The sequence below is a fragment of the Novosphingobium sp. SG707 genome, from assembly GCF_012275515.1.
Taxonomy (GTDB): domain Bacteria; phylum Pseudomonadota; class Alphaproteobacteria; order Sphingomonadales; family Sphingomonadaceae; genus Novosphingobium.
In genome coordinates, this window is record NZ_JAAZQL010000013.1 from 1 (window position 1) to 57515 (window position 57515).

Below are 57515 nucleotides of genomic sequence, written 5' to 3' on the forward strand. Positions count from 1 at the left end.
GGGGTCTATGAGTTCGTCGATGTTCCGGGCGGCGAGGGCGATGCCAAACGCCTCCAGATCAACGCCCAGAACTGCGTCCACTGCAAGACCTGCGATATCAAGGACCCGACGCAGAACATCACCTGGGTCGCGCCCGAAGGGGGAGGCGGGCCCAATTATCCGAATATGTGAAGAAGAAGGAGGAAATGCGAGGGACGTGTTTAAAAGGCCGATTTGTCCAGACACATCGGTTGGCCCTCGCGCTCCCGTTACTGTCTTTGTTGCGCTACCGGTTCGGCCAAGGTGGCCAATACGCAATGTCGAAAATTGAAAGCCTGCGGCGCGGACAGGCCTAAGCTCGCCGCGCCGCAGGCCTTCAAACCCCGAACCCCACACCACCCCAGCCAACCAGCACCACCCCCATATCGGGATTGCAAAGGGCCCCCGCCCTTTGCCCGCCGGAGGCAAAAACCCAAAAACCCCAAACCGAGAGGACCACCCCCATGCAAACCCGCATCACGCAAATGCTCGGCATCCAGCATCCCATCGTTCAGGGCGGGATGATGTGGGTTGGCACAGCAGACATGGCGAGCGCGGTGTCGAACGCTGGGGGATTAGGGATCATCACCGCGCTGACCTGCCCCACGCCCGATGCCCTGCGCGCCGAGATCGAGCGCTGCTGCACGCTGACGGACAAGCCGTTTGGGGTCAATCTGACGCTGCTGCCCTCGCTCAACCCGCCGCCTTATGCGCAATATCGCCGGGCGATCATCGAGAGCGGCATCAAAATCGTCGAGACGGCGGGCCACAACCCGCGCGAGCATGTCGAGGACTTCAAGAGCCACGGCATCACGGTTCTGCACAAATGCACCGCCGTGCGCCATGCGCTCTCGGCCGAGCGGATGGGGGCCGATATCATCAGCATCGACGGTTTCGAATGCGCAGGCCACCCCGGCGAAGATGACATTCCCGGCCTGATCCTGATCCCGGCGGCGGCGGACAAGGTGCGCGTGCCCTTGCTGGCCAGCGGGGGCTTTGGCGACGGGCGGGGCCTTGCCGCCGCGCTGGCGCTGGGGGCCGAGGGCATCAACATGGGTACCCGTTTCTGCGCCACGGTCGAGGCCCCGATCCACCCCGACATCAAGCGTATGCTGGTCGAGGGCGACGAGCGCGGCACCGACCTCATCTTCCGCACCTATCGCAACACCGCCCGCGTGGCCAAAAACGCCATCTCTCAGGCTGTGCGCGAGGCCGAAAGCCGGGGCGAGCCCTTCGAAACCATCGCCCCGCTGGTCAAGGGCGCCCGCGGCCGCGAGGGCCTGAGCACCGGCGACACCGCCCATGGCGTCATCACCGCCGGCCTCGTCATGGGCATCATCCACGACATCCCAACCTGCGAGCAGCTCATCCAGCGCATCGTCAGCGAGGCGGAGGAGGTGATTACGCAGCGGTTGATGAAATTTGCATCGCCGGGATGAAACGCCCCATTGACCTTCTGATAAAAATGCACAATGGTGCAGAAAATATCAGGAGAGAATGCCATGAAACCGACGGGGCGACCGATGGGTTTGAAGCGCTCGGCTGCGTTGATGCTGGGCGCGGCCTGCGCGATCTCAACGCTGCAAGGGGTTGGCTGGGCTGGAAAAACCGCCCCTGCAGTTCGCACCGACTGGCACAGTTTCGGCGGCGACAGTGACGAACAGCATTACAGCCCGCTTGACCAGATCAATCAGGGCAATGTCAAGCAACTGGGCCTTGCGTGGTCCTATGACGTGGACACATTCGACAGCTATACCCAGCCGATTGAAGTGGGCGGGGTGGTCTATTTTGCGGCGGGCCTGAGCGTTATTCATGCGCTGGATGCGCGCACGGGGCGGTTGCTTTGGAAATATGATCCCGATGTGGCCGGGCAGCCCGAGGCCAAGACCCGGATGCGCGCAGGCTGGGGCACGCGCGGCATTGCGTACAAGGATGGCATGGTGTTCACCGCCACGCGTGAAGGGCGACTGGTGGCGGTCGATGCCAAGACGGGCAAGCTGCGCTGGCAGGTCAAGACGCTGGACGAGGCGGAGAACGGTTATATCACCGGGCCGCCATGGGTGGCGGGCGATGTGGTGGTTACCGGCTTTGGCGGGGCCGATTACAGCCCGACGCGCGGCTATGTCACGGCCTATGACATCAAGACCGGCAAGAAGCGCTGGCGGTTTTACACCGTGCCGGGCGACCCGGCCAAGGGTTTTGAAAACAAGGCCATGGAGATGGCCGCCAAGACCTGGACCGGCGAATGGTGGAAGTTTGGCGGCGGCGGCACCGTGTGGCACGCGATGGCCTATGACGCCAAATATGATCGCATTTATCTTGGCACCGGCAATGGCTGGCCGTGGAATGAAAAGATCCGCAGCCCCGGCGGCGGCGACAATCTGTATCTCGGCTCCATCGTGGCGCTTAACGCGAAAACCGGCGAATATGTCTGGCATTATCAGACCAACCCGGAAAACAGCTATGATTTCAACAATGCGATGGACATTGAGCTCGCCGATGTGACCATCAACGGCAAATTGCGCCATGTGTTGATCCATGCGCCCAAGAATGGCTTTTTCTACGCGCTGGACCGGGAAACCGGCAAATTCATCTCGGCGGGCGAATTTGCCAAGCAGAATTGGGCCAAGAGCATCGACCCGGTGACGGGCAAGCCGGAGATCAACCCGGATTCGCTCTATCAGGATGGCAAGGCCTTTGTCATTTTCCCCTTCCCCAATGGCGCGCATGGCGTTCAGGCCATGTCTTACAGCCCCAAGACGGGCCTCAGCTATATTCCGGTGATGGATGGCGGGCGCGTGGTGGTCGATCCGCCCAATGTGAAGGACTGGACCTATCGTTCGGGTATGTTCGTCAACACCGGATTGGGCGCGCCGCCGCCGGGCGTGACGGCGCCTGCGGCAGTGTCGAAACTGGTGGCGTGGGATGTGGCGAAGAACCGCGCGGCGTGGTCGATCCCGCAGCCGGGCGTGTTCAACGGCGGCACGATGGCCACGGGCGGCAATCTGGTGTTTCAGGGGCTCAATGACGGCACGTTCAACGCCTATTCGGCGCAGGATGGGCGCAATCTGTGGTCCTATCCGATGCAGAACGGGATGCTCGCCGCGCCCATCTCCTATTCGATCGGCGGGCGGCAATATGTCACGATCATCACCGGTTTCCGCTCCAGCTATGCCAATACGCCCAACTGGGATTATCGCCAGCAACAGCGCCGGGTGCTGACCTTTGCGCTGGGGGCCACGCGCAAATTGCCCAAATTTACGCCGGTGGATGCGCCGATTATGGATGATCCGGCTTTCACGGTGGATGTGGCCAAGGCCAAGGTGGGGTCAGGCATCTACAACACGTCCTGCGTGATCTGTCACGGCGTGGGCATGGCGGCGGGCGGGGCGGCGCCGGATCTGCGCAAGGCGCCGATCCCGATGGATGCCAATGCTTTCAACGCGGTGGTGCATGACGGGGCGCTGATGGCGCGCGGCATGCCCGGTTTCGGAAACCTCAGCGCCGATGAGATCGAGGGCCTGCGTCACTATATCCGCCAGCGTGCGCGAGAGACGATGGCTGCAAAATGAACGGTTCTGTCGGCGGCCCATCCGGGGCAATGGGCCGCCGATGGTTGACCGTTTCTGATCTCATGTGCATGAAAGCCAGATGACAGGTGATCGTGACATGAACGCAACGAATGAGGGTAATGAGCGCCCCCAGACCTATGCCAGCCCCGCGATCATTGAGCGGCGGCGGCGAATTCTGGAGGAAACGCGGCAGGTGATTGCCGAGCAGGGCATCACCGCGCTCAACATGAACGACATCGGGCGGCGCGCGGGCGTGGCCAAGCGCACGCTGTACAATGCGTTTCAGACGCGCGAGCGGATGATTGCGGCCGCCATTCAGGAATATTTCGAGGAATACGTCAGCCGCATCACCTTTACCCAGCCTTCGGGCACGCTGCAGCACAATCTGGAGCGCATGATCTCGGTGGTGCAGCGCAACCGGCGCATCCCCAATTACATCCGCGCGATCATGGCGCTCTATTTCAGCCCCGAGGTGGACGAGGACATCTGGCTGGCCATGCATTCGATCGCCACGCGGCAAAACCGGGCGTGGATCGAAAATCTGGCCGCAGGCAAGCAGTTGCAGGCATGGGTCGAGGTCGATACGCTGGTCGATGATCTGGTGCGGCTGGAATATGCGATGATCAACGATTGGGCGCGCGGGCGGATTCCCGATGATGCGATCATCGTACGGCTGATCACCTCCTATCTGACGCTGATCCTTGGCGCGGTGCGCGGGGCGGCGCGCAAGGAGGTCGAGGCGATGCTGAAGGATATTGCCGAGCGCGGATCCGAGGCATTGCCGATGCGCAAACGGGCCAAGGCGGAGGCGGCGGAGTAATTCCGGTTAAAAATACACCATGATGCAAAATTCCTTGCCACCCCGGCACGACCTGTCATAAGGTGCCGGGAACAGGCCGCCCGGACAGAGGCGCGCAAGAGGCAAGGAGATGTGAGCCATGAGCGAGGCGCAAGCCCCTGAAATCCTGTGCGAGAAGCGTGAGGACGGGGTGGTTCTGCTCACGCTCAACCGGCCTCATGCGCGCAACACCGTGTCCTTTGCCATGTGGGAGCAATTTTCCGCCGCGCTCGACGGGCTGGAGAATGGCACGCCCGCGCGCGCCTTGGTGCTGTGCGGGGCGGGCGACTATTTTTCCAGCGGCGGTGACGTAAAGATTGGCCCCGCGCGCGGCGATGGCGCGATCCGTTTGGCTGCGCGGCTGGAGATGGGGCAGCGGATCATCAACCGCCTGCGCGCTTTGCCGATCCCCACCATCGCGGCGGTGGAGGGCGGGGCCTATGGCATTGCCTGGAGCATCGCCATGGCTTGCGACATGCTGTTTGCCGCCGACAATGCCAAATTCGGCGCACCTTTCCTTGATTACGGGCTCGTGCCCGATGGCGGCGCGGCTTGGTTTTTGACTCAGCGGCTGGGCCGGGCGCGGGCGGCGGAGATCCTATTTTCGGGCCGCACGCTGGCGGTGGAGGAGGCGCGCGATCTGGGGCTGGTCAGCCGGGTTCTGCCTGCGGGCGCGGTGGTGGCCGGGGTGCTGGAGTTTGGTGCGGCGATTGGGGCGGGCAATCCCCATGCGGTCGAACTGACCAAGCGCCTGCTGCATATGGGCGAGACGGGCGATCTGGCGGCCACGCAGGCGCTTGAACTGATCTATTGCCACACCTGTCAGGCGGGCGAGGAAGTGCACCGCGCCCGCGAAGCATTCAAGGCCCGCGCCGCCGCGCGCAAGGCCCAGAAGGAGGCCTGATCCGATGCAATTCGATATGCGCGAACTGCCGATGGTCACGCGGTACAAGATCATCAATTCGACGATCACCCCGCGCCCCATCGCGTGGATCACCACGCTTTCGCCCGATGGCGTGGTGAATGCCGCGCCCTACAGCTTCTTCAACGCGGTGGGGACCGAGCCGCCGCTGGTGGTGCTAGGCCTGCTGAAGGAACCGCGCAGCCGGACCTTGAAGCACACCGCCACCAACATCATCGCCAATGGCGAATTTGTGGTGAACCTTGTGTGCGAGGCCGACGCGCAGAAGATGAACGAATGCTCGGTTGATGCCCCGGTCGAGGTGTCCGAAGTGGACTATGCCGGGATCGAAACCACCCCCAGCGTGCTCGTCGCCCCGCCGCGCATCGCCACCAGCCCGGTCAGCTTTGAATGCCGCAAGGTGGCTGCTCTCGACATCGGCACGCAGCAGACCGTGGTGATCGGGGAAGTGTTGATGGCGCATATCCGCGATGAATTCATCACCGACCGCGAAAGGGTCTATTTCGACACGCCTGCGATGAAGCTGATCGGGCGCACCCATGGCAGCGGCTGGTATGTCCGCAATGGCGATGCGTTTCAGATGGACCGCCCGGCCTTTGATCCCACGCGGCTGAACTCGACAGATTAAATTGAACCCCAAGTGCAATATTGCTTGCGTTGGCGCGCGAAGTGGTGTCACTCTGCACGCCAACGGACAGAGCGGGCGGCGGCGATGATTCCCTAGCCTTGTCAGCCTGAAAACACGCCCAAAAGAATAAGCGGGGCGCAAGACCGCGAGAGGAGATTGCGATGCCAGGGCCACTGGATCATCTTGTTGTTGTCGAACTGGCGCAGTCGATGCCCGCCGCGATTGCCGCCATGCTGCTGTGCGATCATGGCGCCGATGTGGTCAAGGTCGAGCCGCGCGGCGGCAATTTCTTCGCCCATGACCTGACTCGCAAGAGCTGGGACCGGTCCAAGCGCAGCGTGGAACTGGACATTGAACTGGCGGCGGATCGCAAGGCTTTGCGCGGGCTGCTGGCGGGTGCGGATATTCTGATCCATGCGATGGAGGAGGATGAGGCGGTCAAGCTGGGGCTGGACGAGGCCAGCCTCAAGCGCGATTTTCCCGCGCTGGTCTCGGTGGCGATGACGGCTTACGGCGCCGACACGCCGTTTGCCGGACGCCCCCATGGCGAGGCGCTGGCCGCCGCGCTGCTGGGCACGATGGTGGATCGCTCCAGCCCGTTTCGCCCCGGCCCGGTCTATCTCGGCCATCCCGCGCTGCATTACGGGCAAGCGTTTCTGGCCTCGATCGGCGCGCTGGCGGCGGTGCGGGCGCGGCGCGAAATCGGCCATGGGCAAAGGGTTGAGGCATCGCTGCTCGACGCAATGATCGCCCAATCGCCGATGAACGACTGGTGGCAGGAAGATGGCATCAGCTATATCAAGAAGGGCGATGCCGGAGCGATGGACCGCTTTGGCAAGACGCGCCTCATCACCGGCATGTTTGAGTGCGGCGATGGGCAATTTCTGCAATTCCACACCGGCGGGCCGGGCGGTTTCAAGGCGGCGATGGATGTGCTGGGCTTTGGCGACCGGGTGCAGACCATCGGGGGCGCGGAAATGCGCGTGCCATTGACCGATGACGAATATCACATCGCCCGCGTCGAGGTGTTTGACGCCTTCAAGCTGAAACCGCGCGACGAATGGATCCGCCTGCTTCATGCCGCCGATGTGGCCGCCCTGCCGGTGCTGCATCCGGCCGAGGTGCTGCTGGACGATCAGGTCGAATTCGTGGGCCAGCGCATCAGCCTGCCCGACCCGGATTTCGGCACGATCTATCAATCGGCCCCGGCGGTGATCTTTAAGGGCACCCCTTGCGCCGCGCCGATCCCCGCGCCCGCGATCGGCGCGGATAATGGCGATCTGGCGGCTCTGACTGCGCGGCCTGCGCCGAAAATCGCCGCCAGCGGTCGCGCGATCAAGCGCCCGCTTGAAGGCATCCGCGTGGTCGATTTCTCCTCCTTCTTTGCCGTTGGTTTTGGCGGGCGGCTGCTCTCGGATCTGGGCGCCGATGTCATCAAGGTGGAAACGCCGGGCGGCGATCAGATGCGTCCCTTGCCCGACTGCTTCGACGCGGCCCAGCGCGGCAAGCGCGCGATGGTGCTCGACCTGAAAACGCCCGAGGCGCTGGAGGCGGCGTATAAATTGGTCGCCACCGCCGATGTCGTCACGCACAATCTGCGCCCCGGCAAGGCGGACAAGTTGGGCATCGGGTTTGAGAAACTGCTGAGCATCAATCCACGCCTGATCTATGCCTATATGCCCGGCTATGGCTCGCGCGGGCCCAAATCGCTGCTGAAAAGCTTTGCCCCGCTGGTGTCGGGCTGGACCGGCCTGCTGCGCGAGGGCGGGGGCGAGGGCAATCCGCCGACCCGCTCGGTCTTCGGCAATGAGGATTACAACAACGGCTTCCTTGCCGCCGCCGGTATCCTGATGGCGCTGGAGCGGCGGGCGGTATCAGGCCTGGGCGATTATATGGAATGCCCGCAATTGCATTCCAGCCTGTGGACGACCTCGGAACATTTCCTCAATGCCGACAAGCAGGTGGTCTATGGCTTCCGGCTGGACAAGGATCAGGCGGGCTTCAATGCGCTCGACCGGATCTATCGCACGACGGATGGCTGGCTGTGCATTTCCTGCCGTCAGGATGAGCGCTTTGCTGCGCTGGCCTTTGCGGTGGGGATGCCGGAACTGGTGGATGATCCGCGTTTTGCGAACCCGCGCGCGCGCAGCGCCCATGATGGCGCGTTGCAGGCGCTGCTCACTCCGTTCTTTGCCGCGCGGTCCGGCGTTGATGCCTGGGCCGCACTGGATGCGGCGGGCGCGCCCTGCGAAATCGTGCGCGAAACAAGCTGGGTGCGCGAGGCGTTGATGGAGGATTGGGCGCAGGCGAGCAACCGCGTGGTCGAGGATCTGGACTCGATGTATGGCCATGTCCGCACCTTCGGCAGCTTCATCCATTTGAGCGAAACGCCCGGTTTTGCCGTGGGCACCGCGCCGCGCCTTGGCCATCATACGCGCCAGATTCTGGGCGAGGTGGGCTATTCCGAGGCGGAAATCGACGCCTTGATCGCCAGTGGCAAGGCGATGCAGGCCGAGCGGACCACGGGCCGGATCGGCGGACCGCGCGTGTCCGCCGCGTAAGAACAAAATCAACAGGAGAGAAGAGCCGTGCAGCTCAACCTACGCTATGACATGAACCGCCCGGAATTCGGCGCTTCGCATCCTGCGCTCTATCGCGCCGCCATCGAACAGGCGGTCTGGGCCGATGGGCTTGGCTTCACGCAGGTGTTCCTGGCCGAACATCATGGGGCCGAGGGCGGCTATTGCCCCTCGTCCATGGTGCAGGCGGCCTCGATCCTGGGCGCGACGAAGAACATCGCCACCCATCTCTCGGCGCTGGTGGTGACGATGCATGATCCGCTGCGTCTGGCCGAGGATCTGGCGGTGCTGGACAATATCGGGCCGGGGCGGGTCTGGCTGACGGCGGGCATGGGCTATCGCCCGCATGAGTTCGAAATGTTCGGCAAGGATATCACCAAGCGCCTCGGCATCATGAATGAGGCGATGGCGACGCTGAAGGCGGCATGGACGGGCGAGCCGTTCACCTTTCGCGACCGCACCGTGCGCGTCACGCCCACGCCCGCCACGCCGGGCGGTCCCAAGATCTATATGGGCGGATCGACCGACAAATCGGCCATCCGCGCGGCCAAGGCGGGCTATCAATATTTCCCCGGCCACCCGGACCTGTTCGTGCTCTACAAGGAAGAGCGCGCCAAGGCCGGTTTCCCCGCGCCCGAGGAATATCGCCAGCCCGCCGCCAGCTTCCTCCATGTGAGCGAAGATCCCGAGCGCGACTGGCCGATTGTCGCGCCCCATGTCGCCTATGCCACCAATGCCTATGCCGAATGGGCCAAGGAGCGCGGCGAGGGGCAGACCCGCTATACGCCCGCTCAGACGGTCGAGGGCCTCAAAGCCATGCCCAATATCAAGGTGGTCACGCCCGATGAGTGCTTCGACTATCTGGTCGGGCTTGGTCGCGGCACGGCGGTGACGTTCCATGCGCTGCTGGGCGGGCTCGATCCCGAGGTTTCGTGGCGCAGCCTGCGCCTGTTTGAAAGCGCGGTGCTGCCCCGGTTGAAGGCGGTGCCGGGCTTGCTCGAAATGTGCGATTAAGGGGAGGCGGCGATGGAAGAACAGAACCGGCGGCGTATGCTCGGCACTTTGCTGGGCACGCCCTTTGCCATGGCGGCGGTGGGGGCGGCGGGCAATGCCATGGCCGCGCCCGGTGTGAAACCCGCAGCCAAATTGAGCCTTGCCGAACGCCTCGACGTGCTTGAATCGAAAGAGGCGATTGCCTCGCTGCTCAACGCCTATGCCCGCGCCAATGACCGCGCGGACGAGGCGCTGCTGCGCAGCCTGTTCTGGCCCGAATCGACGCATAAGCATGGGCGTTTCGAAGGCAAATCGAGCGATTTCGTCGGCTTTGCTTTCAAGATCGTCTCGGCCCTCAAATATGCCTGCCACCATATCAGCAATATCAGCGTTGAGGTGAAGGGCGACCGGGCTTTCTCCGAATGCTACTACTTCGCCCAGCACCGCCGCGACCGCAATGATGGCAGCGGCGAGGAGGATGTGTTCTTTCAGGGCCGCTATCTGGACGATCTGGAGCGCCGCCATGGCGAGTGGAAGATCATCCGCCGCCGGGGCCTGTCGGATTACACTTCGCCCGCCTTCCCGCCCGAAACGCTGCAATCGTCATGGCCCGCAGGCCAGCATAGCGAGAAGGCGCCCAGCGACGACTATTACAAGATGCTGGCCGAGTTCCGGGCGCGCTGACCATGCGTTTCTGGCCCCTGATCGCCGCCGCGCCGCTGATTTTGGGCAATGCCGATCCGGTTGTGCGGACCGACCATGGCGCAGTGCGCGGGCAGGCCATTGAACAGGGCGCGGCGTTTCGGGGCATCCCCTTTGCCGCGCCCCCGGTCGGGCCTTTGCGCTGGCGTGAGGCGCGGCCTGCGCGGGGCTGGCGCGGCATCCGTGATGCGCGTTCCTTTGGCGCGGCCTGTATTCAGCCCGCGCGGGCCGAAGCCTTGCCCCAGAGCGAAGATTGCCTGACGCTCAATGTCGTCACGCCGGATCGCCATGCAAAGGGCCTGCCCGTGCTGGTGTCGATCCATGGCGGGGCCTTTGCCTTTGGTTCGGGGCGCTATATTGCCGATCATGACCTTTCGCCCATCGTGCGGCGCGGGGTGGTGCTGGTTTCGCCCAATTACCGGGTGGGCCGCATGGGCTTCTTTGCCCATCGCGCGCTGAGGGCCGAGAATGGCCGCGCCACGGGCAATTTCTGGCTTTCCGATCAGATCGCGGCGCTGCGCTGGGTGCGGGATAATATCGCGCGCTTTGGCGGCGATCCGGCACGAGTGACGGTGCTGGGGTGCTCGGCGGGCGGGTCTTCGGTCAATGCGTTGATGGCGGCGCCTGCGGCCAGGGGCTTGTTCGCACGGGCCTCGGTCCATTCGGGCGGGGGCTTTTTCAACGCCAGTCGGCCCATGGCTCTGGCCGAGGCGCAGGGATTGGCCTTCGCGCAAAGGGCAGGGGCCAAGACGCTGGCGCAATTGCGTGCACTCTCCCCGGCGCAGGTGCTGGCCGCCGATCCCGGCCCGCCCGACTATGGCGCGATGGAGGATGGGCGGCTGGTGCCGATGGGCGTCTCGCGGATCTTTGCGGCGGGGCGTCAGGCGCCTGTGCCGCTGATCGTGGGATCGACCAGCAATGAGGCCAGTGTGTTCGGCCTGATGGGCTTTGACGCGAAGGTCTTGCGTGAACGTTTCGGAATTGATGTGGCGGCTTTGCGCCCGATGTACGAACGCAATGGGCCTCTGGCTGATGCGGAATTGCTGCGCCGGATTCAAACCGATTTCATCTTCACCAGCGCCGCGCAGGGCATGGCCGGATTGGCCGCCCGCGCCGCGCCGACATGGTCCTATCACTTCGCCTTTGTGCCGCAGGCCGAGCGCGCCACCAGCCCCGGCGCGCCGCATTGCGCGGATATGCCCTATCTCTTCGGCCTGAAATCCGCACTCGATCCAGAGGAAGCCAGACTATCTCAGGCGATGCAGGATTACTGGTACAATTTCATCGCCACCGGCAATCCCGGCGCTTCGTGGCCCGCGATCCGCCCCGGCCATCCCGCGCCGATGGTCTTCAACACCGCCTCGCGGATCGAACCTGATTTCCAGCGCGAAAGGCTCGATTATTGGTGGAGCCGCTGGATGCGTGAGAGCGGCTCCACCACAGCGCCTTAGGCCGGAGCGAAACCGGCGATCTTGTGGTCGCCCACCTCGACCGGGCGAAACTTCAGCCGCATCCCGCAGGCGGGCGTCACGCCATCATCATCGACCAGCACGCCCGCGATCCGCACGCCCGGCGCATCGTCCGGCTCGAACAGGATGACGGTATAGGGCACCTCATCCTTGTGATCGCCCGGCAGCAGGCTGCGCATCACGGTGGTGAACGTGTAGGCATGGCCCAGCGGCGAGACCGCCCGCCATTCCAGCCGCGCATCGGGCCGCCCCGGCACCACCTCGGGCGGATACCAGTGAAACTCGCCCGTTTCCGCGTCCACCGTCACGCGCAATTCGCCCGCGTCCAGCCCATCGTAAAAGCCCTGAAACGAGGGGTCTTCCAGATGGACGGGATAGTTTGGAATGCCCATGTTTTACATCCTTGCCAGAATGGTGGTGGAATGGTTGTTGCCGCCAAGGCCCGCAATCGCGCAGAGCTTTGCCTCCGGCACCTGCCGCGCGCCTTCACCCCCGCGCAATTGGCGCACCGCCTCGATCAGCAGGTTGATGCCCGGCACATAGCCGCCCGACATATGCCCGCCGCTGGTGTTGATCGGCATCTTGCCCCCCGGCATGGCATGGCCCGCGGCATAGAAACGCGGCGCCTCGCCCACATCGCACAGGCCCAGCATTTCGGTCTGGACCAGAGCGGAGATGGTGAAGCCATCATAGACCTGCGCCAGATCGAGATCGGCAGGGCTGATCCCCGCCATCGCATAGGCCATGGCCGCCGATTCCCGCCCCGGAAATTCAAACGTGCAGGGCTTCTGGCTGAAGAGCACGCCATGGGGATAATTGTTATAGCCCAGCCCCAGCCCCTGCACCGCCACAACGGGATGGGCCAGATCGCGGGCATATTCCACCGAGGACACCACATAGGCCCCGCCGCCATCGGTGGTCAGGCAACAATCGGCCACGCGCAGGGGCGTCGAGATCATCGGGCTGGCGCGATAGGCGGCAAGGTCCATCGGATCGCGCCGCTGGGCCGATGGGGTGATCGCCGCCCATGCGCGATAGGTCATGGGCAGGGCGGCCTGTTCTTCCTCGGTCATGCCATATTCGTGAGCATAGCGGTTGGCCATGCTGGCGAAATAGGTCGGCTGGCCAAAGAAACCGGCGGGCATTTCCAGCCCCGCCTTTTGCGGTTCGCGCGCGTGGAAAGCGTAAACGCCCCCCGGCTTGGTCGAGCGGATCGCGTAAGGCACCAGCACATGCTTGCACAGGCCTGCCTCGATGGCGAGTTGGGCGAGGCGCAGCGCATCGCCCGAGGTTGCCGTGCCGCCCGCGCTGTCGGTGACGGCGGAAAAGCGCTTTTGCCCCGCGCCGATGGCATGGGCGATTTCCTCGGAAGGGTGGCCCGCATATTTGTTGATGATATAGCCGTCGATGTCGGTGGGCTTCAGCCCTGCATCCGCAATGGCGGCAAGGCTGGCGCGGGTCATCATCGCCATGACATGTTCCTCGCCCTTGCGCAGGAACGGGGTTTCGCCAACGCCGGTGATGGCGATTTTGCCGGATTGCATCATGCGTTGAACCCCTTTCCTGCGGCCACCAGCCGTTCGATCAAGGGCGAAGGCGCAAAGCCTGCCCCATGCGCGGCCTCCAGCGCGCGCAGCTTTTCGAGCACATTGGGCAGCCCTTGCAGATCGGCCCAGAACATCGGCCCGCCGCGATATTTGGGCCAGCCATAGCCGGTGATCCACACGATATCGACATCGCTGGCCCGCGCGGCGATGGCCTCGTCCAGGATCCTGGCGCCTTCATTGACCATGGCGAAGAGGATGCGGTCGTGGATTTCCTCTTCGGAAATCTCGCGCCTTGTGATGCCCTGCTTGGCCGCAAAGCCCTCGATCACCTCCATGGCGATGGGCGAAGGCGTGGCATTGCGCTTTTCGTCATAATCGTAATAGCCGCCGCGCGTTTTCTGCCCATGGCGGCCCATTTCGTTCAGGATCTCGCGCACATTGGCCGAGGCGGTCGTCGCCCGGTTCCAGCCCACGTCGAGGCCCACCAGATCGCGCATCTGGAAATGGCCCATCGCAAAGCCGAAATCATACAGCACCTTGTCGATGGCCCATGGCGTCGCGCCCTCCAGCGCCAGCGCGTCGGCCTGCACATTGCGCGCGGCTAGAATGCGATTGCCGACAAAGCCAAAGCCATTGCCGCAAAGCACGCCGATCTTGCCGATGGTTTTGGCCAGCTTCATCGCTGTCGCATAGACAGCGGGCAGCGTGTGTTTGGTGCGCACCACCTCCAGCAATTTCATGACATTGGCGGGCGAGAAGAAATGCAGGCCCAGCACATATTCGGGCCGCCCCGTCACACCGGCAATGTCGTCAATATCCAGATAGGACGTGTTGGTGGCCAGCATCGCGCCCGGCTTGGCAATCGCATCCAGACGGCGGAAAATCTCCTGCTTCACATCAAGCTGTTCAAACACCGCCTCGATCACCAGATCGACCTCCGCGAGATCCTCCAGCGCCAGAGTCCCGTGGATCAGGCCCATGCGCGTCTCGACATCCTCCGCCTTCATCTTGCCCTTGGCGGCGGTCGTCTCGTAATTCTTGCGGATTATGCCAAGGCCCCGGTCCAGCGCCTCCTGCGTGGTTTCGACCAAAGTGACGGGGATGCCGACATTGGCGAAATTCATTGCAATGCCGCCGCCCATCGTGCCCGCCCCGATCACGCCCACGCGCGCGACGGGCAGGGTGGACGTATCGGCGGGCACATCGACCTTGGCGGCCTGACGCTCGGCAAAGAAAACGTGGCGCTGGGCAGCGGACTGGCTGTCGGCCATCAACTGGTCAAACAGCGAGCGTTCGTATTTCAGCGCCTCGTCAAAGGGCAGATCCGAAAGGGTCGCCTCGATGCAGCGGATGTTATACTCGGGCGCCAGAAAACCGCGGAACTTCTTGGCATTGGCGCGGCGGAAATCGTCAAAGATCGCCGGATTGGCGCGGGCCTCCTCCAGCTTGTCCGCCTTGTCGCGCACCTTCACCAAGGGGCGATTTTCATCCAGCACCCGGTTCGCAAAAGCCAGCGCATCGGAGCGCAGATTGCCTTCGCTGGCCAGCTCATCAACCAGCCCCATCGCCAGCGCCGCCTTGGCCGAAACCGGCTCGCCGCTCGTCACCATCTCCAGCGCCTTGGCCACGCCCACCACGCGGGGCAGGCGCTGTGTGCCGCCGGCACCCGGCAGCAGGCCCAGCTTAACCTCCGGCAATCCGCATTTGGCCGAGGGCACCGCGATCCGGTAATGCGCCACCAGCGCCAGTTCCAGCCCGCCGCCCAGCGCCGTGCCATGGATCGCGGCGATTACCGGCTTGGGGCTGTTCTCCAGCAGTTTTTGCAGATCGCGCAGCGAGGGTTCCCACTGCGGCTTGCCAAATTCGGAAATGTCGGCCCCGGCAAAGAAGGTGCGTCCTTCGCAGATCACCAGCACCGCGCCCACGGCATCATCGGCAATCGCGGCCTCAAACGCATGGGCCACGCCCTGACGCACCGCATTGGACAGCGCATTGACCGGCGGCGAGTTGACCGTGATGATTCCAATCCGCCCTTCGACCGTCAAAGTCGTGACATCATTGACCTTCATGCAAACCTCTGTTCACTTGCTGGCCCGGCTTGGCGGAAAGCCGCTCGCGGGCGCGTTGACGGATGTAGTGGCGCAGATCCTCGATCTCGCCATCGCTCAATTCTTCAAATTGCGGCATGCCCCGTTCGCGCAGCAGCCCGTCATGCAGCACCGCGCGGAACGAGGCTGCGTCCATGGCAATCGGTGATTGGGCCAGATCGGGGGCCGTGCCGCCTGAAACCGTGGCTGCGCCGTGACAGATCGAGCAGCGCTGGGCAAAAGCGCCATTGCCCGCCGAAACGCGCGAGGCCACGGGCGCAAAACCCGGATCGTCCAGCACCGGCGTTTCCACCTGTGCCGCGCGGGGCAGGCGCGCCCGCCCGCCAAGGGCAAAGGTCAAGAGGCGCCATTGTTGCGTCCGGTAATTCCATTCGCGCGGCAGGCCGGTGGCGCTGGAAAAACGCGCGCCTGCGATCACGCTGACATATTGGCGGCCATGCGCGCGATAGGTGATCGGCTGGGCCATCACCGCCGTTTGCGCGTTGAAGGACCATAATTTCTTGCCCGTTGCTGCGGCATAGGCATCAAACGTGCCCCCCGCATTGCCCGCAAACAGCAATCCGCCCGCCGTGCTGGCCGTGCCGCCCCCGCCGCGAATGCCGGGCATGGGGATGCGCCAGGCCTCGCTCTGCGTTGCCGGGTTCCATGCCAGCAGGAAGCTGGTGGCCGCGCGATCAGGCGCCACGCCGGGCGGCGGCGCGCCCGTGCCGGTGGACAGGCGTTGCCCATCCAGATGCCGCCAGCCTGCCAGCCCGCTTTCCGGATCGACGTAAACCCGCCCCTGATCCATCGTCGGGATATAGAGCAGCCCGGTGGCCGGGTTATAGCTCATCGCCTCGATATTATGCGCGCCAAAGGGGGAGGGATAGACCACAGCAGGCCGTCCATCGGGATAGCGCGCCTCGGGGTTTTCGATCGGGCGGCCCGATGGAATGTCGATCCCCTTGGCCCAATTGACCGGAACGATATTCTTGGCCGAGATCAGCTTGCCGCTTTCCCGGTCGATCACATAGACAAAGCCGTTCTTGGGGGCGTGCATCAATACCGGGCGCTTCCGCCCACCCACCACCATGTCGGTGAGTTCGATGTCCATCGCGGAATTGAAATCCCACGTCTCGCCCGGATTGGTCTGATAGTGCCAGACATATTCGCCCGTATCGGCATCCAGCGCGACGATGGAGCAGAGGAACAGATTGTCGCCCCCGCCGGGCGAGCGGATCTTGCGGTTCCATGGGCTGCCATTGCCGATGCCGATATAGATCCGGTTGAAACGCGGATCATAGGCCATCGCGTTCCACACCGTGCCGCCGCCGCCATAGCGCCACCATTCGCCGTTCCACGTCTTGGCCGCCATTTCCATGGCCTTGTTTTCAAAGCCCTTCGCCGGATCGCCGGGGACGGTGTAGAAACGCCAGAGCTGCTTGCCGGTCTTTTGATCATAGGCCGTCACATAGCCGCGGATGGGCGCGAAATCGGCCCCGCCATGGCCGATGATGACCTTGCCGCGAAACACCCATGGCGGGCCGGAGATATAGCGTTCATCGTCGGGCTGGATGGTCATGCTCTGCCATGCCGGATGCCCGGTTTTGGCATTGAGCGCGATCAGGCGGCCATCCATCGTGCCGAAGAAGATCTGGCCCTTGTCATAGGCCAACCCGCGAATGCCCCATGCCCCGCGCATCTTGTGGCCGGCCACTTTCCAAGTCTGCGCATCGTAATGCCACAGTTCCCGGCCCGTTGCGGCATCGACCGCGCGGATATGGCTGAGGCCCGAGGCGTAATAGACCACACCATCGACGGCGATGGGGGCCGACAGCGCGCTGCCCCCGTCATTGATGTCCTTGTACCATGCCAGGCCAAGCTGTTTGACATTGCCCGCGTTGATCTGGGCCAGCGGGCTGTAGTGGTTTTCATCCGGCCCGCCATAAGAGGCCCAATTCACATCGGGCGCAGAGGGCGCGGCGGCCAGCAGGGCGAGCGGCGCAAGAGCGGCGAAACGACGCATGGGGATCAGCCTCCGATGGTGCGGTCTGTGGGCCAGAAGCGGGCGCGCAGGGCTTTCTTGTTGACCTTGCCCATGGCGGTGCGGCCGATGTCATCGACCATCTCGTATCCTCGCGGGCATTTGTATCCGGCCAAGGAGGCGCGGCAGAAGGTGTTGAGTTCCTCCGCGCTTGGCGGATCGGCGGGATCGGCGGGGATGACCAGCGCGCGCGCCTCCTCGCCCATTTCCGCATTGGGGGCCGAAACCACCGCGACATCGCCCACCTTGGGGTGGGTAAGGAGGACATGCTCGGCCTCGGCGGGATAGATGTTGACCCCGCCCGAGACGATCATGTCGGAAACCCGGTCGGTGATGAAAAGATAGCCTTCCTCATCGACATAGCCCATCTCGCCCAGTGTAAAGACGCCCGGCGCGATATGGGCGGCGGCGGTCTTTTCCGGGTCGCCGCGATAGATGATGCCATGGCCCGATGTGTCGCGGAAATAGACCTGCCCGACCTGATGCGGGGGGAGAGGCGCGCCATCATCGCCTACGATCACCGTTTCAAACGGAGCCAGCGCGCGGCCCACCGATCCGGGGCGCGCCAGCCATTCGGGCGAGGTGATGAAGGTGGTCGATCCCGCCTCTGTCCCGCCATAGGCTTCGACCAGCACAGGGCCAAACCAGTCGATCATCGCCTTCTTCACATCGCGCGGACAGGCAGCACCCGTGTGGGCCAGACGCTTCATGCTCGACACATCATAGCGCGCGCGGACCTCTGCGGGCAGGGCCAGCATCCGCTGGAAATGGGTTGGCACCATCACCGAACCGGCGATGCGGTGCTGTTCGATCAGGGCCAAGGCGCGCTCGGCGTCGAAATGGCCCATGACGATCACACTGCCCCCGGCAAAGACGTTGCGCGCCATGCCCAGAGGCCCGGTGTGATAAAGCGGCCCCACCACCAGCCCCGGCGAGGGCGTGACCCGCGCGCGCAAAGTTTCGGCCAGCGCCTGAAGTGTGGGCACGCGGGGGAAATATTGCGGCGGTGTCTCGGTGGCCTTGGGGCGGCCCGTGGTGCCCGATGTGTAATGCAGATGGGGCAGGGGCGCGCGGCTGGCGTCGGGCTCGGTGCCGGGCGCGGCGGCGATCCAGTCCTCCCATGCGATCAAACCGGGGCGCGGGGCGCAGCGCCATCCGATCACGGTGTCGATCCCCGCTTCGGCGGCGGCGGCCATCCCGGCCTCCACCGTTTCGGGGCCGACCAGCACGGCAATCGCGCCGGAATCCTTGAAAATATAGGCCGCCTCTGCCGCCGTCAGGTGAAAGCTCACTGGAACGCTGGAAATGCCTGCCTCGATACAGGCGACATAGGCGATCGCCACTTCGGCGGCGTTCTGGGCAAAGACCGCCACGCGGCGTTCGCCGGTAAACGGCAGGCCATCAAGCGCATTCGCCGCATGGTTCAAAACCGGATCAAGCGCATTCCAGCTATAGGCTACGCGTTCATCGGCCAGCGCGAGTTCCTCGCGTTTGTCCGCCGCAATGGCGGCAAGGGTCAGCGACATGGAGCGTCCTTTCGGATAATGGATCGCGCGTCAGCCATGGGGCCCCTCACGCGCGGCAATGGCACCCGCGAGATAGCGCAGCGCCAGTCGGAAAGCGGCCCATGCCAGCACCGTGCCGCCAATCACGACCACCGCCAGCGAGGAACCAAGGGCTGCTTCGGAGCCGAACACATATTGCGTGAGCGCGGCGACAATCGCCGGACCCGCGCCCAGCCCGAGCAGGGTGAAAACAAAGAGGAAGAAGGCCAGCAACCGCGCGCGCACCTGCGCCGGGGCGATCATCGCCATCACCGAGGAGACATAGACCATAAAGGGCACGGTGATGAATTGCGCCACGCAATAACAGGCGAGGAACACCCAGACATTGGCCGCAAAGAACATATAGGCGATGACCGGAAACAGGCCCAGGATCAGCCAGCCATAGAAGCGCAGATGCGCATCCTTCATGCCGCGTGCGAACAATTTGTCCACGATCCAGCCGTTCAGCACGAGGCTGACCGCCGAGATGATGTTCATGATCGACAGGGCGGGGCCATATTGCACCGGCTTCCACCCGAAATGGCGCTCGATATAGGTGGGCACCCAATTGGTCATCGAATAGCCGCAGATCGCCAACGCCGAGGTGCCGATCAACATCAGCCCCAGTAGGCGCCAGTTGCCGCGCATAAAGTCCATCGTGACGGCGCGGGCATTGGCCTGGTCGTTTTCCCCGGCCAGACGGCGGCGCGGCGGATCGGGAAAGGTGAATACCAGCAGGCCCAGCAAGAGTCCGGGCAGGCCCACCATCATCATCACCAATTGCCACGGCTGGCTGGCCGCGTGAAAGGGCAGGGTCATGCCCTTATGCGCGGTGGCCCATGCAATCGCGATGCCGCCAAGGCCAAAGGCCGTGGCCGAACCGACCTTGCCCGCCATCTGAAAGGTCGATGTGGCCCGCGTCAGCAGATGGGGCGGGAAAGCGTCCGCAATCAGCGAATAGGCGGCGGGCAGCAAAGCCGCCTCGCCCGCGCCCACCAGAATGCGCGCGGCCAGCAATCCCTCATAGCTTTGCGCATAGCCGCAGGCGATGGTGGCGCAGGCCCAGACCATCACCCCGCCGCAAATGATCCACCGCCGCGAATAACGATCCGAGGCCCAGCCCAAGGGCAGGCCAAACACCGCATAGAAAATCGCAAAGGAGGTGGAGGTCACCATGCTGACCTGAACATCGGTGAGCAGCAGGTGCTTCTTGATCGGGCTGACCAGCATGGACAGGATCAGCCGGTCCACCCAGCTTTGCACATAGAGCAGGAACAGCACCGCGACCATCCACCAACTGCGGCTCAGGTTTTGAGGTTGATTTTCCATCGCGGTGTGCTCCGGCTTATCGGACAGGAAGGGCGGACAGTTGGGCTATTTTCAATTTGCCCAATTGGGCCAGATGCACCTCGTCCGGGCCGTCGGTCAGGCGGACATAGCGCGCGTTGATAAAGGCGCTGGCCACCGGAAAGTCCTTGGACAGGCCGATGCCGCCATGGACCTGTATCGCGCGGTCGGTCACGGTTTGCGCCATGCGCGGGGCAACGATCTTGATCGCGGCGATCAGATCCTTGGCCGCCTTGTTGCCATAGCGGTCCATCGCATCGGCGGCCTTGAGCGTAAGCAGCCGCGCCTGTTCGACCTCGCAGAAGGAGAGGGCGACTTCCTGACGGATGCTGCCCTGATCGGCCAGCTTGCGGCCAAAGGCGACGCGTTCATTCACGCGGCGTGCCATATATTCCAGCGCGCGCTGGGCCTGTCCGATCACGCGCATGCAATGGTGGATGCGGCCCGGCCCGAGGCGGCCCTGCGCGATCTCGAACCCGCGCCCCTCGCCCAGCACCATATTGGCGGCCGGAACGCGGACATTGGTAAAGCTGACCTCGGCATGGCCGGTGGGCGAATGATAGGTGCCCAGCACGTCCAGAGGGCGCACGATCTCGATGCCGGGCGTGTCGCGCGGTACAAGGATCATTGAATGCTGCTGATGCTTGCTGCGGCTCTCGTCAGGCGTGCGGCCCAGCACGATGAACAGCTTGGTGTTGGGATCGCAGGCGCTGGAGATCCACCACTTGCGACCATTGATGACATATTCATCGCCATCGCGGACAATCGAGGTTTCGATATTGGTGGCGTCCGAGGATGCCACCGCCGGTTCGGTCATCACATAGGAAGAGCGGATCTCGCCCGCCATCAGGGGCGTCAGCCATTGTTCCTGCTGCTCGGGCGTGCCGTAGCGGGCGAGCACTTCCATATTGCCCGAATCCGGCGCGGCGCAGTTGAAATATTCCGAAGCGCCGATCACGCGCCCCATGATCTCGGCCAGCGGGGCATATTCCAGATTGGTCAGGCCCGGGCTGAAGGCGCCATATTCATGGGGCAGGAACAGGTTCCACAAGCCCGCATCCCTGGCCTTGGCCTTGATGCCCTCGGTGCCGTGCCAGCGTTTCCACGCATTGGCCGGATCGGCGTGAAAGCGGTCGCGCTCCTTTTCGATGGGGTAGACATAGGCGTCCATGAAGGTGGTCAATTGCGCGGACAGCGCCTTCACCTTGTCGGAATATTCAAAATCCATCGGGGTGAACCCTTTGCGAAGTGAGGATTTTAGAGGGTAAGGCCGCCATCGACGATGATGGTCTGGCCGCAGATGTAGCCGGCCAGCGGCGAGGCGAGGAACAGGGCGACGCCCGCCATTTCCTCGACCGTGCCAAACCGGCGCAGGGGGATCTTGGCCAAGGCGCGCTCGCGGCGCTCGTCATTGTCCATCGTCACCTTGGTCATCTTGGTGTCGACCAGACTGGGCGCGATGCCGTTGACGCGGATGCCGTCGCCCGCCCATGCCTGGGCCAGCGTGCGCACCAGATTGACCGCGCCCGCCTTGGATGCGGCATAGGCCGGATTGCCCATCGTCGCGCGAAAGGCGCCGATGGAGCTGACGACGATGACGCTGCCCTTGGCGGCGGAGAGTTCGGCGTGGAAGCGCTGCGAAATATGCATCACGCTGCCCAGATTGACCGCCATCACCTTGTCCCAGCCTTCGGGGGTGAATTCCTGACGGCGGTAAAGCACCGCGCCCTGCGAATGGATCAGGATATCGATGGTATCAAAGGGCGCGGGGGCGGCGGCAATCGCGGCCGGATCGCTGACATCGACCTGCGTATAGCCGAGGCCCGACAGGTCCGATCCTTCCTCGCCCGCATAATCGGTCGCGGCGGCACGCGTGCCCCAGACATGGACATGGGCGCCCGCGTCAAACAGCGCGCGGGCAATGCCATTGCCGATCCCGCTGGAGCCGCCAATGACCAGCGCGTTTTTGCCGGTGAAATCGAGTGGGTTCATCGGGCGGAAAACTCCCTTTAGCGGATGAGGCGCGCGGCGCGCTCGAACAGGTGGATGGCGCGGCCATGCAGGCGGTCGCCGACATCGCGCGGCGCCTTTCCGGCGCAGGCGCGGGCAAAGGTGCCTTCAAGCAGGATGCCCAGCTTGTAACAGGCCAGAACGTGATACCAGTCGACGGCCGACAGATTGCGGGCCGACCCTTCGACATAGCGAGCGATCAGCTCAGCAGGCGTGGGAAAGCCGTCCCATGGCGTGACCGACACCGTGCTCGCGCCGTCTCCATCGGGCCATGTCGCCAGCACCCAGCCCAGATCGAGCAGCGGGTCGCCAATCGTGGCCAGTTCCCAATCGACAATCGCGGCCAGATCGGCGCTGTCGCGGCGGTACATGACATTGGCCAGATGATAGTCGCCATGCATGATGCCGGGGATGAACGCGCCCGGACGATGCGCATCGAGCCAGGCGCCCACCGCCCCCACATCGGGCAGCGCGCTCGCGCCGGGCCATTCGACAAAATCGGCATAGGAGGCCAGTTGATCGCGCCAGCGCGACACTTGCCGATCAAGGAAACCTTCGGGTCGCCCGAAACCTTCAAGGCCCACGGCGCGGTAATTGACCCGCCCCAGCGCGGCAATGCCATCGACCAGCGCCAGACCCATCGCATGGCGCATGGCGGGCGAGGAGGCATGAGGCTCCGGCAATTGTCCGATGGGGTTGAAGCCATCGACCGGCTCCATCAGATAGAAGGCACAGCCCAGTACTTCCTCATCATCACAGGCCGCGATCAACGCCGGATGGGGCACCTCGCTGCCCGCCAATGCGCGCAGCACGCGGGCCTCGCGGCGCATCGTCTCGTTCGAATTGGCGCGCGGGTGCAAAGGGGGGCGGCGAAACACGAAGGTCCGCCCGTCCATGGCAAAGCGCAACAGGATATTCTGCGTGCCTCCCGCCAGCGTGCTGACGTCCTCGATCACGCCGCCGCCCAGCCCTTGAGCACGCATCCAAGCGCCCAGCGAATCGGTGTTTACGCCCAAATTCACAAGAGACATCCTCAACTTATGCGATGTGCAACCATCGTCTAATGCAAATGGATAATGCACTTGACGAAGGCGCTTGGCAATGAGATTTTGCACTCATGGTCAGACTTCAGAAACCACGGGCAGAGGAAAACGGGACGGGCGGCGCTGAGCAGATCAAGCGCATCGCGCTGCGTCTGTTTGCCGAACGCGGGGTCGATGGCGTGACGGTGCGCGAGATTGCGGCTGCGGCAGGACAGAAGAATCACGGCGCGGTGGGCTATCATTTCGGGTCCAAGGAAACGCTGGTGCGCGCGATCATTAAGGATGGCGCGGTGGAGCTGGACCGGCTGCGCAACAGCGCGCTCGATGCGGTGGAGGCGGACGGCGGCCCGCGCCATCTGCGCGATGTGGTCGATGTGCTGATCGGTTCGGTCACGGCGCTGTCGGATGATGATTATGTGCGCTTCATCACGCTGTTCGGCATGACGCATCGCGATCTGATGATCGAGGCGATCGAGCCGGAATGGAACCATGCCTATGGCCGGTGTCTGGCGCATCTGCGCCGCCTGATGCCGGTGATGAGCGCGCAGATGCGCAACCAGCGTTTCGTTTTCATGGGCGCGCTGCTCAGCGCGGTGCTCTCGGCGCGGGCGCGGGCCTTGGCCGATCCCACGCGGACCCATCCGATGTGGGCGGGCGACATCGGCCTTGAACATTTCGCGCAGGTGATGACCGCGATGCTGGCGGCCCCGGTCGATTTGCCGGATAGTGAATTGCAAATGGCTGATTCGAAAAGGCTTGCCGATCATGGGCCGCTTGGCCCGGTCGGATAGAATACGGGAGAGAGACAGTGGAAAGCGCGACCAAAACTGGCGCCTTTGATGCGGATATGCCGCTTGATGCCATGATGGCGGCGGCCTGCGCCCTGCGCGATGCGGGGCATGGGCGGGTGCAGACATGGTCGCGCAAAGTGTTCATCCCGCTCACGCAATTGTGCCGGGACCGGTGCCATTACTGCACCTTTGCCCAGCCGCCCCAGCCGGGCGAATCGCCCTATATGAGCCGCGAGGATGTGCTGGCCGTGGCGCGGGCCGGGGCGGCGGCGGGTTGCACCGAGGCCCTGTTCACCTTGGGCGACAAGCCGGAACTGCGTTACAGCGCGGCGCGTGAGGCGCTGGCCAGGATGGGCTATGCCACCACGATTGATTACCTGATCGCGATGTGCGCGGCGGTGCGTGATGAAACGGGCCTGCTGCCCCATGTGAATGCGGGCGTGATGAGCCGCGAGGATATGGCGGCCCTGCGCGAGGTGTCCGTTTCGCAGGGGCTGATGCTCGAATCGCTCAGCCTGCGCCTGTGCGCCAAGGGCGGCCCGCATTACCGATCCCCGGACAAGGAGCCCGAGGCGCGGCTGGCCATGCTGCGTCAGGCGGGCGAATTGCGCGTGCCTTTCACCACCGGCATCCTGATCGGCATTGGCGAAACGCGCGAGGAACGGATTGAGGCGCTGGAGGCCATTGCCGCCGAGCACCGCCGTTACGGCCATGTGCAGGAAGTCATCGTCCAGAATTTCCGCGCCAAAGCCCGCACCCCCATGGCCGATGCGCCCGAACCGGATCTGGATGATCTGCTCTGGACCATCGCGGCGGCGCGGCTGATTCTGGGGCCGGATATGAACATTCAGGCCCCGCCCAACCTGTCGGCGGATGATTTTCCGCGCCTGATCGCGGCGGGGATCAATGATTGGGGCGGGGTTTCGCCCGTCACCATCGACCATGTGAACCCCGAAGCGCCATGGCCCGAAGTCACTCGCCTGCGCGCCGGGACCGAGCATGCCGGGCGCAGCCTTGTCGCGCGCCTGCCCGCCTATCCGGCATGGCTGGGCGCCGATTGGCAGGCGCCCGCGATGCGCCGCGCGATTATGGCGGCGGGCGATGCGCAAGGATACGCGCGCGATGACATGTGGTCGCCGGGCGTGGCGCTGCCCAAGCGGGACGTGGTGGCCTCCGCCCTATCGGTTTCCCCCGAAATTGCCGATGCGGTGCAATCGGCGCTGGCGGGCGACGCGCTGGATGAGGAGGCCATCGTCACGCTCTTTTCCGCGCGTGATGCCGATCTCGAGCATGTCTGCGCGGCGGCCGACAATCTGCGGCGGGAGAAGAAGGGGGACGCCATCACCTATGTCGTCAACCGCAACATCAATTACACCAATATCTGCACCTTCAAATGCGGCTTCTGCGCCTTTTCCAAGGGCGATATGGCCGAGGCTTTGCGCGGTCGCCCCTATGACCTGTCGATGGACGAGGTGATCCGCCGCACCGCCGAGGCATGGGCGCGCGGGGCCACTGAGGTCTGTCTGCAAGGCGGTATCCATCCGCATTACACCGGCGAGACCTATATCAATCTGGCCAAGGCGGTCCGCGCGGCGGTGCCGGAAATGCATATCCATGCCTTTTCCCCGCTGGAGGTGTCGCAGGGGGCCAAGGCGTCGAACCTGTCGCTCGAAGGCTATCTGCGCGCGCTGAAAGAGGCTGGCCTCGATACCCTGCCGGGCACGGCGGCCGAGATTCTCGACGATGAGGTGCGCGATGTTATCTGCCCCGACAAGCTGACCACCGACGAATGGCTGGAGGTGATCGAGACGGCGCATCGCGTGGGCTTCAAGACCACCGCGACGATCATGTTCGGCCATGTCGAAACCCCGCATCACTGGGCGCGCCACCTGATCCGCATCCGCGATCTTCAGGAGCGTACCGGGGGCTTTACCGAATTCGTGCCTCTGCCCTTCATCCATATGGAGGCGCCGATGGCGATCAAGGGACAGGCCCGCCATGGCCCGACCTTCCGCGAGGTGCGCCTGATGCATGCCGTGGCGCGATTGGTGTTCAACGGCCGCATCGATTCGATCCAGACCAGTTGGGTGAAACTGGGCGAGGAGGGGGTGAAGGCCTGCCTCAATTCGGGCGCCAATGATCTGGGCGGCACGTTGATGAATGAAAGCATCAGCCGCGCGGCGGGCGCCGCCCATGGGCAGGAAATGCCGCCCGAGGCGATGGAAGCCTTGATTCGCAGTATCGGGCGCGTGCCGGTGCAGCGCAGCACCGCCTATGGCGCGGTGGCGCAGGAAACTCACCAGCGCGGGCTGAACGCCGAGGCGCTGACCCCGATGATCCAGACCCCGCCGCGCAAGAAGCGCGAGGGGGCCAATGATAAAACAGAGAGGTTTGAACATGCAGGATAAGGCAACCATCGCCGTTCTGGGCGGCACGGGTAAGGAAGGCGGCGGGCTGGCGCTGCGCTGGGCGCACAAGGGGCACCGCGTCATCATCGGCGGCCGCAGCGCCGAGCGCGCGGGCGAGAGTGCGGCGGCGATGAATGCCACGCTGGGCGGTGAGAATGTGTCGGGCATGGCCAATGTCGATGCCGCCGCTGCGGCCGATATTGTGGTGCTGGCGGTGCCCTATGCCGCGCAGCAGGCCACGGTGCAGGAGGTTGCCGCTGGCCTTGCGGGCAAGATCCTGATCGACGTGACCGTGCCGCTGGTCCCGCCCAAGGTCAGCCGGGTGCATATTCCCGAGGGCGGATCGGCGGTCGAGGCGGTGCAGAAGATGCTGGGCGAGGGCGTCCGGGTGGTTTCGGCCTTCCAGAACATTTCGGCCCATCACCTGACCAAGCTGGACGAAGAGATCGAATGCGACGTTCTGGTCTGCGCCGATGATGGCGCGGCGGGCGATGAGGTGGTGGCGCTGGCGCAGGAAATCGGCCTGCGCGCATGGTATGCCGGCCCCCTGTGCAATTCGATTGTTGCCGAGGGGCTGACCTCGGTGCTGATCGCGCTCAACCGGCGGTATAAGGTGCCGGGCGCGGGCATCCGGATTACGGGTGTATAAGATCCCATGGGCGCACCTACTCTCTCGATCCATGCCTTGCCCGGCGTGCCGCTGGTCGCGCCGGGCGACGATCTGGGGCGGGTGATCCTTGATGCGCTGGGCGCAGGCGGGCTGGCCTTGCGCGATGGCGACATCATCGTGCTGGCGCAAAAGATCGTGTCCAAGGCCGAGGGGCGTGCGATCCCGTTATCAGGGGTCCGGCCCTCGTTTGCGGCGCAGGATCTGGCCACCCGCTGCGACAAGGATGCGCGGCTGGTCGAACTGATCCTGTCGGAAACCGACCGGGTGATGCGGGTGCGGCGCGGGGTGCTGATCGTGCGGCATCGGCTGGGTTTTGTGCTGGCCAATGCCGGGATCGATCAATCCAATGTCGATCAGGGCGAGGAGCCTGTGGCGCTGCTGCTCCCGCTGGACCCCGACGCGAGCGCGGCGGCGATCCGTGGCGCATTGCGGCATGCGACCGGCGCCGATGTGGCGGTGGTCATCATCGACAGTTTCGGCCGGGCGTGGCGCAATGGCACATGCGGGGTGGCCATCGGCTGCGCTGGCATGGCGGGGCTGCTCGACCTGCGCGGCACGCCCGATCTCTATGGTCGCGAACTGGCGACCAGCGAGTTGGGCCTTGCCGATGAGGTGGCGGCGGCGGCTTCGCTTGCCATGGGGCAGGCGGCGGAAGGATCGCCCATCGTGCTGCTGCGCGGGGTGGCCTATGGTCGGCGTGAAGGCAAGGCGGCGGAGCTGATCCGCACGCCGGAAATGGATCTGTTCCCATGAGCATATTGGCAATAGCGGGCGGGGTCGGCGGGGCCAAACTGGCGGCGGGGCTAGCGGCGGTCTTGCCTGCGGGCGAATTGACCATCGCGGTCAACACCGGCGATGATTTTGAACATATGGGCCTGACCATCTGCCCCGATATCGATTCGGTCACCTATGCCTTGGCGGGGATGAACAACCGCGAAAAGGGCTGGGGCGTCACCGGCGAGACATGGGCCTTTATGGACATGGCGGGCAAGCTGGGCGGAGAGACATGGTTTGCGCTGGGCGATCGCGATCTGGCCACGCATGTTTTGCGCACGCAGGCTTTGCGCGGGGGGCAAAGCCTCTCGGCGGTGGTGGCGCGGATGACGGCGGCGCTGGGCATTGGCCAAAGGCTCGTGCCGATGAGCGATGATCCGGTGCGCACGATTATCTCGACTGACGAGGGCGATCTGGCCTTTCAGGATTATTTCGTGCGGCGGCAATGCGCGCCGGTGTTCCGCGCGATCCGTTTCGACGGGGCGGAGCGGGCGCAGATGGCGCAGGGTTTTGCCGCCGCTCTGGCCGATCCGGGGCTGGAGGCGATTGTCTTTTGCCCTTCCAACCCGATCCTTTCGATTGCGCCGATCCTGTCGGTGCCGGGGGTGCGCGATGCGTTGATGGGGCGGCGGGTGCCTGCCGTGGCGCTCTCGCCCTTTATTGCGGGGCAAGCGATCAAGGGGCCGGCGGCCAAGATCATGGGCGAACTGGGCCTTGGCACGACACCCGGCGCGGTGGCGGATCAATATGCCGGGCTGATCGACGGGTTGATGGTGGACAGCGCGGATGCCGGGGCGCTTGATGGCGTGGTGGTCTGCGCGACCGACACGTTGATGCGCGACCCGGCGGATCAGGCAAGGCTGGCGCGTGAAGTGCTGGGCTTTGCCCGCAAGCTGGCGGATTGAGGCGATGGCGCGGCCGGTCATCCTGATCCCGGTCAAACCCTTTGCGCAGGGTAAGTCGCGGCTGGCGGGCGTGATGGATGAGGCCGCGCGCGAGGCTTTGGCGCGGCGGCTGTTTGCCCATGTTCTGGGGCAGGCGAAGCAGGTTGCCGATGTGCTGGTGGTCAGCCGCGACGAGGATGCGCTGGCGCAGGCGCGCGGCGCGGGCGCGATGGCGCTGCGCGAGACATGGGCGGGGCATAATCCGGCGCTGGCGCAGGCCTTGCTGGAACTGGACCGGATGGCGCGCGCGCCGGTGCTGATCGTCAGTTCGGATCTGCCCTTGCTGGACGCGCAGGATTTGCGTGTGATGCTGGCGCCGCCGATGGGTGTCTCGGTGATGATCGCCACCGACACGGCGGGGCAGGGGACCAATGCGCTCTATCTGGCCCATCCCGCGATCCTTGCCCTGCGCTTTGGACCGGGCAGCCGCGCCGCGCATGAGCGCGAGGCGGCGCGCGCCGGGCTGGGCTGCCGGGTGATCCGGCGCGAGGGGCTGGCGCGCGATCTGGATGTGCCGGAGGATCTTCCTATTTTGCTCTCAAGGGCATAATTGGCTTGTGTGATCCGGGCTGGAATGCCTATAATTCTGCATCACAGTATAGATTCATAAAGAGAGGATGAGGCATGGCGGAAGCCTATATCGTGGCCGTGGCGCGTTCGGCCGGGGGCAAGCGCGGCGGGCGGCTGGCCGGGGTGCATCCGGCGGATCTGGCCGGGCGGGTGTTGGCCGGTTTGATCGACCGGGCGGGGGTTGATCCCGCGCTGGTCGAGGATGTCATCATGGGCTGCGCCTGCCCTGGCGGTGAGCAGGGCGCCAATATCGCCCGCAACGCGGTGCTGGCGGGCGGATTGCCCGAATCGGTGCCCGGCACGCATGTTGACCGCCAATGCGGATCGAGCCAGCAGGCCGTCCACTTTGCCGCCGCCACGGTCATGGCGGGGGTGATGGACGTGGTGATCGCGGCGGGCGTCGAGAGCATGACCCGCGTGCCGATGGGCCTGCCCTGGACGCTGGCGGCCAAGCATGGTTTCGGCACATACCGCAGCCCCGGCATCGAGGCGCGCTATCCCGACACGCCCTTCAGCCAGTTTGGCGGGGCCGAAATGCTGGCCAAGAAATATGGCCTGACGCGCGATGTGCTGGATGCCTATGCGCTGGAAAGTCATCGCCGCGCCGCCGCCGCGACAGCAGAGGGCAAGTTTGACGCCGAAATCATCCCGCTGGAAGTGGTCACGCCCGAAGGTGAGACGGTGATCCACAAGACCGACGAAGGCATCCGCGCCGATGCCAGCCTCGAAAAGATCAGCAGCGTCAAATTGCTGACCGAGGGCGGCGTCATCAGCGCGGCCAATGCCAGCCAGATCTGCGACGGCGCGGCAGCGGTGCTGGTGGTCAACGAACGGGGGCTGAAGGCTTTGGGGTTGAAGCCCTTGGCCCGCATCCATCAGATGACCGTCCTTGGCCATGATCCCGTCATCATGCTCGAAGCCCCGATCCCGGCCACCCAGCGCGCTCTGGCCAAGGCGGGTATGGGGATCGGAGACATCGACCTCTATGAAGTCAACGAGGCCTTTGCCCCGGTGCCTTTGGCTTGGGCGCAGGCGCTGGGTGCCGATACGGCGCGGATGAATGTGCATGGCGGGGCGATCGCGCTGGGGCATCCTTTGGGCGGGTCGGGTGCGAAGTTGATGGCGACCCTTGTCAGTGCCCTGCATTCGACCGGGGGGCGTTATGGCTTGCAGACCATGTGTGAGGCGGGCGGGATGGCCAATGTGACGATTGTGGAGAGGTTGTAAGAAGGGGAGTTTGCCTCCGGCGGGCAAAGGGGCTTGGCCCCTTTGCAATCCCGTTAATGGGTGAAATGGCCGCCTTGGTGGGTGGAATAATGAAAGCCTGCGGCGCGGTAAGGGCACCCCTCTCCGCGCCGCAGGCTTTATCATTTCAACGCCGCGTCCGACACAAAACGCTGAACACAACACGCAACGCAGACAGTAACGGGAGCGCGAGGGTCTAGACCCTCGCACCTAAAACCCTTTCTTCAATTCCCGCCATCCAGCAACCGCCGCGCAATCACCTGCGCCTGAATCTCGCCCGCGCCTTCAAAGATGTTCAAAATCCGCGCATCGGCCAGCAGGCGGCTGACGACATATTCCATGGCGAAACCGTTGCCGCCGTGGATCTGCAAGGCATTGTCCGCCGCCGCCCAAGCCACGCGCGCACCGATCAGCTTGGCCATGCCGGCTTCAAGGTCGCATCGCTTGCCTTCGTCCTTGCGGCGGGCGGCGAAATAGGTGAGCTGGCGCGCGCCCATGATTTCCGCCGCCATCATCGCCAGCTTGTTGGCCACGCGGGGGAATTCGATGATCGGGCGCCCGAATTGCTTGCGGTCCATCGCATAGGCAAGGCCCACGTCGAGCGAGGCCTGCGCCACGCCGATGGCGCGCGCGGCGGTCTGGATGCGCGCGCTTTCAAACGTGGCCATCAATTGCTTGAAGCCTTGCCCCTCGACCCCGCCCAGCAGGTTTTCGGCGGGGACGCGGAAATCGTCGAAGCCGATTTCGTATTCCTTCATGCCGCGATAGCCGATCACGCCGATCTCGCCCCCGCTCATGCCGGGGCTGGGGAAGGGGTTGGCCTCATCGCCGCGCATTTTAGGCGCGATCAGCATCGACAGACCGCTGTGGTTGCGCGTTTCCGGATTGGTGCGCACCAGCAGCGTCATCACATCGGCGCGGGCGGCATGGGTGATCCATGTCTTGTTGCCGCTGATGCTGTATTCCTCGCCGTTCAGCGTGGCGCGGGTCCGCAAAGAACCCAGATCCGAACCCGTGTCCGGCTCGGTAAACACGGCGGTGGGCAGGATCGCCGCGCTGGCGATTTGCGGCAACCAATGCTGCTTCTGCTCCAACGTGCCGCCGGTCAGGATCAGTTCGGCGGCGATTTCGGACCGCGTGGCCAGCGAGCCGACCCCGATCCACCCGCGCGACAATTCTTCGGACACCACGCACATCGCGGTCTTGCCCATGCCCAGCCCGCCGAATTCCTCAGGGATGGTCATGGCGAACACGCCCATCTCGCCCAGTTCGTCGACCAGTTCGATGGGGATCAATTCGTCCTTCAAATGCCATTCGTGAGCATGGGGCGCGACCTTGTCATTCGAGAGGGCAAAGAATTGATCGCGGATCAGGGTGAGCGTTTCATCGAGCCCGCAATTTTCCAAAGTCACCCGCCCGCGCGCATCCATTAGGTGGCGCGCGATGGCGGTTTTGACCTCTTGCGTCCCGCCCTCGCGGATCAGGCGGGTCAGGGCGGGGGCGTCGAGCGCATCGGCATGATCGCAGAGGTCAGCAGGGCGGATCACCTCGCCCTGATTCATCGCGATGCCGCCGCGCATCTGCGCGCCATATTCGGCAAACAGCAATTGGGCGAGCAGGGCCTCGACCTCGGTAAATTCCCCGGCCTGCTCCAGCGCGGCGGCCCATGTGGAAACCTCGCGCAGCAATTCGGCATAGGAGGCATACCAGCCAAAGCCATGGACGATATGCTGCTCTACATCGGCGGCAACACGGTCCACCTTGCCCTCGGGCGTGGCGATGCGGGCCTTCACCTGCGGCTGGGCATGGGCGACAAAAGCCGCTGCCGCATCCGCCGCCTGGGAAAGCAGGGCGGTCAGCCCCGGCAGAATAAGCGTCATTCCTTATCCCCCGCCTGCTTCTTGTTGGCCGCCGCCATCGCCTTGGAGTCAAGCCCGCCGACAAGATGGCCCGTCATCAATTGATTATGCGCATGGGCCAGATGGTGCATGTGGAACACGCCATCCATCGCCTGACGCTTGCCGCGCAGATCCTCTACGAAATTGAACGCCTGCTTGGTCAGCGCCATGCCGAAACGGTCGCGTTCGACCAGTTCGGCGGCGATCTTGGCGACTTCCTCGCGCAGGGTTTCGCGCGGGTGGATTTCGTTGACCATGCCGAACTGATAGGCGCGCGCGGCCGGCATCCGGCGGCCCAGCAGGAGCAATTCACGCGCCACGCGGGGCGGCAATTCAAACGCATGGGCGAAATATTCCACGCCCGGCTGCGCCATGCGCAACACCGGGTCCTGAAAGAACGCATCCTCCGACGCGATGATCAGGTCGCACACCCACGCCAGCATCAGCCCGCCCGCAATGCACGCGCCCTGCACCATGGCGATCATCGGTTTGGGAATCTCCTGCCAGCGGCGGCACAGGCCCAGATAGCCGTCCTGCTCCAGCACATATTGCCGCTCGGCCCCTCCCTTGTTGGTGTGGTCCCACCACATCGTCGTGCGGTGGCGCGGCATGTGGCTGTCCTTGTCGGGAGTGCCGATGTCGTGGCCTGCGGAAAAATGCTTCCCCTCGCCGCCCAGCACGATGACCTTGACCTCATCATCCTCGACCGCGCGTTTGAACGCATCGTCCAGTTGGCCCAGCAGGCGATAGTTCTGCGCATTGGAATATTGCGGGCGGTTCAGCATCACCCATGCCACGCCATCGGTGACGTTATAGGTGACGAATTCGGGTTCCTCGCTCATCGGCTCTATCCCCCTCAACGCGGCGCCATGCGGATGCCGCCGTCCAGCCGGACATCCTCGCCGTTCCAATAATCGTTCTCGATCATGGCCAGCGCCATGGCGGCAAATTCGGGCGGGCGGCCAAAACGCTTGGGGAAGGGCACGCTGGCGGCCAGCGATTGCTTCACCGCATCGGCCGCGCGCGCCATCAAGGGCGTGTCGAAAATGCCCGGCAGGATGCAGTTCACCCGGATGCCATCGTTCATCAGATCGCGCGCCATCGGTAGCGTCAGGCTGACGATCCCGCCCTTGGAGGCGGCATAGGCGGCCTGGCCGATCTGACCATCCTCTGCGGCCACGCTGCCGGTGTTGATGATGACGCCGCGCGCGCCATCCTCCAGCGGCGAGAGATCCAGCATACCGCGCGCCGATTTGGCGCAGCAGCGGAAGGTGCCGATCAGGTTGATCTGGATGATCCGCTCGAACTGGTCGGTGGGGAAGGCTTTGGTTTCGCCGGTCGCCTTGTCACGCGAGGCGGTTTTGATGACATTGCCGGTGCCCGCGCAATTCACAAGGATGCGCTCCTGCCCATGGGCCTCGCGCGCCTTGGCGAAACCTGCATCCACGCTGGCCTCGTCGATCACATCCACCTTGCAGAACAGGCCGCCGATGTCGGCCGCGACTTTTTCGCCGGTTTCCTCGTTGAAATCGAACAGGGCGACCTTGACCCCTTTGGCCGCCAAGGCGCGCGCCGTGGCCTCGCCAAGGCCCGAGGCGCCGCCGGTGACAATGGCCGAAACGCTGGTGTCGAGTTGCATCAATTCTCTCCTCAAGCCTTGCGCTGGGCAATGACGCCATCGGCGGACAGCGCATCAAGCGCCTCCTCCGTCATGGGCAGCCAGTCCCGCAGGATCTCGTTGGTATGCTCGCCCACGCGGGGGGGCTGGCGGCGGTAATCGGCGGGCGTGGCGGACAGCTTGCCCGGATAGGTGACAGTGGGGATTTCCACCCCATCCTCGCGCGTGAAGCGGTGGACGGTGCCGCGCGCTTCGATAAAGGGGTCTTCGAACACGTCCTTGATGGTGTTGACCGGGCCGGAGGGCACGCCACAGGCCTCGAAACGGTCGATCAGGCTGTTGCGCGTGTGGGGACGGACCAGATCCTGCACGATGGCCTCAATCGCATCGCGGTTGATCAGGCGCGCGCGGCTGGTGGCGAAACGCGGATCATCGGCCAGATGGGCGGCGTCCATTTCGACGCAGAGCGCGCGGAACTGTCGGTCATTGCCCACCGCGATAATCATCACGCCATCGGCCACTTCAAAGGTCTTGTACGGCACCACCGTGGGATGGCGATTGCCCAGCCGCCCCGGAACGACCCCGCCCACCAGCCAGTTCGAACCCTGATTGGCCAGCATGGCGATTTGCGTGTCGAGCAGGGAAATGTCGATCTGCTGCCCTTCGCCGGTGCGTTCGGCATGGCGCAGCGCGGCCAGGATCGAGACGGTGGCATACATGCCGGTGGACAGGTCCGCCATGGCCACGCCCGCGCGCAGCGGTCCGCCATCCTCTTCGCCGGTGATCGACATGAAGCCGCCCATGCCCTGCGCGATGAAATCATAGCCGCCGCGTTTGGTATAGGGCCCGGTCTGGCCAAAGCCGGTGATCGAGCAATAGACCGCGCGCGGGTTGATCGCCTTCAGGCTTTCATAATCCAGCCCGTATTTCTTCAGCCCGCCGACCTTGAAATTTTCCACGATAATGTCGGCCCGCGCCGCCAGATCGCGGATCAGCGCCGCGCCATCGGGATGGGCCAGATTGATTGCGGCCGACCTCTTGTTGCGATTGGCGCAGAGGTAATAGGCGCTCTCGCCCAGTTCGGGCGCGCCATCGGGGCCGATCAGATTGGGCGGGCCCCAAGCGCGCGTATCGTCGCCCGCGCCGGGCAATTCGATCTTGATCACATCGGCGCCGAAATCGGCCAGAATCTGCGTTGACCACGGCCCGGCCAGCACGCGCGACAGGTCCAGCACCCGCACGCCATCAAGCGCGCGCGCGCTCATGCGGGATGTCCGTTATATGTGGTGATAAGGGGCACGCGCCTGTCTCTCCCGTCCTGATTCTGATCTGTGGACTTGTTGTTCCTGCGATAGACTCTGGCGCGCGCGAGGGCAAGATATTTTGCACTAAGGGTTACTTTTGATTTTGGCCGATGGGCGTTGGCGCAACAGGATTTGCGATGAAAACACTGGAATTCCGGCTTACTTATGGGCAAGATTCCTGTACTCTTGTGCAAATATCATAAAGGGATGGGATCATGGAGCAGCAGCACCCGCATATGGGCGCATCGGGATTGGCGGTGGCGCTGCTGGTCAATGTGCTGTTTGCGGCCAATGTCATCGCGATGAAGGTGGTGGTCGATGCCACCTCGCCGCTGTGGTCGATTGCGGCGCGCATGGGGGTGGTGGCGCTGGTCTGTGCGCCGTGGTTTCGTCTGCCGCGCGGGCGGGTGAAGGTGATTGCGGCCTATGGCGTGCTCAATGGCGGGCTGTTCCTGCTTTTGATGAATCTGGCGCTGCATTTGGCCACCAACGTCGGTGCGCTGGCGATTGTGGGACAGCTCAGCGTGCCTTTCTCGCTTTTGCTGGGCGCGATTGTGCTCAAGGAAAGGCTCTCGCCCGCGCGCGGGGTTGGGGTGGCGCTGGCGATTATCGGCGTGCTGGTGCTGGGCTTTGATCCGCGCATTGCCGGGGAATTGCCCGCCGTGCTGGTAATGGCGGGGGCGGCGATGGTTTGGGGCGGGGCGGCGCTGATCCAGCGGCGGCTGGGCGGGATCGGGGTGATGACCATTCAGGCGTGGAACGGGCTGATGGGGCTGGTCATGCTGGCGCCCTTTGCCGCGATGTTTGAGGCGGATAAATTCGGCCGCCTGTTCGCCATGCCCATGCCTGCTATGGGCTGGTTCGCCTTTACCAGCCTCGGTTCGACCGTGCTGGGGCAGGGGGCGCTGGCATGGCTGCTGCAACGCCATCCGATCAATGCGGTGATGCCGCTGATGCTGGCGGCGCCGGTGCTGGCGACCTGTTTTTCCGCGCTCTATTTCCATTCGCCGATCACGGCGATGATGGCGCTGGGCGGGGGGATCACGCTGGTGGGTGTGGCGATCATCGCCAAGGTAAAGTGAAATGGGGCAAAATGAAACCGGCCATCACGGGGAGAGCGTGATGGCCGGTTCGTTAAAGCGCGTTGTTCAGGCGCGCTCGAAAATGGCGGCAAGACCCTGACCGCCGCCGATGCACATGGTTTCGATGCCATAGCGGCCATTGCGCCGGTGCAGTTCGCGCATCAGATTGGCCAGAATGCGGCCCCCCGTGGCGCCGATCGGGTGGCCCAGCGAAATGCCCGAACCATTGACGTTGAGCATCTCGTTGCGGCTGTCATCCGCGCTCCAGCCCCAGCCTTTGAGACAGGCCAGAACCTGCGGGGCAAAGGCCTCGTTCAGCTCGACCAGATCGATATCGTTCCAGCCCATGCCGTTGCGGGCAAACAATTTCTCCACCGCCGGCACCGGCCCGATGCCCATGCGCGAAGGATCGCAGCCCGCTGCCGCCCAGCTATGGAACCAGCCGATAGGCTCCAGCCCCAGCTCGGCCAGCTTGTCCTCGGCCACGACCAGACAGGCCGCGCCCGCATCGTTCTGCTGGCTGGCATTGCCCGCCGTGACCACGCCATCCTTTTCGATCAGCGGCAGCTTGGCGAGCGATTCCGCCGTGGCGTCCTCGCGAATGCCCTCGTCGCGGGCAAAGATGATGGGATCGGCCCGGCGCTGGGGCACGGCGACGGGCACAAGCTCATCGTCGAACTTGCCCGCCGCCCATGCGGCCGTGGCGCGCTGATGGCTGAGCGCGGCATAGGCGTCGCATTCCTGACGGGTGATGCCATAGTCGCGGGCCAGATTGTTAGCCGTCTCGATCATGCCCGAGATCACGCCATAGCGCGCAATCGGCTGCGACATCACGCGCCCGCGCGTCAGACGGTCATGCATGGTGGTCGAGCCCGAACGCGCCCCCCAGCGATGGTCCATCGAGTAATATTCGACGTTGGACATGCTTTCCACGCCGCCCGCGATCACCACATCAGCCGCGCCCGTCTGGATACGCATCGCGGCATCAATCACAGCCTGAAGCCCCGAACCGCAGCGGCGATCCAGTTGCACGCCCGGAATGCTTTCCGGCAATCCGGCGGCCAGCGCCGACCAGCGCCCGATGCAGGGCGCCTCGCCATTGCCATAGCCTTGGGAAAAGACCACATCGTCGATGCGTTCGGGATCGAGTTTGGTGCGCTCCATCAACGCCTTGATGACAATGGCGCCCAGATCGCCCGCTGAGATGGATTTCAGCGACCCGCCATATTTGCCGACGGCGGTGCGGATGGGGGCGACAATCGCGGCTCTGCGCATGGTAAACTCTCCCTCCCGCTCAGGCCTGTTCGGCCTGACGGATCATCGCCTTGGCGATGATGGTTTGCTGGATCTGGCTGGTGCCTTCGTAAATGCGCAGCAGGCGCACATCGCGATAGAAGCGTTCGACCTTGTACTCGGCCATATAGCCCGCGCCGCCAAAGATCTGCACTGCGCGGTCGGCCACCCGGCCCACCGCTTCGCTGGCGTGATATTTGAGGGCGGAGCATTCAAGGCTGACCTTCTCGCCCGCATCGAACCGCGCCGCGACCGAATTCATCAGCGCCTCGGTGGTCAGCATATCGACCTTCATATCGGCCAGCAGCGCCTGCATCAGCTGGAAATTGGCGATGCGCTGGCCAAATTGCTTGCGCTCCATCGCATATTGCAAGGCCATGCCGATCAGCCGGTCGCACATGCCCAGCGCCACGGCGGCAATATGGATGCGGCCCCGGTCCAGCACCTTCATCGCGGTTTTAAAACCCATGCCCGGCACGCCGCCGATGATGGCGCTGGCGGGCACGATCACATCCTCAAGGATGACATCGGTGGTGACCGCGCCCTTCTGGCCCATCTTCTTGTCCGGCTTGCCCAGCGAAATGCCCGGCGTGTTGGCGGGCAGGATGAAGGCGGAAATGCCGCCTGCGCCCTTATTGTCCGGATCGGTGCGCGCCATCAGGGTAAAGACCGAGGCGCGCGGGGCGTTGGTGATATAGCGCTTGGTGCCGTTGATGCGGTAATGGTCGCCCTCGCGGATGGCGATGGTGCGCAAGGATGCCGCATCCGATCCGGCATCCGGCTCGGTCAGGCCAAAGCTGGCGATGGCCTCGCCGGTGGCGAATTTGGGCAGCCATTCGGCTTTCTGCTCGGGCGTTCCGTCCATGACGATGCCCTGGCTGCCGATGCCCACGGTCGTGCCGATCACGCTGCGAAACACGATCGAGGCGCGGGTCAGCTCGCGGATCAGGCCCGCTTCCTCGGCCATGGTGCAGCCAAGACCGCCAAATTCCTCGGGCACGGAAATGCCGAAAAGACCCATTTCGCGCATCTGGTCGATGATTTCGGCGGGGACAGCATCGGCCTCTTCCACCGCGTCTTCGGCCGGGATCAACCGTTCGTCGACAAAGCGGCGGACGGTGTCGCGCAGCATTTCAAAGGTTTCTGCGTCCACGGGTGAAACTCCTCATGGGTTGAAAGGGAAGCTCAATATTCGACGCCGGCCAGCATCGCGTCGGCCCCGTCCGCGCGGATTGCGGCCAGTTGGCCCGGCGCGGCCTCACGCAGGATGATGGGCGCGCCGCAGAACATCGGCGCCACCGCGCGAAAGGCATAGGCGTGCGGGCGCGGGCCATGGCGACAGGCATGGGCAAACAGGCGCGTGGCGGTAAACGGCCCATGCACGACAAGGCCCGGATAACCTTCCTCGCCCTGCGCATAGGGCAGGTCGTAATGGATGCGGTGGCTGTTGAAGGTGACGGCGGAAAAACGGAAGAGATCGACGCTGGTGGGGTTCCAGATCGCGTCCTCGGCAGCGGGCGGCACGTCGGTGGGGACCACCGCGGGCGTGGCCGCGCCCGCATCGCGATAGACGATGGTTTGCCGCTCGGTAACGCGGATCTGGCCCGCCTGTTCGATGGTGTGCTCGACCTGCAGCAGGATCAGGTCGCCGCTGCGCCCGGATTTGTATTGCAGGTCGCGGATGGTCGAGCGGCGGGTGGCGGGCTGGCCCAAGGTCAGCGCTGCGCCAAATTCCATCCGCCCCGCCGCGAACATGCGCCGGGGCAGGGAAATCGGCGGCATGAAGCCCCCGCGCTTGGGATGGCCATCCGGGCCGATCTGATCGGCCGCCGCGATGGGCAGGAAAAAGGCCCAATGGGCGAGCGAGGGCTGATGCGCCTCGACATCAAGGCTCTCGCCAATCGCGGCGGCAAAGCGGCGCAGCGCTTGCGGGTCCAGCACCTCATGGCGGACTTCCTCGCGCCCGATCCATGTGCGCCAATGCGCCAGATCGTCTTCGGCAATGCTCATGCCACCAGTCCTTCATCATGCAGCCGCCCGATGGCGCCGCCATCCAGCCCCAGAACCTGCGCCAAAACCTCATCGGTATGCTGGCCAAGTCGGGGTGCAGGGGCGAGGGGGCCGCGCGCTTCATCGGCCAATGTCGCGGCGGGGCCGGAGGCGGGATAGGTCAGGCCGCTGGGGTGGGTTAGCGATTGGAACAGCGGATTGGTGGTGAACAGGCGCGGGTCTTGGGTCACGGCCTGATGCAGGCTTTGATATTGGCCCCATGTCACGCCGCCCGCGTCAAAGGCGGGCTTCAACGCTTGCGCATCGCGCCGGGCAAAGGCGGCCTCGAACAGGGGGAAAAGCGCGGCGCGATGGGTGAAACGCGCGCCCTCGTCGCGGGCAAAGCTGACGCCCAGCGCGGCCTCAATGGCGCCCACCGCCTCGGACAGGTCCAGCACTTTGAGCAGGCCCGTCCATTGGCGCGGGGTAATGGCCACCACGATCAGGCGCTGTCCATCGGCGGTGACGAAATCGCGGCCAAAGGCGCCGAACAGATCATTGCCCATCCGGGGCCGGTCGCCGCCGGCCAGCACCTCGGCCACCTGGCCCAGATGCGAGAGGCTGCTGGCGGCAAGGTCGGACAAAGGCACGCGGATTTCCGCGCCCACGCCCGAAGCGCGCCGCCGCAACAGGGCCGAGGCCGCCGCAAAGGCCGCATAGGCCCCGCCCAGCAGATCCCATGCGGGCAGGACATGATTGACCGGACGGTCATCGTCCGCTGGCCCCGTCATCTGCGGCACGCCCACGGCGGCGTTGATCGTGTAATCCACCGCAGGCGAGCCATCGGCCCAGCCCATCACGCGCACGGTGATGATATCCTCGCGCCGGATCTTCAGCGCCTCGTGGCTCAGGAAACCCTTCACCGGATAATTGGTCAGGAACACGCCGCCCTGATCCCCCGGCGCGGTGGCCAGCGCCACAGCCAGTTCGCGCCCTTCCGGGCGGCCAAGGTCGAGCGCGATGCTCTTCTTGCCCTTGTTGAGGCCCTCCCAATAGAGGCTGGAGCCATCGGGGGCGAGCGGCCAGCGGCGATAGTCCGGCCCGCCGCCGATGGCGTCGAAACGGATCACTTCCGCGCCCATCTGCGCCATATGCAGCCCGGCGGAAGGCCCGGCGATAAAGGCCGCGCCCTCGACCACGCGCAGGCCTTTCAGCAGATCATACATGGGCCGGTTCCCCCAGCTTGACCAACGTGCGGCCCAGATTGTCGCCGCTGAAGAGACCGTTGAAGGCGGTCAGCGCGTTTTCGATGCCTTCATGCACCGTCTCGGCCTGACGGATCAGGCCCGCCTTGTGCCAGGCGATCATGTCGGACAGGAATTGCGGCTCCAGATCCTTGTGATCCAGCACGATGAAGCCCTCCATGCGGATGCTCTTGGTCATCAGCATGGTCAGGTTTTTGGGCACCGTGGGCGCATCGGTGACATTATATTGCGAGATCATGCCGCAGATAGCGAAGCGCGCATGCTTATTGGCCAGAGCTAGCGCAGCCTGAAGGTGATCGCCGCCGACATTCTCGAAATTGACGTCGATGCCCTTGGCGCCCAAGGCTTTCACCTCGCGAGCCAGCGCCTTGGTCAGGTTGGGTTCGGCCTTGTAATCAATCGCCGCATCGACGCCCACCGTGTCGAGCAGGAAGGCTTTTTTGCGCGCTCCGCCCGCTGCGCCAATGACCTTGCAGCCCTTGATCCGCGCGATCTGGCAGGCGATTGAACCCACCGCGCCCGATGCCGCCGAAACAAACACCACATCGCCTTCGCGCAAGGCGGCAATGCGGATCAGCCCGGCATAGGCGGTCAGGCCCGTCGATCCGGCAAAGCCCAGATAGGCGGAAGGGGGCAGGGCATGGCGGTCACGATGCTCCAGCACGGCGGCGGGGGCGTTTAACACCTCGCGCCAGCCAAGGCGGGAGAAGACCAGATCGCCGGGTTTGAAATCCGCGTGGTTCGAGGCGATAACCTCGCCAATCGCTGGCCCCTCCATCGGCGCGTCCAGCGCGAAGGGCGGGACGTAACTGCGCGCATCGCTCATCCGCCCGCGCATGGCCGGATCGACCGCCATGAACAGGTTGCGCACCTGCACCTCGCCGGGGGCGGGGGGCGGCACGTCGCGCGCGACAAGCGCAAAATCCTGGGCCACCGGCGCTCCAACGGGTCGGCGGATGAGGTGAATCTCTCGCGATTGCATCGTTCAATATCCGTTGAGGCGCGCCCAGCGTTCGCGGTGGAAAGAGGAGGAACCATAGGCCTGTTCGGCCACGCGGGACCGTTTGAGATAGAGGCCCGCGTCATGCTCATGTGTCATGCCGATGCCGCCGTGCAACTGCACCATTTCGCATGTGATGCGATGGGCGGTTTCATTGGCCATCGCCTTGGCCAGCGAGGCGAGCGAGGACAATTGCGGATCATCGGCGTCAATCGCGGCCAGCGCAGCCTCAACCGCCGAACGGGTCAATTGCAATTCCCCGAACATCTCCGAGGCGCGATGCTGCAGCGCCTGAAACGATCCGATCAATTGTCCGAACTGGACGCGGGTTTTGAGATAATCCAGCGTGGTTTCAAACGCCTGCGTGGCAAGGCCGAGCAATTCGGCAGCCTGTCCCACATAGGCGCGGTCGAGGATGGCGGACAGGAGGGCATTGCCATAGCCCAGAACCGCATCATCGGCCAGCACTACGCCGTCAAAGCGCAGCAAGGCCGGGCGGCGCGCGTCGATCTGGTCGAGCGGTTCGCGGGTCAAACCGGCGGCATCGGCGGGGGCGAGGAACAGCATGGTGCCGTCCTCCCCGCAGGCGGCCGCGATGAACAGGTCCGCCCCCATGCCATCGGCCACCGGGCGTTTGACGCCATCGAGACGCCAGCCATTCGCAACCCGCGTGGCGGTCAGTGCGAGGGCCTCCGGCGCATGATGCGCCCCTTCGTCCACCGCCAGCGCGCCGATAATCGAACCATCGGCCAGACCCGGCAGCCATGCGCTTTGCTGCGCAGCATTTCCGCCAAGGCGCAAAGCGCTGACCGCAATCATCGCGCTGCTGAGCAAAGGCAGGGGCGAGAGCGTGCGCGCCAATTCCTCCAGCACGAAGCCGAGGCTGAAAGCGCCGAAATCGCTGCCGCCATGCGCCTCGGGGACGAGGATGCCGCTCCAGCCCATGGCCGCCGCTTCGCCATAGGCGTCGGCGTCAAAGCCGGTGGTGGCGTCCTTGCGTCCGCCGCCGCTGTGGTCATACAGGCCCCGCGCCACGCTCACCGGCATCCGGTCGCGGACCCATTGCGACACCATGTCTTTGAGCATGGTCTGTTCTTCGTTCAACACGGCCATCGCGCGCGTCCCCCTCAGCGATCCGGCAGGCCGAGCGAGCGCTTGGCCGTGATGTTGTTCTGGATTTCGTAGCTGCCGCCATAGATCGAGAAGGCTTTGGAATGCAGCAGCGCGCGGGTGGCCTCGCGCGCATCGGCCGGATAGGCATCGCCCGACCAGCCAAGGCCATCGGCCCCCAGCACCTCGACCAGCAATTCGGCGCGGCGCTGGACAATGCCCGACCACAGGTTTTTCAGCGTCGAGACGCCATTGCCGGGGCCGCCGTTGCGCGCCTCCTCGTTAAACCTGCGCACGGTTTGCAGATAGGCCGTATGGCGCATGGCATTATGGACAATGCGCGCGCGCGCATCCACATCCGCAATCCGCCCCTCCTCATCCGTACCCAGCATCGCATGGGCGATGGGGGCCAGCGGGGTCACATCGGTCTTGACCTCGGACAGGCTGGAGCGTTCAAATTGCAGCAGGCGCTTGGCGATGTTCCAGCCCTGATTGACCGCGCCGACCAGATTGCCCTTGGGCACTTTCACATCGTTGAAGAAAACTTCGCAGAAATGGGTCGATCCGCTGATGAGGACAATCGGACGCGCCTCGACGCCGGGCGATTTCATGTCGATCAACAGGAAGCTGATGCCGCCATGTTTGACGCTGGTGTCGGTGCGCACAAGGGCAAAGCACCAGTCGGCCTGATCGGCGCCCGAGGTCCAGATCTTCTGGCCCGACACCACCCAATGGTCGCCCGCATCGACGCATTTCATTTGCAGCGAGGCAAGGTCGGATCCCGCGCCCGGCTCGGAAAAACCCTGACACCAGCGCAGTTCATGGGTGGAAATGCGGGGCAGATGTTGCAGCCGTTGCTCCTCCGTCCCGAATTCCAGCAGCGTCGGGCCCAGCATCATCGTGCCATAGGAACGGATCGGGTTGAACGCGCCGATGGCGGACAATTCCTGCGCGATGATCTTGGCCTGCGCGGGTGAAAGTCCGGCCCCGCCATAGGCTTTATCCCATGTCGGCGTGCCCCAGCCTTTGTCGGCCATCGCTTTGCGCCAGGCCTGAAAATCCTTGCTGGCGGCGGCGGCATGGGCATCACCCTGAAAGATCAGCCCGTTCACGCCTGTCAGTGCCGGCGGGAAGTTGGCGGATAGCCAATCGCGGACCTCCTGTCTGAATTGCTGGTCTTCCATCATCCCGCCCGGTTTTTGTTGTGAATCTGTTTCGGGGCCGGTCGCGGCCGGCTCTGCTTCGATGTTGATCTGTAAGCGATGCGGAGACGCTAGGCTAGTGATATTTTGCATTGCAGGGCAGAATTGAGATAAAATTTTCATTCATCGCCGGGGCGAAATCTGCGCCTTTGGTAAGGTTTCAGGGCGGGAGCTTTTGGATTCTAGTGTCATAAAATAATGAAATATAGTCATATAATTGATATGCGAATGCCGCCGATTGACAGCTTCATGGAATAACGTAACTGTACCGTAGTGCAATTTTGATGGGGCGCACACAAAGTGGCGCGCCCGATTCCAAAGAGGCTGCCTTTCATGAGCGATTCCCAAACCTGCGTCCTCTTTGCCCTGGAGGATGGCATCGCACGCATCGTCCTCAACCGCCCGGATCAGTTGAATGCGATTACGGTGGGGATGCATCAAAGGCTGGCCGAAATTCTCGACGAGATCGAGGCCTGCGCGGATCTCCGGGTGGTTCTGCTGACCGGGGCGGGGCGCGGCTTTTGCGCGGGGCAGGATCTGGGTGAAAGGCCGGTCGAACAGGAAGGGCCGCTTGATCTGGGTGAGAGCATCGAGCAGCGCTATAATCCGTTGATCCGGCGTCTGGCGCGTTTGCCGGTGCCGCTCGTCTGCGCGGTCAATGGTGTGGCGGCGGGGGCGGGGGCGGCGCTGGCGTTGATGGGCGATATGGTGATCGCCGCGCAATCGGCCAGCTTTATCCTTTCCTTCGCCAGGATCGGTCTGATGCCTGATTGCGGAATGAGCTGGCTGCTGCCCCGCCTGATCGGCCAGCCTCGCGCGCTGGGCATGGCGATGACGGGCGAGCGCATCACCGCCGCCCGCGCGCAGGAATGGGGCATGATCTGGCAATGCGCGCCCGACGAGGATTTTATCGAGCATGTCGACGCGCTGGTCTCCTCGCTGGCCGCCGCGCCGACGCAGGGGATCATGGCCGCGCGTGATGCGATTCGGCAAAGCTGGGCCCGCGATTTCGACGCCCAGCTCGACATTGAGCGCGATGGCCAGCGCCGCCTTGGCCATACCCAGGACTACCGCGAGGGCGTCAGCGCCTTTCGCCAAAAACGCCGCCCACAGTTTCGCGGCTGTTGATCTGCGTTAAACGTTGACCTGATTTAAAAATTGCACGAAGGTGCATTTATTGTGCCGTCCATAAGGCCTCATGGGAGAGTTTTCGTGTCTGACGCAAATGTGGCCGAAGGCCCGATCTATCCGCGCGCGCCCATGGCATGGTTGACGGTGGCGATCCTTTTCGTGCTGTATATCCGCTCGCTGGCGGACCGCTATCTGATGGCGCTGATGGTCGAACCGATCAAGCAGGGTCTCCACCTTTCCGACACGCAATTCAGCCTGCTGCAGGGTCCGGCCTTCGCGGTTTTCTACTGCCTCTGCGCCATTCCGGTGGGGCTGATGCTGGATCGTTACAGCCGCCGCTGGGTGCTGTTCTTCTGCATCCTGCTGTGGAGCGCGGGGGCGGGGGCTTGCGGCTTTGCCGGGGCCTTTGGCCTATTGATGGCCTCGCGGGCGCTCGTCGGCGCGGGTGAGGCGGGCTATACCACCGGCGCCTATTCGATCATCGGCGACAGTTTCCCGCCCTCGCGCTTGTCGCTGGCCATGGCGGTGTTTGTCATGGGCGGGGTGATGGGGGCGGGCATCGTCTTTCTGTTGGGCGGGCCGCTGGTCGGCTTTGTGCTGGAAGGCGGCATTTCGCACTGGCCGATGATGGGTCATTTCGCTCCTTGGCAGCAGGCCTTTGTCATCACCGGCATTCCGGGCATGGCCTTCGCCTTCCTCGTCTTCCTTTTCCCCGAACCGCCCCGCCGCCAGCAGGCCGCCGTCTCCGCGCTCGAAGGCTATCGCGAGGCTTGGCGCTTCATCATGACCTATCCGCGCTGTTTCAGCGGCATCATCTTCGGCATCGGCTTCGTCTATACCGTCACCATCGCGCTGCAGATCTGGAGCCCGACCTTCCTCACCCGAGTCCATGGCTGGAAACCGGGCCAGATCGGACTGGCGATGGGCGTGGCGCAATTGCTCGCCGCGCTCAGCCTGCCGGTGCATGGTTGGGTGGTGGATCGGTTGTATAATGCTGGCTATCGCGATGCGCATCTGCGCTGGTGCCTGATCACGCTGGTGCTGGCTGGGCCGCTGGCAGTGGCGGCCTATCTGGTCAGCAATCCCTATGCCACGGTTGTGCTGTTCGGCCTTTATATGACCTGCATTCATTCGACCTCGTCGATGGGCCCCGCCTCGGTGCAACTTGTCACGCCTACTGCCTTGCGCGGCCGGGTGACGGCGATTTTCGTGCTGATGACCGGGTTGATCGGCATGGCGCTGGGCACGTTCCTTGTCGGCTTTGTTACCGACAAAGTGTTGGGCGACCCGGCCAAAGTCGGGCTTTCGATGGTGGCTCTGGTGGTGTCCGGCCTGATTCTCGCAGCGGGATTTTTTGCCCATGGCTGTGCAGGCGTGCGCCGTTTGCTGGCCGCGCGGGCGGAGTAAACCGGGGGGCTGTGTAAATATCTCCCGATTTCATGGGGCTGGCGCGCGTTGTGATATTTATCCGTCAGCCTCGATGATTGTGCATAGGGATGCAAATTTGCATTGACTGGCAAAATTCTCCGGCCTACAAATTCTGCAACATAGGGCAAAAAGCGAGGCGTTGGACTTCGCGGGCTTTTATGGGAGGTTGGGATGCGAATTCATACCATGTCCGTATTGTTGGCCGGGACGGCGCTGGCCGCCGCGTTTCCGGGGGCCGCCAGCGCCGCCGATGAACCCAAAGCCGCCGACATCATCGTCACCGCCACGCGCATCGTGCGCGACGGCTATACCGCGCCCACGCCGGTGACGGTCGCCTCGGCCGAAGAACTGGCCAAGGCCACGCCGACCAATATTCCCGATGCGCTCAACAAACTGCCCAATTTCCAGAACTCGTTGGGGCCGGGCAAGTCGGCGAACAATTTCTCGGCCATTCCGATCCATGGCAATATCCTCAACCTGCGCGGTCTGGGCACGCCCACGGCCAACCCCAAGGGGCCGCTGCGTACCCTTATCATGGTCGATGGCGTGCGCGTGGCGCCCACCGAATATATCGGCACCATCGACACCAACGTCATCCCCAACCTGCTGGTTCAGCGCGTGGACGTGGTGACGGGCGGCGCTTCGGCGGCGTGGGGTTCGGACGCGGTGGCGGGCGTCGTCAACTTCGTGCTCGACAAGAAGTTCGTGGGCCTGAAGGGCAATCTTCAGGCGGGCACATCACAGCGCGGCGACAATAACAACCAGCGCATCGGTCTGGCCTTTGGCACCAAATTCGCGGGCGACCGCGGCCATCTGCTGCTCTCGGCTGAATATTACAACAATGACGGCATGCTGCGCGATGCGCGCAAGGCGGGCCAGAACGGCTATGCCTGGGTCGGATCGACGCCGGGCTGCGTCAACACCACGTCTGATGCCACCGCCTGTTCGCCGGGCGGCTCGCTCAACCCGTACAAGCAGGCCGGCAATGTACTGATTTCCTCGGCCTCGACCTATGGCAAGCTCTATAATGGCGCTACGCCGCTGGGCACCAAGCTGAATGCCGACGGCACGGTCTCACCCTTCAACACCGGCACGGCCACGGGCAGCGCGGGCATCCAGATCGGCGGGGATGGCTATACGATCCCGGCGCATACCACCGCGATCGCGCCCTCCAAGACCTATCAGAACTTTGGCCGCCTCAGCTTCGATTTCAGCGACAATTTCAGCGCCTTCACGCAGATGATCTATTCGCGCACCGAAATTGCCTATGACGCAATGGCCAACACGCTGGTCCAGGGCAGCCCGACCGCGACGATCTATGCGGGCAATCCCTATATTCCTGCCTCGCTGGCCTCGACGGTGGCGACCAACGGTTCGGTGGGCATTGCGGCCTATTATTCGGACAATCAGACCAGGGTGCGCGAAACCACCGATTTCATCCAGTCGACCTCGGGCATCGAGGGCAAGTTTGGCGGGTGGAAGGTCAAGGCCGATTACACCCATTCGGAATCGACCCATAACATGACCCAGTCGGGTCTGTGGGACTGGAAGAAGTTCTTTGCTGGAGTCGATGTCGTCTCGGTGGGCGGTACGCCCACTTGCCGCGTGCTGACCGATCCGACGGTCGCCGCGCAATATGCCGGGTGTCAACCGATCAACCTGTTTGCAGGCAATCCGGCCGTGTCCAGCCCGGCGGGCTATGCCTATGCCACGGGCACCTCGCAATATCGCGCGCGCTTCAAGCATGACTCGATCACCGCCAGCATCAGCGGCAGCCCCTTCAGCCTGCCCGCAGGCCCGGTCGACATCGTGGTGGGCGGCGAATATCGCAAACAGAGCATGACGCTGACCAGCAATGCCGATCCGGCCAATCTGGACACGGCGGCCAAGAAGGCGGCCTATTTCGCAGGGCTGCGCGGGGTGCAATCGGCCTCGCTCTATTACTGGCTGACCAATGTGGGCACGGCCAATGGCTCGATGGATGTCAAGGAAGCCTTTGGCGAAATCGCGGTGCCGCTGCTGAAAGACGCGCCGCTGGCCCAGCAGCTCAGCCTGAACGGCGCGGTGCGTGTGACCGATTATTCGACCTCGGGCACGGTGACGACATGGAAGGCGGGCGGCACCTGGAAGCCGGTCAGCGACTTCCTGCTGCGCGCCACCTATTCGCGCGATATCCGCGCGCCCAACCTTTATGAACTCTATCGCGGCGACACCAGCGGCATCGGCATCGTGCTCGACCCGGTCACGGGGCTGAACCAGAACGCATCGACCGTATCGGGCGGTAACCCCAAGCTGAAGCCCGAAGTGGCCAAGACGCTGACCATCGGCGGCGTGTTCACCCCCAGCTTCCTGCCGGGCTTCAGCATGTCGGTCGACTTTTACAAGATCGACATGACCGGCGCCATCGACGCGCTGACCGCGCAGCAGATCCTCAATATCTGCGGCACGGCGGGCACGGCGCCGGAATGTTCGCTGATCTCGCGGCCCAATTCGACCTCGTTCCCCTCGATGGTGCGGATCACGGAATCGAACATCTCTTTCCTGAAGACGCAGGGCGTGGATATTGACGCCAGCTATCGCCGTCAGGTCGGCAAGGGCGCGCTGGGTATCCGCCTCTATGCCAACTATCTGGGCCAGTTCGACACCCAGCTCTATGCCGGACAGCCGGTGGTGCATTATGCCGGGGCCAATGTGGTGGGTTCTAACCCCGTGTCCTATCCGCGCTGGCGCGGGTCGCTCTCGGTCGATTACACGGTCGGGCCGATCGGCATCAACATTGCCGAACAGTATATCGGCTCGATGAACCGCTTCCTCAATGCGTCAGCGCCCAATCTGTCGAACTTTGTCGGTGGTTCGGTGCCCGCCTATATGTACACCGACCTTTCGGTGCGGGCGCGCATTCCCCATGGTGCGGGCGGCTATTTCGAAGTGTTCGGCACGGTCAACAACCTGTTCGACACCGATCCGCCGATTATTCCGGGCATCACGCCGGGCGTCAATCTGGCTACCAATATCTCGACCTATGACATGATCGGCCGCGCCTTTACGGCGGGGGTCCGCTTCAAGTTCTAAGGTCTGCCTGAAGGAAACTGTCCGGCCGCGTTCATCATCGGATGGCGTGGCCGGATCTGTATGAGGGACATGTCCATGCTGCGCTGGCGTTCGATGCTGTTTGCCCCTGCCGACAATGCGGAGCGCTGCGCCAAGGCGGCGCGGGCGGGGGCCGATGCGGTGATCCTCGATCTGGAGGATGCGGTGGCGCCCGGCGCCAAGCCTGCGGCGCGCGCGGCATTGGCCGGGGCGGTGGCGGATGTGCGGGCGCAGGGCGTGGCGGCCACGGTGCGGATCAACGCGCCATGGATGATGGCGGTGGAGGACATTCGCGCGGCGGTGAGCGCCGGGGGTGATGCGATCATGGTGCCCAAGGCGGAATGTCCGCATGACCTTGGTGTGATCGCCGCGATGGCGGCCGAATTGCGGGGTGAGGCTTTGCCCATCATCGCGCTGATTGAAAGCCCGCTGGGCGTTGCGCGGGCGCAGGCGATGGCCGATGTGCCCTGCGTGGCCGGTCTGGCGCTGGGGACCGAGGATTTCTCTTTGGCGATGGGGGTGGAGCCGTCCACCGCCGTGCTCGACCTGCCCGCGCGGCAATTGGCTATGGCGGCGGCGGGGCGGGAGCTGATGGCGCTGGCGGTGCCTTTCTCCATCGCGCGTTTCCGCGAGGAGGAAGCCTATCGCACCGTCGCGGGCGAGGCGGCGGCTTACGGCGTCAATGGCGCGATCTGTATCCATCCCAAGCAGGTGGCGGTGGCCAATGCGGTCTTTGGCCTTTCCCCCGCCGCGCGCGAGGAAGCGCAGCGCATCTGGGCGGCTTGGGAGGAGGCGCGGGCGCAAGGTCTGTCGGTGGTCACGCTCGACGGGCGGATGATCGACCTGCCCGTGGCGGAACGGGCCAGAAAGGCTCTGGCCCGTCCGTAAGTCAGTTCGTTTTGATCCACACGCCCTTGGTCTGCAGATAGGCGTCAATATGCTCATGGCCGCCCTCGCGGCCAAATCCGCTCATCTTGTAGCCGCCAAAGGGCACGGCCGGGTCCATCGCGAAATAGTGGTTGACCCAGACCGACCCGGCCCGGATGCGTTTCACCGCCGACATGGCCTTGTCGATGTCCTTGGTCCACACCCCGCCCGCAAGGCCGAAACGCGTAGCATTGGCCCGCGCGATCACCTCGTCAAACGTGTCGAAAGGCATGATCGAGGCGACGGGGCCGAAGATTTCCTCACACGCAATCCGCATATCGTCGCGGACATCGGCAAAGACCGTGGGGGCCACCCAATATCCCTTGTCCAGCCCGCCCGCCGTCACACGCCCGCCGCCGGTGATCAGCCTTGCGCCTTGCTGCGCGCCCAGCGCAAGGTAATCGGAAACGCGGTCGAATTGCTTGCCCGACACGATGGGGCCGATCTGCGTGGCCGGATCGAGGCTGAGGCCGACCTTCAGCCCATCGGCGAAGGCGGCGAAGCGGCCGACGAATTCCTCATAGACCGGACGCTCGACATAGATGCGCGTGCCCGCCGCGCAGACCTGCCCGCTATTGTTGAACACGCCCATGGCCGAGGCGGGGATGGCAGCATCGAGATTGGCGTCGGCAAAGATGATATTGGGCGATTTGCCGCCCAGTTCCATCGTCACCTTTTTAAACGTCCGCGCCGAGGCTTCGACGATCCGCGCGCCGGTGGGGCCTGATCCGGTAAAGGCCACCTTGTCCACATCCGGGTGGGCCGAGAGCGCCGCCCCAGTCGCCCCCGCGCCGGTCACCACATTGACCACGCCCTGCGGTACGCCCGCCTCGTGGCAGAGTTCGGCAAAGCGCAGGGCGGACAGGCCCGCATCCTCGGCAGGCTTCAAGACGATGGTGCAGCCCGTCGCCAGCACCGGCCCGATCTTCCACGCGGCGCTGAACAAAGGCCCATTCCAAGGGATGATCGCACCCACCACACCGATGGGTTCGCGCAGAGTATAGGAGAGCAGATCGACCGGGAAGGAATTGCCCAGTGTCTGGCCATAAATTGCCGTGGCCGCCCCTGCGAAATGGTGGAGAGAACGCTTCAACATGCCGCGAAGCCCGCGCGATGCCGTGATCGGGCGGCCCATCTCCAGCGTGTCGAGCATGGCCAGATCATCGCATTCGGCATCGACCAGTTCGGCCAGTTTGAGGATCACCGCCTGCCGCTCGGCCGGTTTGAAGCGGCTCCACGGGCCTTCAAAGGCGGCGCGGGCGGCGCGCACCGCGCGGTCCACATCTTCCTCTCCGGCCAGCGCCAGTTGCGCCACCAGCTCGCCGGTCGAGGCGCTGATGCTGTTGAACGTCTCGCCCGAAAGCGCGTCCACCGCTTCGCCATTGATCAGCAGTTTTTTGCGCCCATCGCCCAGCCACGCGGGGCGGAAAGCGCTGATGCTGCTATAATCGGTCATGTCTGGCATCCTCTTGGATCTTTGGCGGATCATAGGCACATTTCTGCACATGAGGTCAATAATAAAACGTGGCAGGCGGTTTGCGCCCCGCCGCGCCCTATGGCATGGCGGGATCGGAAAAGAGAGGAACCATGGCCGACCCAGCGCCCCTGTTCAATGCGGCCAAACGCCACCTGCTGCTGACCGCCGAGCGGCTGTTTGCCCAGCGCGGATGCGAGGGCGTGTCGCTGCGCGAGATTGCGCAAGCGGCCGGATCGCGCAACAACAATGCCGTGCAATATCACTTCGGATCGCGTGAGGGGCTGATGGCCGCGATCCATGTCTGCCGCGTGGGCGATATGGAGGCGATGCGCGAGGCGATGCTGGCGCGGGCCGGGGCGGAAGGGCTGCTGGGCGACTCGCTGACCTTGCTGCAAATCCTGTGCCTGCCGCATCTGGCGCTGAAAGATGAGGATGGCAGCCATCCCTATGCCGGGTTTCTGGTGCATTATGTGATGCGCCACTGGCGCGCGCCCGATGCCGATTCCGCGGTGGGGGCGGGCGGCGTGGCCCCGGCGCAAAGGCGGGTGGTCGAGCTGATCGCGGCGACTTTGGGCGATCTGTCCCCCGCCTTCATCCGTTCGCGCAGTATGTTGGCGCTGATGCTTTTCCTCAACGCTTTGCTGCGCCACGATCATGTCGATCGGCAATTGGGCGGCCCGGCCCTGCTGGAGGACGCCTTGCGCAGCGCCCATGCCGCCCTGTGTCAGAGCGCGGGCGGACAGGGGTCTTTGCTCTTTGCCGATATGCTGGCGCTCTAACCCCCGATCTTCACCGTCACCGCGCGCAGGGTTCCGGTAAAGCGGCTGCTGGCCACACTATAGGACGGATCGACCGGTGAGATCGTGTCCTGTCCTATGTCAAAGCCCTCGGTATGCGAGATCACCTGCGCAAAAGTGCGGGGGATGCGCCCGCCGCCCACCGGTGCGCCATCGAGGAACAGCGTGACATTGCCGCCGCTGGTCGCGGCCTCCTTGTCGAGGGTAAAGCGCATTTCCAGCCGATGCGCACCCGCGCCGATGGTCTTGGTGGCGGCGATGCGGGTCATATTGGCCGGGGTCAGATTATAGGTGAACACCGGGCGGCCATGGTCGAGATAGAGGCTGTATCCGCCAAAGCGCCCGCCTTGCGCCGCGATCACGCCCCCAAGGACGCCATCGCCGGTGGTCAGGTCCGCGCTGATGGTGAAGGAGTGGCCGACGGTAGGCGGGGCGGCGCTTTCGGCAATATCGGTAATCGGCATCGTATAGGTGAAACTGGTGCGGCCCGCGCTGGGGTCGGGGCGGCCTTTCTGCCCTCCATCAGGGCTGTGGATCGGCAGGATCTTGGCCTTTGCCGCCTCGGCCCAGAATGTCGCCTTCATCCGCTCCAGCCGCGCCGGTTCGGCAGCGGCAAGATCATGGGCCTCGCTGAAATCCTTGTCGATATTGTAGAGTTCCCATTGCCGGTTTTCGACCGCGATGCGGGGCGGGGGCGTGCGCTCCCATGGCGTCACCATCGGCTTGGTCGCAGCAACCCAGCCGTCCTTATAGAGGCTGAGGTTTTCCGCCATGGCAAAGACCTGTATGGTGCGGCGCGAAGGGGCGGCGGGCTGGTCCAGCGTATAGCGCGCGCTGATGCCGGTGATCGGTTGCTGGGGCACGCCGTTGAACACATCGGGGGCGGCGATCCCGGCCACGTCCAGCAAGGTCGGCATGATGTCGCTGACATGCAGAAACTGGGACCGGATCGCGCCCGCATCGGCAATATGATGCGGCCATGAAACGACCATCCCGTTGCGCAGACCGCCGAAATGCGAGCCATAGCGCTTTGACCACTGAAACGGCGCATTGAGCGCCCAGCCCCAGCCGCCGGGATAGAGATTATAGGCATTGCGCCCGCCGATATCGCCCATATGCGCGATGGAGCGGGCCAGATCCTCCTTCACGCCCGAGAGCGGCGATTGTTCGTAAAGCTTGCCGTCGAAACTGCCCTCGGCGCTGGCGCCATTGTCGCCCTGGATATAGATGATCAGCGTGTTGTCATAGGTGCCGCTGTCCTTCAGGCTCTGGATCACGCGTCCCACCTGATCGTCGGCATAGGCGAGCGATGCGGCATAGGCCTCCATATAGCGGGCATAGAGGCGCTGCTGATCGGGCTTCAGGCTGTCCCATGCGGGCAAGGTGGCGGGGCGAGGCGGGGCCTGCGTATCGGCGGGAATGGTGCCCAGCGCCTTTTCGCGGGCGAAGATCTCATCGCGCAGCGCGTCCCAACCCTTGTCGAACCGGCCCTTGAATTTGGCCAGCCATGGGGCGGGCGCATGGTTGGGCGCATGGGCCGCGCTGGTGGCATAATAGGCGAAGAAAGGGCGGTCGGGCGTGTTGGCCTTTTGCTCGGCAATCCAACGGATCGCGTGATCGGCCAGATCGCTTTCCAGATGGTATCCGGGGCGGTTCATATCGGGATGGGCGGGGCGGGTGTTTTCCACCAGCGAGGGTTCGAACCCCGAGGAATCCGCGCCGAGGAAGCCGTAGAAATAGTCAAACCCCAGCCCGGTCGGCCAGCGGTCGAAGGGGCCTGAGGCGCTCATTTCCCATTCGGGCGTGATATGCGATTTGCCGAACATCGCCGTTGAATAGCCCCCTGCGCGCAGCAGGGCGGGCAGGGCGGCGGCGCTTTTGGGAATGACGCTGTTATAGCCTTCATAGCCGGTCGCCCAATTGGCGACATAGCCCATGCCGACCGCCTGCGGATTGCGCCCGGTCAGCAGCGCGGCGCGGGTGGGCGAGCAAATGGCGGTGGTGTGAAAGCGGTTATAGCGCAGCCCTTCGCGCGCCAGAGCGTCGAAAGTGACGGTGGGGATCGGGCCGCCAAAGGCGCTTGAGGCGCCAAAGCCGACGTCATCGGTCATGATAAGCAGGATATTAGGCGCCGTTTTCGCCGCGCGCACCGACTGCGGCCAGACGGGGGCCGAGGATTCCGCCGCCGAGATGCCATAGGTGGGTGCTTGCGCCAGAGCGCAGGCGGGCGTCAGAAGCGATGCGGTCAGCAGGGCGGATTGGAGGCGGAGGCCGCGCATGATCTTCTCCCGAACCGGGGTCTGATGCGCCGGTTTCGGGGGGAGATTATGCCTGTCAATTTTGCACGTCAATATAAATTAAGTCGTATGACTTAAAGAGAGGTTCCATCGGCTCCATCCCCTCAACCCCGCCGGGCAGATTGTATCATATCAGTTGGGTCTTGGGCAGTTGCACGACCATCCCATCCATCGCCTCGGTCACGGGGATCTGGCACGAGAGGCGGCTGCCGGATTGCGGTTCGGCGGCAAATTCCATCATCGCCTCCTCCTCCTCGCTGGCGGGGTTCAGGTGGGCGATCCAGTCATGGGGGATCACCACCTGGCAGGTGGCGCAACTGCAAGCCCCGCCGCAATCGGCCAGAATGCCGCGTAGGCCATTCTTGACCGCGCCCTCCATCAGGCTCCAGCCCGAGGGCACATCGACCACCTGATCGGTGCCATCGGCAAGGCGATAGTTTATCTTCGCCATCAATCCTCTCCGATGCTCAGCGCCCGTTCCGGGCAGGCGCGGGTGGCGCGGCCTGCCAGCGCTTCCTGCCCCGGCGGCACAAGGATGTCGCCGGGCAGGACATAGCCTTCGTCATCCAGTTCGAACAATTCGGGCGCCAGCGCCCAGCAGCGCGCGTGACCCGCACATTTCTCGCGGTCTACCTTGATAATCATCGCCATCAACTCCAGTCGAGCACCAGATTTTCCACGCCAAAGACAAAGCCGCCGAAGGTGACGGGGGCCGTGCCTTCCTTGATGCGGAAGGGCGGGATGCGGGCGAACCATTCATTGAGCGCGATGATGATCTCGCGCCGCGCCAGATGCGAGCCGAGGCAGCGGTGCGGGCCATAGGAGAAGGCGGTGTGGCGATTGTCCTCGCGGTTGAAGTCGATCGTGTTGGGATCGGGAAATTCGGCCGGATCGCGGCTGGAGGCCATCGAGGGGCAGGAGACGAGATCACCCTTTTTGATCGGGCATCCGCCCAGATCCATGTCGCGCGTGGCGGTGCGGATCGGGGTGACGCTGGGGAAGGCGCGCAGCATTTCTTCGACAGCGCTGGGCATGATCGCGGGATTGTCGCGCAATTCCTGTTGCCGGTCGGGGTTGCGGGCCAGAAAATAGAGGTCGAGGCCGATGGCAGTGGCCACCGTATCCAGCCCGCCGATGAAGAGCAGGACGGCAATCGAGCGGATTTCCTGATCGGTCAGGGGGCGGCCTTCGACCTGCGCCTGCACCAGAAAGGTCATGAAATCCTCGGCTGGTTCTTCCTTGCGCTGGGCGATCATGCCTTCAAGGAAATTCAGCACCTTATGCGCGGCGGCTGTGCGTTCGGCGGGTCCCATATGCAGCAATTCATTGGCCCAGCCGACAAATTCCATCAGCCGGTCATCGGGAATGCCAAGGAAGGCGAGGAACACACTGACCGCCAGCGGGAAGGCGAATTCGGTCATCACCTCGGCCGATGTGCCGCGCGCCTTGAGGCCCTCGATCAGTTCGACCGCCTTGGCCGTGACGAAGGGCTCCAGAGCCGCCACCCGCTTTGGCGAGAGCAGCGGGTTGAGCATCGAGCGATATTTGCCATGTTCGGGCGGGTCGAGTTCGAGGGGGATCACCGGCCAGTCCTCGCCGATGGCCGAGGAGAAGATGCGGCGAAAGGAGGAATAGCTCGCGCCGTCCTGAAGCACATTGCGCTGTTCTTCCGCCGTGGTGACGATCCATGCGCCTTGCCCGTCGCGGGTGGTTTCGGGCGAATAGAACACCGATGGCCCATCGAGCAATTTGGCCACCGCGGCAAAGGGGTCGCCAAAGGGAGTGGGGCGCATTTCGGGCGATTTGTACAGGTTGAAGGCCCCCACGCAGTGCGCGGGGACGTGATCGGGAACCTTAGGCTG

Annotated in this window: 48 protein-coding genes (1 of these 48 running past the window's edge); 23 read left to right on the top strand and 25 right to left on the bottom strand. The window is 64.1% G+C overall.

What is annotated here, in order from left to right; all coding sequences use genetic code 11:
* The 10 genes from FHW92_RS23205 to FHW92_RS23250 form a co-directional block, all read left to right on the top strand.
* Positions 1-171, top strand: a 171-nt coding sequence (locus FHW92_RS23205; protein WP_168605673.1) for a 4Fe-4S dicluster domain-containing protein, incomplete at its 5' end; no start/stop codon positions are given.
* Positions 172-482: 311 nt separating this feature from the next.
* Entirely contained in the window at positions 483-1457 is a 975-nt protein-coding gene (locus tag FHW92_RS23210) for a nitronate monooxygenase family protein (RefSeq protein WP_168605674.1), read from the top strand.
* A 63-nt stretch (positions 1458-1520) separates the two neighbouring features.
* On the top strand, positions 1521-3590 hold the full coding sequence (locus FHW92_RS23215; protein ID WP_246870385.1) for a PQQ-dependent dehydrogenase, methanol/ethanol family: 2070 nt from the start codon (positions 1521-1523) through the stop codon (positions 3588-3590).
* A gap of 97 nt (positions 3591-3687) precedes the next feature.
* Entirely contained in the window at positions 3688-4410 is a 723-nt protein-coding gene (locus FHW92_RS23220) for a TetR/AcrR family transcriptional regulator (RefSeq protein ID WP_246870386.1), read from the top strand.
* A gap of 118 nt (positions 4411-4528) precedes the next feature.
* Positions 4529-5332: an enoyl-CoA hydratase/isomerase family protein gene (locus FHW92_RS23225; protein WP_168605676.1), complete on the top strand. Its 804-nt coding sequence runs from the start codon at positions 4529-4531 to the stop codon at positions 5330-5332.
* A gap of 4 nt (positions 5333-5336) precedes the next feature.
* A complete protein-coding gene (locus FHW92_RS23230; protein WP_168605677.1) occupies positions 5337-5978 on the top strand; it encodes a flavin reductase family protein in 642 nt (213 codons plus the stop codon).
* A gap of 161 nt (positions 5979-6139) precedes the next feature.
* Positions 6140-8539: a CoA transferase gene (locus FHW92_RS23235; RefSeq protein WP_168605678.1), complete on the top strand. Its 2400-nt coding sequence runs from the start codon at positions 6140-6142 to the stop codon at positions 8537-8539.
* A gap of 27 nt (positions 8540-8566) precedes the next feature.
* Entirely contained in the window at positions 8567-9571 is a 1005-nt protein-coding gene (locus FHW92_RS23240; RefSeq protein WP_168605679.1) for an LLM class flavin-dependent oxidoreductase, read from the top strand.
* A gap of 12 nt (positions 9572-9583) precedes the next feature.
* On the top strand, positions 9584-10234 hold the full coding sequence (locus FHW92_RS23245; RefSeq protein ID WP_168605680.1) for a nuclear transport factor 2 family protein: 651 nt from the start codon (positions 9584-9586) through the stop codon (positions 10232-10234).
* Positions 10235-10236: 2 nt separating this feature from the next.
* Positions 10237-11703 carry a carboxylesterase family protein gene (locus FHW92_RS23250; RefSeq protein WP_168605681.1) on the top strand — a complete coding sequence of 489 codons (1467 nt, stop codon included), beginning with the start codon at positions 10237-10239 and terminating at the stop codon, positions 11701-11703.
* Here FHW92_RS23250 and FHW92_RS23255 read toward each other — a convergent pair.
* The 9 genes from FHW92_RS23255 to FHW92_RS23295 are packed head-to-tail and all read right to left on the bottom strand — an operon-like array spanning position 11700 to position 23331.
* Positions 11700-12113 (bottom strand): OB-fold domain-containing protein, encoded by a 414-nt coding sequence (locus FHW92_RS23255; protein ID WP_168605682.1) that lies wholly within the window; start codon positions 12111-12113, stop codon positions 11700-11702. The genes FHW92_RS23250 and FHW92_RS23255 overlap by 4 nt on opposite strands.
* Before the next feature lie 3 nt (positions 12114-12116).
* The gene (locus FHW92_RS23260; protein ID WP_246870387.1) at positions 12117-13268 is read right to left on the bottom strand and encodes a thiolase family protein; all 1152 of its coding nucleotides are present in this window, start codon (positions 13266-13268) and stop codon (positions 12117-12119) included.
* Entirely contained in the window at positions 13265-15337 is a 2073-nt protein-coding gene (locus FHW92_RS23265) for a 3-hydroxyacyl-CoA dehydrogenase NAD-binding domain-containing protein (protein ID WP_168605683.1), read from the bottom strand. Before FHW92_RS23265 ends, FHW92_RS23260 begins: the two co-directional genes overlap by 4 nt.
* The gene (locus tag FHW92_RS23270) at positions 15324-17381 is read right to left on the bottom strand and encodes a PQQ-dependent dehydrogenase, methanol/ethanol family (protein WP_168605684.1); all 2058 of its coding nucleotides are present in this window, start codon (positions 17379-17381) and stop codon (positions 15324-15326) included. The genes FHW92_RS23265 and FHW92_RS23270 overlap by 14 nt, the downstream gene beginning before the upstream one ends.
* Before the next feature lie 5 nt (positions 17382-17386).
* Positions 17387-18925, bottom strand: coding sequence for an AMP-binding protein (locus FHW92_RS23275; RefSeq protein ID WP_168605685.1), 1539 nt, complete (start codon positions 18923-18925; stop codon positions 17387-17389).
* A gap of 30 nt (positions 18926-18955) precedes the next feature.
* Positions 18956-20272 (bottom strand): MFS transporter, encoded by a 1317-nt coding sequence (locus FHW92_RS23280; protein ID WP_168605686.1) that lies wholly within the window; start codon positions 20270-20272, stop codon positions 18956-18958.
* 16 nt (positions 20273-20288) lie between these two features.
* Positions 20289-21518, bottom strand: a complete 1230-nt coding sequence (locus tag FHW92_RS23285; protein ID WP_168605687.1) for an acyl-CoA dehydrogenase family protein — start codon at positions 21516-21518, stop codon at positions 20289-20291.
* A gap of 29 nt (positions 21519-21547) precedes the next feature.
* Positions 21548-22282 (bottom strand): SDR family oxidoreductase, encoded by a 735-nt coding sequence (locus FHW92_RS23290; protein ID WP_168605688.1) that lies wholly within the window; start codon positions 22280-22282, stop codon positions 21548-21550.
* A gap of 17 nt (positions 22283-22299) precedes the next feature.
* Positions 22300-23331 (bottom strand): phosphotransferase family protein, encoded by a 1032-nt coding sequence (locus FHW92_RS23295; RefSeq protein WP_246870388.1) that lies wholly within the window; start codon positions 23329-23331, stop codon positions 22300-22302.
* Between the two features lie 86 nt (positions 23332-23417).
* Here FHW92_RS23295 and FHW92_RS23300 point away from each other — a divergent pair, with 86 nt between their 5' ends.
* From FHW92_RS23300 to FHW92_RS23330, 7 genes are all read left to right on the top strand, one after another.
* Positions 23418-24134 carry a TetR/AcrR family transcriptional regulator gene (locus FHW92_RS23300; protein WP_168605689.1) on the top strand — a complete coding sequence of 239 codons (717 nt, stop codon included), beginning with the start codon at positions 23418-23420 and terminating at the stop codon, positions 24132-24134.
* Positions 24135-24190: 56 nt separating this feature from the next.
* Entirely contained in the window at positions 24191-26542 is a 2352-nt protein-coding gene (gene cofH, locus FHW92_RS23305; protein ID WP_168605734.1) for a 5-amino-6-(D-ribitylamino)uracil--L-tyrosine 4-hydroxyphenyl transferase CofH, read from the top strand.
* Positions 26532-27191 (top strand): NADPH-dependent F420 reductase, encoded by a 660-nt coding sequence (gene npdG, locus FHW92_RS23310; protein ID WP_168605690.1) that lies wholly within the window; start codon positions 26532-26534, stop codon positions 27189-27191. Before cofH ends, npdG begins: the two co-directional genes overlap by 11 nt.
* Before the next feature lie 6 nt (positions 27192-27197).
* Positions 27198-27965: a coenzyme F420-0:L-glutamate ligase gene (gene cofE / locus FHW92_RS23315; RefSeq protein WP_168605691.1), complete on the top strand. Its 768-nt coding sequence runs from the start codon at positions 27198-27200 to the stop codon at positions 27963-27965.
* Positions 27962-28891 (top strand): 2-phospho-L-lactate transferase, encoded by a 930-nt coding sequence (gene cofD / locus FHW92_RS23320; RefSeq protein ID WP_168605692.1) that lies wholly within the window; start codon positions 27962-27964, stop codon positions 28889-28891. Before cofE ends, cofD begins: the two co-directional genes overlap by 4 nt.
* Positions 28854-29480 (top strand): 2-phospho-L-lactate guanylyltransferase, encoded by a 627-nt coding sequence (cofC, locus tag FHW92_RS23325; RefSeq protein ID WP_349237744.1) that lies wholly within the window; start codon positions 28854-28856, stop codon positions 29478-29480. Before cofD ends, cofC begins: the two co-directional genes overlap by 38 nt.
* Positions 29481-29554: 74 nt before the next feature.
* Complete coding sequence (locus tag FHW92_RS23330; protein WP_168605693.1) at positions 29555-30727, top strand: acetyl-CoA C-acetyltransferase; 1173 nt, start codon at positions 29555-29557, stop codon at positions 30725-30727.
* 242 nt (positions 30728-30969) lie between these two features.
* On the opposite strand, the gene FHW92_RS23335 is transcribed toward FHW92_RS23330, so the two are convergent.
* From FHW92_RS23335 to FHW92_RS23350, 4 genes are read right to left on the bottom strand one after another with little or no spacing between them, the layout of a single operon-like run.
* On the bottom strand, positions 30970-32625 hold the full coding sequence (locus FHW92_RS23335; RefSeq protein WP_168605694.1) for an acyl-CoA dehydrogenase family protein: 1656 nt from the start codon (positions 32623-32625) through the stop codon (positions 30970-30972).
* Positions 32622-33485 (bottom strand): enoyl-CoA hydratase, encoded by an 864-nt coding sequence (locus tag FHW92_RS23340; protein ID WP_168605695.1) that lies wholly within the window; start codon positions 33483-33485, stop codon positions 32622-32624. The genes FHW92_RS23335 and FHW92_RS23340 overlap by 4 nt, the downstream gene beginning before the upstream one ends.
* Before the next feature lie 14 nt (positions 33486-33499).
* Positions 33500-34282 carry an SDR family NAD(P)-dependent oxidoreductase gene (locus tag FHW92_RS23345; RefSeq protein ID WP_168605696.1) on the bottom strand — a complete coding sequence of 261 codons (783 nt, stop codon included), beginning with the start codon at positions 34280-34282 and terminating at the stop codon, positions 33500-33502.
* An 11-nt stretch (positions 34283-34293) separates the two neighbouring features.
* Positions 34294-35526 (bottom strand): CaiB/BaiF CoA-transferase family protein, encoded by a 1233-nt coding sequence (locus tag FHW92_RS23350; protein ID WP_168605697.1) that lies wholly within the window; start codon positions 35524-35526, stop codon positions 34294-34296.
* A 254-nt stretch (positions 35527-35780) separates the two neighbouring features.
* On the opposite strand from FHW92_RS23350, the gene FHW92_RS23355 reads away from it, so the two are divergent.
* Positions 35781-36647, top strand: a complete 867-nt coding sequence (locus tag FHW92_RS23355) for a DMT family transporter (protein ID WP_168605698.1) — start codon at positions 35781-35783, stop codon at positions 36645-36647.
* A 66-nt stretch (positions 36648-36713) separates the two neighbouring features.
* Here FHW92_RS23355 and FHW92_RS23360 read toward each other — a convergent pair whose 3' ends face one another.
* Genes FHW92_RS23360 through FHW92_RS23390 form a run of 7 tightly spaced genes read right to left on the bottom strand, consistent with a single transcriptional unit; the run spans position 36714 to position 44491 of the window.
* Positions 36714-37922 (bottom strand): acetyl-CoA C-acetyltransferase, encoded by a 1209-nt coding sequence (locus FHW92_RS23360; protein WP_168605699.1) that lies wholly within the window; start codon positions 37920-37922, stop codon positions 36714-36716.
* 19 nt (positions 37923-37941) lie between these two features.
* On the bottom strand, positions 37942-39093 hold the full coding sequence (locus tag FHW92_RS23365; protein ID WP_168605700.1) for an acyl-CoA dehydrogenase family protein: 1152 nt from the start codon (positions 39091-39093) through the stop codon (positions 37942-37944).
* A gap of 32 nt (positions 39094-39125) precedes the next feature.
* Positions 39126-39950: a MaoC family dehydratase N-terminal domain-containing protein gene (locus FHW92_RS23370; RefSeq protein WP_168605701.1), complete on the bottom strand. Its 825-nt coding sequence runs from the start codon at positions 39948-39950 to the stop codon at positions 39126-39128.
* Complete coding sequence (locus FHW92_RS23375; protein ID WP_168605702.1) at positions 39947-41155, bottom strand: CoA transferase; 1209 nt, start codon at positions 41153-41155, stop codon at positions 39947-39949. Before FHW92_RS23375 ends, FHW92_RS23370 begins: the two co-directional genes overlap by 4 nt.
* Positions 41148-42176: an NADP-dependent oxidoreductase gene (locus FHW92_RS23380; protein WP_168605703.1), complete on the bottom strand. Its 1029-nt coding sequence runs from the start codon at positions 42174-42176 to the stop codon at positions 41148-41150. Before FHW92_RS23380 ends, FHW92_RS23375 begins: the two co-directional genes overlap by 8 nt.
* A 3-nt stretch (positions 42177-42179) precedes the next feature.
* On the bottom strand, positions 42180-43307 hold the full coding sequence (locus tag FHW92_RS23385; protein ID WP_168605704.1) for an acyl-CoA dehydrogenase family protein: 1128 nt from the start codon (positions 43305-43307) through the stop codon (positions 42180-42182).
* Between the two features lie 14 nt (positions 43308-43321).
* A complete protein-coding gene (locus FHW92_RS23390) occupies positions 43322-44491 on the bottom strand; it encodes an acyl-CoA dehydrogenase family protein (RefSeq protein ID WP_168605705.1) in 1170 nt (389 codons plus the stop codon).
* Positions 44492-44839: 348 nt separating this feature from the next.
* On the opposite strand from FHW92_RS23390, the gene paaG reads away from it, so the two are divergent.
* The 4 genes from paaG (at position 44840) to FHW92_RS23410 (ending at position 51043) form a co-directional block, all read left to right on the top strand.
* Positions 44840-45634: a 2-(1,2-epoxy-1,2-dihydrophenyl)acetyl-CoA isomerase PaaG gene (paaG, locus tag FHW92_RS23395; RefSeq protein ID WP_168605706.1), complete on the top strand. Its 795-nt coding sequence runs from the start codon at positions 44840-44842 to the stop codon at positions 45632-45634.
* A gap of 84 nt (positions 45635-45718) precedes the next feature.
* Positions 45719-47044: an MFS transporter gene (locus FHW92_RS23400; RefSeq protein ID WP_349237745.1), complete on the top strand. Its 1326-nt coding sequence runs from the start codon at positions 45719-45721 to the stop codon at positions 47042-47044.
* 207 nt (positions 47045-47251) lie between these two features.
* Positions 47252-50137, top strand: coding sequence for a TonB-dependent receptor (locus tag FHW92_RS23405; RefSeq protein ID WP_246870389.1), 2886 nt, complete (start codon positions 47252-47254; stop codon positions 50135-50137).
* 75 nt (positions 50138-50212) lie between these two features.
* On the top strand, positions 50213-51043 hold the full coding sequence (locus FHW92_RS23410; protein WP_168605708.1) for an aldolase/citrate lyase family protein: 831 nt from the start codon (positions 50213-50215) through the stop codon (positions 51041-51043).
* A gap of 1 nt (position 51044) precedes the next feature.
* On the opposite strand, the gene FHW92_RS23415 is transcribed toward FHW92_RS23410, so the two are convergent.
* The gene (locus FHW92_RS23415) at positions 51045-52538 is read right to left on the bottom strand and encodes an aldehyde dehydrogenase family protein (protein ID WP_168605709.1); all 1494 of its coding nucleotides are present in this window, start codon (positions 52536-52538) and stop codon (positions 51045-51047) included.
* Positions 52539-52669: 131 nt separating this feature from the next.
* Here FHW92_RS23415 and FHW92_RS23420 point away from each other — a divergent pair, with 131 nt between their 5' ends.
* A complete protein-coding gene (locus tag FHW92_RS23420; protein WP_210428669.1) occupies positions 52670-53338 on the top strand; it encodes a helix-turn-helix domain-containing protein in 669 nt (222 codons plus the stop codon).
* Here the strand turns inward: FHW92_RS23420 and FHW92_RS23425 are convergent.
* The 4 genes from FHW92_RS23425 to FHW92_RS23440 form a co-directional block, all read right to left on the bottom strand.
* Positions 53335-55635, bottom strand: a complete 2301-nt coding sequence (locus tag FHW92_RS23425; RefSeq protein ID WP_168605710.1) for an arylsulfatase — start codon at positions 55633-55635, stop codon at positions 53335-53337. The genes FHW92_RS23420 and FHW92_RS23425 overlap by 4 nt on opposite strands.
* 145 nt (positions 55636-55780) lie before the next feature.
* Positions 55781-56104: a 2Fe-2S iron-sulfur cluster-binding protein gene (locus tag FHW92_RS23430; protein WP_168605711.1), complete on the bottom strand. Its 324-nt coding sequence runs from the start codon at positions 56102-56104 to the stop codon at positions 55781-55783.
* Positions 56104-56298, bottom strand: a complete 195-nt coding sequence (locus FHW92_RS23435) for a ferredoxin (RefSeq protein ID WP_168605712.1) — start codon at positions 56296-56298, stop codon at positions 56104-56106. Before FHW92_RS23435 ends, FHW92_RS23430 begins: the two co-directional genes overlap by 1 nt.
* A gap of 5 nt (positions 56299-56303) precedes the next feature.
* Positions 56304-57515, bottom strand: partial view of a cytochrome P450 gene (locus FHW92_RS23440; RefSeq protein WP_168605713.1) — the 3' portion only. The gene runs 9 nt beyond the window's last position; only the last 1212 of its 1221 coding nucleotides appear in the window; its start codon lies beyond the right edge, outside the window; the stop codon is at positions 56304-56306.

Excerpts from the sequence above, each read along its gene's own strand:
- FHW92_RS23210 (WP_168605674.1), top strand. The coding sequence starts at position 483 with ATGCAAACCCGCATCACGCAAATGCTCGGCATCCAGCATCCCATCGTT.
- FHW92_RS23215 (WP_246870385.1), top strand. The coding sequence starts at position 1,521 with ATGAAACCGACGGGGCGACCGATGGGTTTGAAGCGCTCGGCTGCGTTG.
- FHW92_RS23220 (WP_246870386.1), top strand. The coding sequence starts at position 3,688 with ATGAACGCAACGAATGAGGGTAATGAGCGCCCCCAGACCTATGCCAGC.
- FHW92_RS23225 (WP_168605676.1), top strand. The coding sequence starts at position 4,529 with ATGAGCGAGGCGCAAGCCCCTGAAATCCTGTGCGAGAAGCGTGAGGAC.
- FHW92_RS23230 (WP_168605677.1), top strand. The coding sequence starts at position 5,337 with ATGCAATTCGATATGCGCGAACTGCCGATGGTCACGCGGTACAAGATC.
- FHW92_RS23235 (WP_168605678.1), top strand. The coding sequence starts at position 6,140 with ATGCCAGGGCCACTGGATCATCTTGTTGTTGTCGAACTGGCGCAGTCG.
- FHW92_RS23245 (WP_168605680.1), top strand. The coding sequence starts at position 9,584 with ATGGAAGAACAGAACCGGCGGCGTATGCTCGGCACTTTGCTGGGCACG.
- FHW92_RS23250 (WP_168605681.1), top strand. The coding sequence starts at position 10,237 with ATGCGTTTCTGGCCCCTGATCGCCGCCGCGCCGCTGATTTTGGGCAAT.
- FHW92_RS23255 (WP_168605682.1), bottom strand. The coding sequence starts at position 12,113 with ATGGGCATTCCAAACTATCCCGTCCATCTGGAAGACCCCTCGTTTCAG.
- FHW92_RS23260 (WP_246870387.1), bottom strand. The coding sequence starts at position 13,268 with ATGATGCAATCCGGCAAAATCGCCATCACCGGCGTTGGCGAAACCCCG.
- FHW92_RS23265 (WP_168605683.1), bottom strand. The coding sequence starts at position 15,337 with ATGAAGGTCAATGATGTCACGACTTTGACGGTCGAAGGGCGGATTGGA.
- FHW92_RS23270 (WP_168605684.1), bottom strand. The coding sequence starts at position 17,381 with ATGCGTCGTTTCGCCGCTCTTGCGCCGCTCGCCCTGCTGGCCGCCGCG.
- FHW92_RS23275 (WP_168605685.1), bottom strand. The coding sequence starts at position 18,925 with ATGTCGCTGACCCTTGCCGCCATTGCGGCGGACAAACGCGAGGAACTC.
- FHW92_RS23280 (WP_168605686.1), bottom strand. The coding sequence starts at position 20,272 with ATGGAAAATCAACCTCAAAACCTGAGCCGCAGTTGGTGGATGGTCGCG.
- FHW92_RS23285 (WP_168605687.1), bottom strand. The coding sequence starts at position 21,518 with ATGGATTTTGAATATTCCGACAAGGTGAAGGCGCTGTCCGCGCAATTG.
- FHW92_RS23290 (WP_168605688.1), bottom strand. The coding sequence starts at position 22,282 with ATGAACCCACTCGATTTCACCGGCAAAAACGCGCTGGTCATTGGCGGC.
- FHW92_RS23295 (WP_246870388.1), bottom strand. The coding sequence starts at position 23,331 with ATGTCTCTTGTGAATTTGGGCGTAAACACCGATTCGCTGGGCGCTTGG.
- FHW92_RS23300 (WP_168605689.1), top strand. The coding sequence starts at position 23,418 with ATGGTCAGACTTCAGAAACCACGGGCAGAGGAAAACGGGACGGGCGGC.
- cofH (WP_168605734.1), top strand. The coding sequence starts at position 24,191 with ATGCCGCTTGATGCCATGATGGCGGCGGCCTGCGCCCTGCGCGATGCG.
- npdG (WP_168605690.1), top strand. The coding sequence starts at position 26,532 with ATGCAGGATAAGGCAACCATCGCCGTTCTGGGCGGCACGGGTAAGGAA.
- cofE (WP_168605691.1), top strand. The coding sequence starts at position 27,198 with ATGGGCGCACCTACTCTCTCGATCCATGCCTTGCCCGGCGTGCCGCTG.
- cofD (WP_168605692.1), top strand. The coding sequence starts at position 27,962 with ATGAGCATATTGGCAATAGCGGGCGGGGTCGGCGGGGCCAAACTGGCG.
- FHW92_RS23330 (WP_168605693.1), top strand. The coding sequence starts at position 29,555 with ATGGCGGAAGCCTATATCGTGGCCGTGGCGCGTTCGGCCGGGGGCAAG.
- FHW92_RS23335 (WP_168605694.1), bottom strand. The coding sequence starts at position 32,625 with ATGACGCTTATTCTGCCGGGGCTGACCGCCCTGCTTTCCCAGGCGGCG.
- FHW92_RS23340 (WP_168605695.1), bottom strand. The coding sequence starts at position 33,485 with ATGAGCGAGGAACCCGAATTCGTCACCTATAACGTCACCGATGGCGTG.
- FHW92_RS23345 (WP_168605696.1), bottom strand. The coding sequence starts at position 34,282 with ATGCAACTCGACACCAGCGTTTCGGCCATTGTCACCGGCGGCGCCTCG.
- FHW92_RS23350 (WP_168605697.1), bottom strand. The coding sequence starts at position 35,526 with ATGAGCGCGCGCGCGCTTGATGGCGTGCGGGTGCTGGACCTGTCGCGC.
- FHW92_RS23355 (WP_168605698.1), top strand. The coding sequence starts at position 35,781 with ATGGAGCAGCAGCACCCGCATATGGGCGCATCGGGATTGGCGGTGGCG.
- FHW92_RS23360 (WP_168605699.1), bottom strand. The coding sequence starts at position 37,922 with ATGCGCAGAGCCGCGATTGTCGCCCCCATCCGCACCGCCGTCGGCAAA.
- FHW92_RS23370 (WP_168605701.1), bottom strand. The coding sequence starts at position 39,950 with ATGAGCATTGCCGAAGACGATCTGGCGCATTGGCGCACATGGATCGGG.
- FHW92_RS23375 (WP_168605702.1), bottom strand. The coding sequence starts at position 41,155 with ATGTATGATCTGCTGAAAGGCCTGCGCGTGGTCGAGGGCGCGGCCTTT.
- FHW92_RS23380 (WP_168605703.1), bottom strand. The coding sequence starts at position 42,176 with ATGCAATCGCGAGAGATTCACCTCATCCGCCGACCCGTTGGAGCGCCG.
- FHW92_RS23385 (WP_168605704.1), bottom strand. The coding sequence starts at position 43,307 with ATGGCCGTGTTGAACGAAGAACAGACCATGCTCAAAGACATGGTGTCG.
- FHW92_RS23390 (WP_168605705.1), bottom strand. The coding sequence starts at position 44,491 with ATGATGGAAGACCAGCAATTCAGACAGGAGGTCCGCGATTGGCTATCC.
- paaG (WP_168605706.1), top strand. The coding sequence starts at position 44,840 with ATGAGCGATTCCCAAACCTGCGTCCTCTTTGCCCTGGAGGATGGCATC.
- FHW92_RS23405 (WP_246870389.1), top strand. The coding sequence starts at position 47,252 with ATGTCCGTATTGTTGGCCGGGACGGCGCTGGCCGCCGCGTTTCCGGGG.
- FHW92_RS23410 (WP_168605708.1), top strand. The coding sequence starts at position 50,213 with ATGCTGCGCTGGCGTTCGATGCTGTTTGCCCCTGCCGACAATGCGGAG.
- FHW92_RS23415 (WP_168605709.1), bottom strand. The coding sequence starts at position 52,538 with ATGACCGATTATAGCAGCATCAGCGCTTTCCGCCCCGCGTGGCTGGGC.
- FHW92_RS23420 (WP_210428669.1), top strand. The coding sequence starts at position 52,670 with ATGGCCGACCCAGCGCCCCTGTTCAATGCGGCCAAACGCCACCTGCTG.
- FHW92_RS23425 (WP_168605710.1), bottom strand. The coding sequence starts at position 55,635 with ATGCGCGGCCTCCGCCTCCAATCCGCCCTGCTGACCGCATCGCTTCTG.
- FHW92_RS23430 (WP_168605711.1), bottom strand. The coding sequence starts at position 56,104 with ATGGCGAAGATAAACTATCGCCTTGCCGATGGCACCGATCAGGTGGTC.
- FHW92_RS23435 (WP_168605712.1), bottom strand. The coding sequence starts at position 56,298 with ATGATTATCAAGGTAGACCGCGAGAAATGTGCGGGTCACGCGCGCTGC.